Origin of the sequence: Dyella sp. RRB7, assembly GCF_022761115.1 — a bacterium.
In the GTDB taxonomy this organism is placed as follows: domain Bacteria; phylum Pseudomonadota; class Gammaproteobacteria; order Xanthomonadales; family Rhodanobacteraceae; genus Dyella.
Window position 1 is genome coordinate 56,422 of sequence record NZ_JAKWJS010000008.1, and the last position, 57,073, is coordinate 113,494.

The 57,073-nt window shown below is 66.3% G+C and carries 51 protein-coding genes (2 of these 51 running past the window's edge); 31 read left to right on the top strand and 20 right to left on the bottom strand.

Going from position 1 to position 57,073, the window contains the following annotated elements; translation table 11 throughout:
* The 12 genes from MJ606_RS16470 to MJ606_RS16525 form a co-directional block, all read left to right on the top strand.
* Positions 1-768 carry the 3' portion of an FtsX-like permease family protein gene (locus tag MJ606_RS16470; RefSeq protein ID WP_243050638.1) on the top strand. It extends 462 nt beyond the left edge of the window, so only the last 768 of its 1,230 coding nucleotides appear in the window; its start codon lies off the left edge, out of view; it ends in the stop codon at positions 766-768.
* Positions 769-799: 31 nt separating this feature from the next.
* Positions 800-2,104: an ABC transporter permease gene (locus MJ606_RS16475; protein ID WP_243050639.1), complete on the top strand. Its 1,305-nt coding sequence runs from the start codon at positions 800-802 to the stop codon at positions 2,102-2,104.
* A 10-nt stretch (positions 2,105-2,114) separates the two neighbouring features.
* Positions 2,115-3,335: an FtsX-like permease family protein gene (locus MJ606_RS16480; RefSeq protein WP_243050640.1), complete on the top strand. Its 1,221-nt coding sequence runs from the start codon at positions 2,115-2,117 to the stop codon at positions 3,333-3,335.
* 54 nt (positions 3,336-3,389) lie between these two features.
* On the top strand, positions 3,390-4,694 hold the full coding sequence (locus tag MJ606_RS16485) for an ABC transporter permease (protein WP_243050641.1): 1,305 nt from the start codon (positions 3,390-3,392) through the stop codon (positions 4,692-4,694).
* Between the two features lie 7 nt (positions 4,695-4,701).
* On the top strand, positions 4,702-5,913 hold the full coding sequence (locus MJ606_RS16490; protein WP_243050642.1) for an FtsX-like permease family protein: 1,212 nt from the start codon (positions 4,702-4,704) through the stop codon (positions 5,911-5,913).
* Between the two features lie 93 nt (positions 5,914-6,006).
* Positions 6,007-7,827 (top strand): DUF885 family protein, encoded by a 1,821-nt coding sequence (locus MJ606_RS16495; protein WP_243050643.1) that lies wholly within the window; start codon positions 6,007-6,009, stop codon positions 7,825-7,827.
* A gap of 184 nt (positions 7,828-8,011) precedes the next feature.
* On the top strand, positions 8,012-9,349 hold the full coding sequence (locus tag MJ606_RS16500; RefSeq protein ID WP_243050644.1) for a sigma-54 dependent transcriptional regulator: 1,338 nt from the start codon (positions 8,012-8,014) through the stop codon (positions 9,347-9,349).
* Positions 9,350-9,448: 99 nt separating this feature from the next.
* A complete protein-coding gene (locus tag MJ606_RS16505; RefSeq protein WP_243050645.1) occupies positions 9,449-9,763 on the top strand; it encodes a hypothetical protein in 315 nt (104 codons plus the stop codon).
* Between the two features lie 13 nt (positions 9,764-9,776).
* Entirely contained in the window at positions 9,777-11,159 is a 1,383-nt protein-coding gene (locus MJ606_RS16510; RefSeq protein WP_243050646.1) for an ATP-binding protein, read from the top strand.
* A gap of 68 nt (positions 11,160-11,227) precedes the next feature.
* A complete protein-coding gene (locus MJ606_RS16515; protein WP_243050647.1) occupies positions 11,228-12,178 on the top strand; it encodes an SPFH domain-containing protein in 951 nt (316 codons plus the stop codon).
* Positions 12,179-12,182: 4 nt separating this feature from the next.
* Positions 12,183-12,629, top strand: a complete 447-nt coding sequence (locus MJ606_RS16520; RefSeq protein WP_243050648.1) for an NfeD family protein — start codon at positions 12,183-12,185, stop codon at positions 12,627-12,629.
* 1,062 nt (positions 12,630-13,691) lie between these two features.
* Positions 13,692-14,966, top strand: coding sequence for a threonine/serine exporter family protein (locus MJ606_RS16525; protein ID WP_243050649.1), 1,275 nt, complete (start codon positions 13,692-13,694; stop codon positions 14,964-14,966).
* Between the two features lie 70 nt (positions 14,967-15,036).
* On the opposite strand, the gene MJ606_RS16530 is transcribed toward MJ606_RS16525, so the two are convergent.
* The 3 genes from MJ606_RS16530 to MJ606_RS16540 form a co-directional block, all read right to left on the bottom strand.
* Positions 15,037-15,363, bottom strand: a complete 327-nt coding sequence (locus MJ606_RS16530) for an H-NS histone family protein (protein WP_243050650.1) — start codon at positions 15,361-15,363, stop codon at positions 15,037-15,039.
* A 311-nt stretch (positions 15,364-15,674) separates the two neighbouring features.
* Positions 15,675-17,372, bottom strand: coding sequence for a proline--tRNA ligase (locus MJ606_RS16535; RefSeq protein ID WP_243050651.1), 1,698 nt, complete (start codon positions 17,370-17,372; stop codon positions 15,675-15,677).
* 91 nt (positions 17,373-17,463) lie between these two features.
* A complete protein-coding gene (locus MJ606_RS16540) occupies positions 17,464-17,892 on the bottom strand; it encodes a DUF4124 domain-containing protein (protein ID WP_243050652.1) in 429 nt (142 codons plus the stop codon).
* Positions 17,893-18,000: 108 nt separating this feature from the next.
* Here MJ606_RS16540 and MJ606_RS16545 point away from each other — a divergent pair, with 108 nt between their 5' ends.
* Genes MJ606_RS16545 through rimI form a run of 3 tightly spaced genes read left to right on the top strand, consistent with a single transcriptional unit; the run spans position 18,001 to position 19,739 of the window.
* Entirely contained in the window at positions 18,001-18,774 is a 774-nt protein-coding gene (locus MJ606_RS16545; RefSeq protein ID WP_243050653.1) for a phosphatidylcholine/phosphatidylserine synthase, read from the top strand.
* 1 nt (position 18,775) lies between these two features.
* Positions 18,776-19,258 carry a hypothetical protein gene (locus MJ606_RS16550; RefSeq protein ID WP_243050654.1) on the top strand — a complete coding sequence of 161 codons (483 nt, stop codon included), beginning with the start codon at positions 18,776-18,778 and terminating at the stop codon, positions 19,256-19,258.
* Between the two features lie 7 nt (positions 19,259-19,265).
* On the top strand, positions 19,266-19,739 hold the full coding sequence (rimI, locus tag MJ606_RS16555) for a ribosomal protein S18-alanine N-acetyltransferase (RefSeq protein WP_243050655.1): 474 nt from the start codon (positions 19,266-19,268) through the stop codon (positions 19,737-19,739).
* Positions 19,740-19,789: 50 nt separating this feature from the next.
* Here the strand turns inward: rimI and MJ606_RS16560 are convergent, their stop codons facing one another.
* The 6 genes from MJ606_RS16560 to MJ606_RS16585 form a co-directional block, all read right to left on the bottom strand.
* A complete protein-coding gene (locus tag MJ606_RS16560) occupies positions 19,790-22,618 on the bottom strand; it encodes a valine--tRNA ligase (RefSeq protein WP_243050656.1) in 2,829 nt (942 codons plus the stop codon).
* A gap of 154 nt (positions 22,619-22,772) precedes the next feature.
* The gene (hemE, locus tag MJ606_RS16565; protein WP_243050657.1) at positions 22,773-23,843 is read right to left on the bottom strand and encodes a uroporphyrinogen decarboxylase; all 1,071 of its coding nucleotides are present in this window, start codon (positions 23,841-23,843) and stop codon (positions 22,773-22,775) included.
* Position 23,844: 1 nt separating this feature from the next.
* Positions 23,845-24,105 carry a WGR domain-containing protein gene (locus tag MJ606_RS16570; protein WP_243050658.1) on the bottom strand — a complete coding sequence of 87 codons (261 nt, stop codon included), beginning with the start codon at positions 24,103-24,105 and terminating at the stop codon, positions 23,845-23,847.
* A 410-nt stretch (positions 24,106-24,515) separates the two neighbouring features.
* Complete coding sequence (locus tag MJ606_RS16575) at positions 24,516-25,022, bottom strand: hypothetical protein (protein ID WP_243050659.1); 507 nt, start codon at positions 25,020-25,022, stop codon at positions 24,516-24,518.
* A gap of 19 nt (positions 25,023-25,041) precedes the next feature.
* Complete coding sequence (gene aroB, locus MJ606_RS16580; protein ID WP_243050660.1) at positions 25,042-26,145, bottom strand: 3-dehydroquinate synthase; 1,104 nt, start codon at positions 26,143-26,145, stop codon at positions 25,042-25,044.
* On the bottom strand, positions 26,142-26,681 hold the full coding sequence (locus tag MJ606_RS16585) for a shikimate kinase (protein ID WP_243050661.1): 540 nt from the start codon (positions 26,679-26,681) through the stop codon (positions 26,142-26,144). Before MJ606_RS16585 ends, aroB begins: the two co-directional genes overlap by 4 nt.
* Before the next feature lie 58 nt (positions 26,682-26,739).
* On the opposite strand from MJ606_RS16585, the gene MJ606_RS16590 reads away from it, so the two are divergent.
* Together MJ606_RS16590 and MJ606_RS16595 are read left to right on the top strand one after the other, a co-directional pair.
* The gene (locus MJ606_RS16590; protein WP_243050734.1) at positions 26,740-27,594 is read left to right on the top strand and encodes an SDR family oxidoreductase; all 855 of its coding nucleotides are present in this window, start codon (positions 26,740-26,742) and stop codon (positions 27,592-27,594) included.
* A gap of 66 nt (positions 27,595-27,660) precedes the next feature.
* A complete protein-coding gene (locus MJ606_RS16595) occupies positions 27,661-28,005 on the top strand; it encodes a heavy metal-binding domain-containing protein (protein ID WP_243050662.1) in 345 nt (114 codons plus the stop codon).
* 3 nt (positions 28,006-28,008) lie between these two features.
* On the opposite strand, the gene MJ606_RS16600 is transcribed toward MJ606_RS16595, so the two are convergent.
* Positions 28,009-28,839, bottom strand: a complete 831-nt coding sequence (locus MJ606_RS16600) for a kinase (RefSeq protein ID WP_243050663.1) — start codon at positions 28,837-28,839, stop codon at positions 28,009-28,011.
* A gap of 41 nt (positions 28,840-28,880) precedes the next feature.
* Between MJ606_RS16600 and pdxH the strand changes: the two genes are divergently transcribed.
* Genes pdxH through MJ606_RS16615 form a run of 3 tightly spaced genes read left to right on the top strand, consistent with a single transcriptional unit; the run spans position 28,881 to position 30,769 of the window.
* Positions 28,881-29,468, top strand: coding sequence for a pyridoxamine 5'-phosphate oxidase (pdxH, locus tag MJ606_RS16605; RefSeq protein ID WP_243050664.1), 588 nt, complete (start codon positions 28,881-28,883; stop codon positions 29,466-29,468).
* Between the two features lie 34 nt (positions 29,469-29,502).
* Positions 29,503-29,940, top strand: a complete 438-nt coding sequence (locus tag MJ606_RS16610) for a secondary thiamine-phosphate synthase enzyme YjbQ (RefSeq protein WP_243050665.1) — start codon at positions 29,503-29,505, stop codon at positions 29,938-29,940.
* Positions 29,941-29,944: 4 nt separating this feature from the next.
* Positions 29,945-30,769: a cobalamin-binding protein gene (locus tag MJ606_RS16615; RefSeq protein WP_243050666.1), complete on the top strand. Its 825-nt coding sequence runs from the start codon at positions 29,945-29,947 to the stop codon at positions 30,767-30,769.
* A 91-nt stretch (positions 30,770-30,860) separates the two neighbouring features.
* Here MJ606_RS16615 and MJ606_RS16620 read toward each other — a convergent pair whose 3' ends face one another.
* The 3 genes from MJ606_RS16620 to proC form a co-directional block, all read right to left on the bottom strand.
* On the bottom strand, positions 30,861-32,927 hold the full coding sequence (locus MJ606_RS16620; protein ID WP_243050667.1) for a M13 family metallopeptidase: 2,067 nt from the start codon (positions 32,925-32,927) through the stop codon (positions 30,861-30,863).
* Positions 32,928-32,998: 71 nt separating this feature from the next.
* Positions 32,999-33,574 (bottom strand): YggT family protein, encoded by a 576-nt coding sequence (locus MJ606_RS16625; protein ID WP_243050668.1) that lies wholly within the window; start codon positions 33,572-33,574, stop codon positions 32,999-33,001.
* Complete coding sequence (gene proC, locus MJ606_RS16630) at positions 33,571-34,395, bottom strand: pyrroline-5-carboxylate reductase (protein WP_243050669.1); 825 nt, start codon at positions 34,393-34,395, stop codon at positions 33,571-33,573. Before proC ends, MJ606_RS16625 begins: the two co-directional genes overlap by 4 nt.
* Before the next feature lie 311 nt (positions 34,396-34,706).
* On the opposite strand from proC, the gene MJ606_RS16635 reads away from it, so the two are divergent.
* Both MJ606_RS16635 and MJ606_RS16640 read left to right on the top strand, forming a co-directional pair.
* A complete protein-coding gene (locus tag MJ606_RS16635; RefSeq protein WP_243050670.1) occupies positions 34,707-35,744 on the top strand; it encodes a type IV pilus twitching motility protein PilT in 1,038 nt (345 codons plus the stop codon).
* Between the two features lie 60 nt (positions 35,745-35,804).
* Positions 35,805-36,971 (top strand): PilT/PilU family type 4a pilus ATPase, encoded by a 1,167-nt coding sequence (locus MJ606_RS16640; RefSeq protein WP_243050671.1) that lies wholly within the window; start codon positions 35,805-35,807, stop codon positions 36,969-36,971.
* A gap of 84 nt (positions 36,972-37,055) precedes the next feature.
* Here MJ606_RS16640 and MJ606_RS16645 read toward each other — a convergent pair whose 3' ends face one another.
* Entirely contained in the window at positions 37,056-37,421 is a 366-nt protein-coding gene (locus MJ606_RS16645; RefSeq protein ID WP_243050672.1) for a BON domain-containing protein, read from the bottom strand.
* 392 nt (positions 37,422-37,813) lie between these two features.
* On the opposite strand from MJ606_RS16645, the gene MJ606_RS16650 reads away from it, so the two are divergent.
* Together MJ606_RS16650 and MJ606_RS16655 are read left to right on the top strand one after the other, a co-directional pair.
* Complete coding sequence (locus MJ606_RS16650; protein WP_243050673.1) at positions 37,814-38,587, top strand: hypothetical protein; 774 nt, start codon at positions 37,814-37,816, stop codon at positions 38,585-38,587.
* Between the two features lie 53 nt (positions 38,588-38,640).
* A complete protein-coding gene (locus tag MJ606_RS16655) occupies positions 38,641-39,384 on the top strand; it encodes an MHYT domain-containing protein (RefSeq protein WP_243050674.1) in 744 nt (247 codons plus the stop codon).
* 63 nt (positions 39,385-39,447) lie between these two features.
* Here the strand turns inward: MJ606_RS16655 and MJ606_RS16660 are convergent, their stop codons facing one another.
* From MJ606_RS16660 to gshB, 6 genes are all read right to left on the bottom strand, one after another.
* The gene (locus MJ606_RS16660) at positions 39,448-41,217 is read right to left on the bottom strand and encodes a hypothetical protein (protein WP_243050675.1); all 1,770 of its coding nucleotides are present in this window, start codon (positions 41,215-41,217) and stop codon (positions 39,448-39,450) included.
* A gap of 89 nt (positions 41,218-41,306) precedes the next feature.
* Positions 41,307-42,233 carry an aspartate carbamoyltransferase catalytic subunit gene (locus MJ606_RS16665; RefSeq protein WP_243050676.1) on the bottom strand — a complete coding sequence of 309 codons (927 nt, stop codon included), beginning with the start codon at positions 42,231-42,233 and terminating at the stop codon, positions 41,307-41,309.
* Positions 42,234-42,258: 25 nt separating this feature from the next.
* Positions 42,259-42,690, bottom strand: coding sequence for a Holliday junction resolvase RuvX (gene ruvX, locus MJ606_RS16670; RefSeq protein WP_243050677.1), 432 nt, complete (start codon positions 42,688-42,690; stop codon positions 42,259-42,261).
* The gene (locus MJ606_RS16675) at positions 42,687-43,262 is read right to left on the bottom strand and encodes a YqgE/AlgH family protein (protein WP_243050678.1); all 576 of its coding nucleotides are present in this window, start codon (positions 43,260-43,262) and stop codon (positions 42,687-42,689) included. Before MJ606_RS16675 ends, ruvX begins: the two co-directional genes overlap by 4 nt.
* An 82-nt stretch (positions 43,263-43,344) precedes the next feature.
* A complete protein-coding gene (locus MJ606_RS16680) occupies positions 43,345-44,208 on the bottom strand; it encodes an energy transducer TonB (RefSeq protein ID WP_243050679.1) in 864 nt (287 codons plus the stop codon).
* Positions 44,205-45,182 (bottom strand): glutathione synthase, encoded by a 978-nt coding sequence (gshB, locus tag MJ606_RS16685; protein WP_243050680.1) that lies wholly within the window; start codon positions 45,180-45,182, stop codon positions 44,205-44,207. The genes MJ606_RS16680 and gshB overlap by 4 nt, the downstream gene beginning before the upstream one ends.
* A 466-nt stretch (positions 45,183-45,648) precedes the next feature.
* Between gshB and MJ606_RS16690 the strand changes: the two genes are divergently transcribed.
* The 7 genes from MJ606_RS16690 to MJ606_RS16720 form a co-directional block, all read left to right on the top strand.
* On the top strand, positions 45,649-46,050 hold the full coding sequence (locus MJ606_RS16690) for a response regulator (protein ID WP_304529040.1): 402 nt from the start codon (positions 45,649-45,651) through the stop codon (positions 46,048-46,050).
* A gap of 31 nt (positions 46,051-46,081) precedes the next feature.
* Complete coding sequence (locus MJ606_RS16695; RefSeq protein ID WP_243050681.1) at positions 46,082-46,453, top strand: response regulator; 372 nt, start codon at positions 46,082-46,084, stop codon at positions 46,451-46,453.
* 7 nt (positions 46,454-46,460) lie between these two features.
* Positions 46,461-47,000 (top strand): chemotaxis protein CheW, encoded by a 540-nt coding sequence (locus tag MJ606_RS16700; RefSeq protein WP_243050682.1) that lies wholly within the window; start codon positions 46,461-46,463, stop codon positions 46,998-47,000.
* Between the two features lie 116 nt (positions 47,001-47,116).
* On the top strand, positions 47,117-49,147 hold the full coding sequence (locus MJ606_RS16705) for a methyl-accepting chemotaxis protein (RefSeq protein ID WP_243050683.1): 2,031 nt from the start codon (positions 47,117-47,119) through the stop codon (positions 49,145-49,147).
* 73 nt (positions 49,148-49,220) lie between these two features.
* A complete protein-coding gene (locus MJ606_RS16710) occupies positions 49,221-55,334 on the top strand; it encodes an Hpt domain-containing protein (RefSeq protein WP_243050684.1) in 6,114 nt (2,037 codons plus the stop codon).
* On the top strand, positions 55,327-57,006 hold the full coding sequence (locus MJ606_RS16715) for a chemotaxis protein CheB (protein WP_243050685.1): 1,680 nt from the start codon (positions 55,327-55,329) through the stop codon (positions 57,004-57,006). Before MJ606_RS16710 ends, MJ606_RS16715 begins: the two co-directional genes overlap by 8 nt.
* Positions 57,003-57,073 carry the 5' end (the start) of a chemotaxis protein CheW gene (locus MJ606_RS16720; protein ID WP_243050686.1) on the top strand. 406 nt of this gene lie beyond the right edge of the window, so only the first 71 of its 477 coding nucleotides appear in the window; its start codon is at positions 57,003-57,005; its stop codon lies beyond the right edge, outside the window. The genes MJ606_RS16715 and MJ606_RS16720 overlap by 4 nt, the downstream gene beginning before the upstream one ends.

Below are 57,073 nucleotides of genomic sequence, written 5' to 3' on the forward strand. Positions count from 1 at the left end.
ATGCGTGACCGGCTGGCGGCGCCGCAGGTCATCGTGACCAAAGCGCTCGCCGACAAGCTGTTCCCCAACGGCGATGCGGTGGGCAAGACGATCTACCTGGCCGGCAACCCCACCACCATCCTGGGCGAGGTCGAATTGCTGCAGGCGCAGAGCATCGATCGCTGGGCGGCCGATTTCGCCTATCGCTCGGTCATTGTGCCCAGGCGTCTGGCCGCGTCGCTGGGCGGTTTCTATATCGTGCGGGCGCGCCCCGGGCAGCTGGATGCCGCCATGCGTGCGGCGCCCGCCGCGCTGTTCGAACACAACCCGCGCCGCGTCATCAACGAGCAGGATGGCGTGCTGAGCTTTGCGCAAGTGCGCGCCCGCGCATACGAACGCGATCGCGGCATGGCGATCCTGATGGGCGTGATTTGCGTCGCGCTGCTGGCGATTACCGCAGCGGGCATCGTCGGCCTCACCAGCTTCTGGGTCGGCCAGCGACGCAAGCAGATCGGCGTGCGTCGCGCGCTGGGCGCGACGCAGCGCGACATCCTCGGCTATTTCATGACCGAGAACCTGCTGATCAGCTTGGGCGGCGTGCTGGTGGGCGTGTTGCTGGCGATCGCGATCAACCTGTGGCTGGTCACGCGCTTCGAGATGAGCCGGCTTTCGATGGCCTATGTGCTGGTGGGAGTGGCGATCCTGCTGTTGTTGGGGCAAGGCGCCGTGCTGGCGCCCGCGTTGCGCGCTTCGCGCGTGCCGCCGGTGGAAGCCACGCGATCGGTTTGATCGCTGAAGAGTATGGACGGAGGGGAAATCTATGTTCGGCTATTACCTGGATCTGGCGCTACGTAGCCTCAGGCGCAACAAGATGTTGACGGCATTGATGGTGCTCGCCATCGCACTGGGCATCGGCGCCAGCATGACCACCCTGACGGTGCTGCATGTGCTGTCGGGCGACCCGTTGCCGGGCAAGAGCGGCACGCTGTTCTATCCCCAGCTCGACCCGCAGGACATGGACGGCTATGAGCCAGGCAAGGAGCCGCCGCGCCAGGTCACCTGGATCGACGGCATGAACCTGCTGCATGCCCAGCGCGGCGACCGGCAGGCGCTGATGACCGGTGGCGCCGTGCCGGTACAGCCGACGCAATCGGGCATGGACCCGTTCTACAGCGATGCGCGCTATACGACGGGCGATTTCTTCGCCATGTTCCAGGTGCCATTCCTGTACGGACGTGGCTGGAGCGCGTCGGACGACGAGGGCAAGGCGCGCGTGGTGGTGATCACCCGCACGCTCAACGACAAGCTGTTCGCCGGCAAGGACAGCACGGGCCAGACCCTGCGCCTGAGCGACACCGCCTTCCGCATCGTCGGCGTGCTCGACAGCTGGCGCCCCAATCCCCACTTCTATGACGTGAACATGGGCAATTACGCCGCATCGGAGGACGTGTTCGTGCCGCTTGCCACCGCGCGCGAACTACGCATGGACCGCAATGGTTCGATGGACTGCTGGGGCAGCGGCGGCGGTGACGAAGAACATCTGGAAACCGCCACCTGCGTGTGGCTGCAGTTCTGGGTGCAGCTGGATAGCCCGGCCAAGGCTGCGGCGTACAAGGACTACCTCGTGCACTATTCGCAGGAGCAGAAATCGCTGGGTCGATTCGAGCGCCCGGTGAACGTGCGCCTGCCGAATCTGATGGAGTGGCTCGATATCAACAAGGTCGTGCCGGGCGACGTGCGCCTGCAGACCTGGCTGGCGCTGGGCTTCCTGCTGGTGTGCCTGGTAAATACGGTGGGCTTGATGCTGGCGAAGTTCCTGCGCCGTGCCGGCGAGCTGGGCGTGCGCCGGGCACTGGGCGCGTCCAAGCGCGAGGTGTTCATGCAACTGCTGGTGGAGGCGGGCGTGATCGGCCTGGCCGGCGGCATCGGCGGCCTGCTGCTGGCTTTCCTGGGGTTGTGGCTGGTTCGGCGGCAGCCTTCGGATTATGCGTCGCTCGCGCACCTGGACGTCTCGATGCTGCTGATCACCTTCCTGTTGGCGGTGGGGGCGAGCCTGCTGGCTGGCCTGCTGCCGGCCTGGCGCGCCTGCCAGATCACTCCCGCGCTGCAACTGAAGAGCCAGTAAGGACGACGCCATGGACATTCTTCCCATTCTTTCCACGTTGCGCCGTCACAAGATCACCGCCTTCCTGGTGATCATCGAGATCGCGTTGACCTGCGCCATCGTGTGCAATGCCGTGTTCCTCATCAGCCAGCGGCTGGACCGCATACACATGCAAAGTGGCGTGGCCGAGCACGAGCTGCTGCAGATCGTGCTTACCGACATCGGCGTCACCAAGGACGAAAAAGCACGCACGCTGACCGACATCGCGGCGCTGCGGCAGATTCCCGGCGTGACCGAGGTGGCCTCGGTCAACCAGGCGCCCTTCGGCAATTCGTCGTGGAACAGCGGCATCAAGCTGGACCCGAAGCAGCGGGTCTCCACGCTCAATGCAAGCACCTATTACGGCGAGAACGCCTTGCAGACGCTCGGCACGCAGCTGGTGATGGGGCGCAACCTGCAGCCCGACGATTACATGGACTTCGACGATGTGGTGAAGGCGGCCGCGGCGAAGGACCCCAAGGGCATTCCCAAGGTTACCGTCATCACTCAGACCCTGGCCGAACGGCTGTGGCCGGGCCAGGGCGCTCTTGGCAAACAGATCTATCTCTCCGACTACCCGATCACCGTGGTGGGCGTGGTGAAGGATCTGGTGCGGCCATCCATTTTTGACGATGCCGCGGCCAAGTTCAGCATGGTGTTTCCGGTGCGCATCACCGAAGGGCAATACCTCATCCGCACCGCGCCGGAAAACCGCGATGCGGTGCTGAAGGCCGCGCTGGAAAAGCTGAAGGCCATCAACCCGCACCGGGTCGTGCTCAAGAAGCGATCGATGGACGAGATGCGCCACGACTTCTTCCAGAACGACCGTGCCATGGCCGGTCTGCTGGTGGGCGTGTGCGTGGCCCTGCTGGTGGTCACCGCGCTGGGCATCGTCGGCCTGGGCAGCTTCTGGGTGGCGCAGCGGCGTCGGCAGATCGGCGTGCGCCGGGCGCTGGGCGCCACGCGGCGCAACATCCTCAACTACTTCCAGACCGAGAACTTCCTGCTCGCCACCATCGGCATCGTGGTGGGCATGGTGATGGCCTACGGCATCAACCTGCTGTTGATGGTGCATTACGAGCTGCCCCGGCTACCGGCCATCTATTTCCCGGTGGGCGCGCTGCTGCTCTGGGCGATTGGCCAATTGGCGGTGCTGGGACCGGCCATGCGGGCTGCGGCGGTGCCGCCGGTGGTGGCGACGCGATCCGTATGAGTAGAGGTTTTACTTCCAGCCATTTTTGACTTCGTCGAGCAAAGGGATTTATTCGTGCTTCGCTACTATGTCGATCTGGCCTTGCGCAGCCTTCGGCGTGACAAGGTACTTACCGTGTTGATGGTATTGGCACTGGCGTTGGGTATTGGGGCGTCGATCACCACGCTGACTGTGCTGCGCTTGCTGTCCGGCGATCCACTGCCGCAGAAAAGCAGCCAGCTTTACTACCCGCGTATCGATCCCAATCCAAGGAATGGTTACATCGAAGGGCAGACCAAGCCCGAAGCGGTCATGACTTATGTCGACGCGATGAACCTGCTCAACGCGCATCGCGCTAAGCGACAGGCGGCCATGGCGCTGATGCAGGCCAAGGTGGCGCCGCTGCGCGCGCATGAGCGTCCGTTCTACAGCGACGGCGTGATGACCACGTCCGATTTCTTCACGATGTTCGATGCGCCGTTCCAGTACGGCGGCGGCTGGACGCCGACCGATGATGCAAACCGCGCACAACTGGTGGTGATCGCCGGCTTTCTCAACGACAAGCTGTTTGGTGGCGCCAACAGCGTCGGCAAGACCATTCGCATCGAAGACCACGATTTCCGCATCGTTGGTGTGCTGAAGGACTGGTCGCCGCAGCCGCGGTTCTATACGCAAGAGCTGGGCGGGCGCAGCTACGGTGATGGTGAAGCGGTCTTCCTGCCGCTGGCGGCGGCGCGGGCCATCGACATCACCCCCAACAGCGTTAACTGCTTTGCCAGCGTTTCCGATATGAAGCACCTGGAAACCCAGCCTTGCATGTGGCTGGGCTTATGGGTGGAACTTGGCGATGCGGCGGCGGTGGCCAGCTACAAGGAGTTCCTCGCCGGCTATGCGAATCAGCAGCAATCGCTAGGCCGCTTCCAACGTACCGAGACCGACTTGCCGGACCTGATGCAGTGGTTGCGCGATGAGCAGGTCGTGCCTGACGACGTCCGTCTCCAGGCGGCACTGGCTTTTGGATTCCTGCTGATCTGCGTGGTCAATACCGTAGGATTGCTGCTGGCCAAGTGCCTGCGCCGCTCGGGCGAGATTGGCGTGCGCCGTGCGCTGGGCGCTACCCGGCGCGACGTCTTTGTACAGTTCATGGTGGAAGCGAGCATGGTCGGGCTGGCCGGTGGCTTGCTGGGGCTGGTCTTTACCGAGCTGGGGTTGTGGGGCGTGCGCCATCAGCCAGCCCAGTACGCCAGTCTTGCGCATCTGAACATCGAGATGTTCCTGTTTACCTTCGTGGTCGCTCTCGTTGCCAGCCTTATCGCGGGTTTGCTCCCGGCATGGCGCGCCTGCGTACTCGCGCCCGCTCCACAACTGAAGGCTGCCTGAGGTGATCATGGAAATTCGGCCCGTTTTCGCCAGCCTACGCAAACACCGCATTCCCGCCATGCTGATCGTGCTGGAGATCGCGTTGGCCTGTGCCGTGTTATGCAACGCGGTTTCCATGATCGGTCAGCGCGTCAATGACGTGCGGCTTTCGAACGCCATCGATGAGCAAGGCGTGGCCGTCGTCTCGGTCGACGGCAACAACCCCGCCCTCATAGCCAGCGATATACCGCGTAATCTCGCTGCATTGCGTGGTATCGCCGGGGTACAGGCCGCGGCAGTCGTATCCACGCTGCCGTTGAGCCATAACAACTGGGGCTGGAGTTTCGGCCTTACCCCTGATTCGCTATTGACCGACAAGGACACCACCAACATCTCGATGTACTTCCTCGGTCAGGGCGGCCCGGAGGCGTTGGGGTTGCAGCTTCTGCAAGGACGTTTTTTCAACGGGGACGAATACGCCGGCAGCGCACTCAACGGCTCGCCTTTGCCCAGTACGCATGTCGCGGTGGTGACACGGCGCCTGGCCGAGCAGCTCTGGCCGGGACAGCCCGCGTTGGGTAAGACGTTCTACTCCAAGCCCTATGCCTATACGGTGGTCGGCGTGGTAGCCGATGTGTTGCGCCCTTCGGTGAATGCTACGAACGTATATCAAAGCGCGTTCTTCCCGCTAAGCGGGGATGCAAGCCTCAGTCATTACGTGCTGCGCAGCGCGCCGCAGGACCGTGATCGTGTCGTCCGGGAAGCGGAGCAGAAGCTGGCCGACCTGGATGGCACCACGGTGGCCAAGGGCGTGTCCTACGAGGACATCCGCACCCGCTATTTCGCCAATACCAGCAGCATGGCCTGGCTGCTCGTGCTGGTCTGCGTGGTGATGTTGGCGGTGACGGCACTGGGGATCGTGGGCCTTACTAGCTTCTGGGTGGGGCAGCGTCGGCGCCAGATCGGCATCCGCCGCGCGGTGGGTGCCTCGCGCGGGCATATCCGCCAGTACTTCCAGACCGAGAATTTCGTGCTTACCACGGCTGGCGTGGTTATCGGCATGGGACTGGCCTTTGTCCTCAATGTCTACCTTATGCGTCATTACGAAATGCGCATGATGCCCTGGTACTACCTGCCAGCCGGCGCCATCGCGCTCTGGCTGCTTGGCCAACTGGCGGTACTGGGACCGGCCATGCGGGCCGCGGCGGTGCCGCCGGTGGTGGCGACCCGGTCCGTTTAGTCCGGATGAAGGCCGACCCGTGCTGTTCGGCACGGGTTGTGACCCTCGTCGGGGTGGAGAATAGGCGTCACTTTCAACCCGAGGGGTAGGCTCATGAAGATCGGTCCGCGTATGGTGTTGGCGGGTTTGCTGATGTCGGCCGCAGGTGCCGGCGCGGTATATGCGGCGCCGCCGCAGGCTGCGCAGGCGGATGTGGCCACGCGCGTGAAGGCGCTCAATGCCCTGCTCGCCGAGCAGTGGCAGCACAACCTGGAAAATGCGCCGGAGTTCGCCACCATCCTGGGTGACCTGCGCTACAACGATCGCTGGAGCGATGCCTCGCTCGCCCACGCCCAGGCCGAATACGCCAAGACGCAGGATTTCCTCAAGCGTTTCGAAGCCATCGACACCACCGGTTTTTCCGACGACGACAAGCTCAACCAGCAGTTGATGGTGCGCCAGCTCAAGGATGCGTTGCGTGCGCACGACCTGAAGCTGGACGAGATGCCGTTGGATCAGATGAACGGCGCTCACCTGGAACTGGCCGGCTTCGTCAGCTCCATTCCGTTCGACAACACCAAGGAATACGACGACTACCTGGCGCGCCTGAAGGCGGTGCCGGCGTTGCTCGATCAGGTCACCAGCGTGGCCCGGCAGGGCCTGAAGGACGGCATGATGCCGCCCAAGTACCTGCTGGAGAAAGTGGTCACGCAGATCGACAGCATCGGCACGCCGGCCGGCATCGACAGCGTGTTCGCCGAACCGCTGAAGCACTTCCCCAAGTCGGTTTCTGCTGCCGATCAGAAGCGCCTGCATGACGCCATCCTCGTCGCCATCGACAACGATGTGCGCCCGGCCTACAAGAAGCTGGGCGAGTTCGTGGCCAAGGATTACGCGCCGCACGGCCGCACTGAACCGGGCGTGTGGCAGTTGCCCAACGGCGATGCCATCTACCAGTTCGACGTGGAGCAGATGACCACCACCAAGGAAACGCCGGAACAGATCCACGAGATCGGCCTGGCCGAGGTCAAGCGCATCGAAGGCCAGATGACCGAGATCGCCAAGGCGCAGGGTTACCAGGACCTGCCGAGCTTCCGTGCCGCGCTCAAGACCAACCCCAAGACGCACGCCACCTCGCGCGAGGACATCCTCAACCGCTATCGCAACTACCTGGCCGGCATGCAGCCGGAACTGCCCAAGCTGTTCGGCATGCTGCCCAAGACCAAGGTGGAAGTGGTGCCGGTGGAGCCGTTCCGCGAGAAGGAAGCCGCCGCCGCCGAGTACCACCAGGGCACGCCGGACGGTTCGCGCCCGGGCCAGATCTTCGTCAACACCGGTGATTTCGCCAATCGCAGCGTGCTGACGATCGAGTCGACCGCCTACCACGAAGGCATCCCCGGCCATCACATGCAGATCTCCATCGCGCAGACGCTGCCCAAGCTGCCGCCGTTCCGCCAGCAGGCCGGCTACACCGCCTACATCGAGGGTTGGGCGCTGTATGCGGAACAGCTGGGTAAGGAGCTGGGCTTCTACAAGGACCCGCTGTCCTACTACGGCCGCCTCTCCGACGAACTGCTGCGCGCCGACCGCCTCGTGCTCGACACCGGCGTGCACTACAAGCACTGGACGCGCCAGCAGATGGTGGACTTCTTCCACGAGCACTCCAGCGAGGACGAGCCGGACGTGCAGGCCGAGACGGACCGCTACATCACCTGGCCGGGCCAGGCGCTGGCCTACAAGACCGGCCAGCTGAAGATCGTGGAGCTGCGTGAGCATGCGAAGAAGGAGCTGGGCGACCAGTTCGACATCCGTGCCTTCCATGACGAGATCCTCGGCGGCGGCGCGCTGCCGCTGGACGTGCTGGAAGCACGCACCGATGCCTGGATCGCCGCCGTGAAGGCCGGCAAGGCGCCGGCCCATCCAGCCAAGAGCTGAGCGGCACCTGCGCGCGCCGCCGGGTGCGGCGCGCGCAGGCCCGTGACGGCCTGCTGCGTACCGCGGCGGGGCGCCCCGGCCATCGGGCGGCTGGGCCAATATCAGCCTCCTGGCGACGAATCGCTCGAAAGATGGCAACCTTTTGGCGTGGAGCTGCATCCACGTCTACATGTGCAAACGACGAATGCGAACCGTACTGATCATCGACGACAACCCGGCCGTGGGCGAAGCGCTTTCGCTGGCGCTCTCGCTGCATGACATCCGTCCGCTGATCGCATTGACGCCCGAGCAGGGCCTGGCGCTGCTGGAGCACGAGCGGATCGACGTGGTGATCCAGGACATGAACTTCACCGCCGACACCACCTCGGGCGAGGAGGGCATCGCGCTGTTCCGGGCCATCCGCCAGCGCCATACCGACCTGCCGGTGGTCCTGCTCACCGCCTGGACGCACCTGGAAACCGCGGTGGAGCTGGTCAAGGCCGGCGCCGCCGACTATCTCGCCAAGCCCTGGGACGATGCCAAGCTGCTGGCCACGGTGGAGAACCTGCTGGAGCTTTCCGAATCCACCCGCGAGGTGGCGCGCGCGCGCAACGAGCGGCGCAAGCGCCGCGAAGACCTGCAGCGCCGCTATGACCTGGACGGCCTGGTGTTCGCCTCCGAGGCAATGGCCCGCACGCTGGACCTGGCCTGCCAGGTGGCCCGTTCGGACGTCCCCGTGCTCATTACCGGCCCCAACGGCGCCGGCAAGGAACGCATCGCTGCGATCGTGCACGCCAACTCGGCGGCCAGGCGCGGCGCCTTTATCGCGGTCAACTGCGGCGCGCTGCCCGGCGAACTGATCGAGGCCGAGCTGTTCGGCGCCGACGCGGGGGCCTATACCGGCGCCAACAAGGCCCGCGAGGGCCGCTTCGAGCTGGCCGACGGCGGCACCCTGTTCCTCGACGAAATCGGCAACCTGCCGTTGTCGGGGCAGGTGAAGCTGCTGCGCGTGCTGGAAACCGGCCAGTTCGAACGGCTGGGCTCCGGGCGTACGCGCCAGGTGAAGGTGCGCGTGCTGAGCGCGACCAATGCCGACCTCAAGGCCATGATCCGCGCGGGCACCTTCCGTGAAGACCTTTACTACCGCCTCAATGTGATCGAGGTGAACCTGCCGCCGCTGTCCGAGCGCATCGACGATATCCTGCCACTGGCCGAGCACTTCCTGGGCGGCCGTGCGGAGCTGGGCGATGCCGCGCGCGAGTCGCTGCTGTCCTATCCATGGCCGGGCAACGTGCGCGAGCTGAAGAACGCCATCGAACGCGCGGCGTTGCTGGCCGGCGAGGGCCGCATCACGCCCGAACAGCTCAACCTGCCGCAGGTGGCCTCCTCGGCGGTGCGCAATCTGGACGAACCCAGCCGCGAAACGGTGGAGGCCGCGCTGGAGAAGGCGGGTGGCGTGGTCAGCCGCGCCGCCACGGCGCTGGGGTTGTCGCGCCAGGCGCTTTATCGACGCATGGAACGCTACGGCCTGGCCCAGGCCTGAGCGATGCTCCTGCAGGGGCAGCCCTGCCGCGCCATCGGTCATGATTGCCGTGGCCGGCGATGGCGAGGATGATGTCCGCTGTGCCGATGGAGTTTCGCCATGCGCTATCGCCACCTTCCTATCGTGCTGCTTCTGTTGTGCGCCAGTGCGGCAGCGCAAGGCGTTGCGCCGCCGGCCGTCCCGCCCGGCGATCGTTGGACCCTGGTACAGCCCGCGCCGGCCGCCACCAGTGGCGGTGCCTATCGCGATGCGTTGAGCACCGCCGCCAACGACGCCCAGCGTTTCAATTTCAGTGGCCAGCCGCCCAAGGACAATGCGCCGCCCGATCAAACGCCGATTCGCGTGATCATCAACAACGGTCACGGCCCCCATGTGAATTGCGTGCCGATGGGAGTGTCCGGCGCGTGTCATTGAAAGGGAGCCGTACATGCGGCGTGGCCTGAGTTCGCTTGAGTCGCGCATGGTCCTGTTGCTTGGCCTGGCCGGTGTGTCGGGCGCACTGGTCTATGCCGGCGTCACCCAATGGCCGCTGCCGCAGATGCTGGTGTGGATGCGCCACGACATGGGCATCGACCTGGGTGCGCCGGCTCACTTCAGTTTCTACGGCGCGCTGATCGTATCGGTGCTGCTGCTGTTGCCTTTGACGTTCTGGCTGGGGCATCGCGTGATGTCGCCCATCACCAAGCTGCTGCGCGCGCTGGAAGGCGCGGTGGCGAGCTATCGCGATGGCGATTTCAGCTTCTCCATCGCCGCTTCGCGCCGCGATGAACTGGGCGAACTCATCCGCATGCATAACGCGCTGGGACAGACCCTGCGCGAGCAGCGCCAGAACCTCGCGCAACGCGAGCTGTTGCTCGACACCGTGGTGCAGAACACCCCGGTGGCACTGGTATTGACCGACGCCAGCGGTCGCGTCACCTATGCCAACATCGCGGCGCGCCATTTGTTCAACGAAGGACGCACGCTGCATGGCCTCGATTTCATCGAGCTGCTGAGCGACAGCCCCGAGGCGTTGCGCCGCGCGGTGGAAGGCGGCGAGGACGCGCTGCTCACGGTGGAAATGGACGGCGGCGAAGAAACCTTCCACCTGTCGCAGCGCAGCTTCCGCCTGCAGGGCCGGCCGCATCGGTTGCAGCTGTTCCGGCGCATGACGCGCGAGTTGTCGCGACAGGAAGTGGCCACGTGGAAGCGGGTGATCCGCGTGATCAGCCACGAGCTCAACAACTCGCTGGCGCCGATTTCCTCGCTGGCGCATTCCGGTGCCGAACTGGCCCGTCGCGGCGACACCACCCGCTTGCCGGGCGTGTTCGCCACCATCGGCGAGCGCGCGCGTCACTTGCATGGCTTTATCGCCGGCTATGCCAGCTTCGCCAAGTTGCCGGCACCGCAGCCGGTGGCGATTCCATGGAAGTCCTTCCTCGACGGACTCTCCCTGCACTGCCAGTTCCAGCTGCGCGGTTCCATGCCCGAGCAGCCGGGCTGGTTCGACGCGGCGCAGATCGAGCAGGTGCTGATCAACCTGATCAAGAACGCGCACGAATCCGGCAGCGCCGATGACGAAGTGACATTGTCGTTGACCGTCATCGGTCGTGACCTGCGCATCGAGGTGGCCGATCGTGGCCCCGGCATGAGCGAAACCGTGCTGGCGCAGGCGTTGCTGCCGTTCTACTCGACCAAGCGTTCCGGCACCGGCCTGGGCCTGGCCCTGGCCCGTGAGATCGTGGAGGCACACGGCGGCCGCATCGCCCTGGCCAACCGCGAAGACGGTGGTTTGCGTGTCAGCCTTCTCCTGCCGCTAGGCACCAAGTAACCCGTTATCCAGCAGCCAGAGGCCTCGCCTATACTCCCGGCATCTTTCATGGATGCGGGGATCAGGCAATGGGACAGCTGTTTGCGTTGGTGGTAGTGGTCGTCGCGGTCATCATCCTGGCCAAGCTGGTGCGCATCGTGCCGCAAGGCTACGAGTGGACCGTCGAGCGTTTTGGCATGTACACGCGCACGCTCACGCCCGGCCTGCATTTCCTCATACCGGTGATGTACGGCATCGGCCGCAAGATGAACATGATGGAGCAGGTGCTCGACGTGCCCTCGCAGGACGTCATCACCAAGGACAACGCCGTGGTGCGCGTGGACGGCGTGGTGTTCTACCAGGTGCTGGACGCGGCCAAGGCCGCCTATGAGGTGGCCAACCTGGAGCAGGCCGCGCTGGCGCTGATCATGACCAATATCCGCACCGTGCTCGGCTCGATGGACCTGGACGAATCGCTCAGCCAGCGCGATGCCATCAACGCCAAGCTGCTGAAGGTGGTCGACGAAGCCACCCACCCGTGGGGCGTCAAGGTCAACCGCATCGAGATCAAGGACATCGCGCCGCCGCGCGACCTGGTCGATTCGATGGCACGCCAGATGAAGGCCGAGCGCGAAAAGCGCGCCAACATCCTCGATGCCGAAGGTTTCCGCCAGGCGGCCATTCTCAAGGCCGAGGGCGAAAAGCAGTCGGTGATCCTGGCCGCCGAAGGCGAGAAGGAAGCCGCCTTCCGCGCCGCCGAGGCCCGCGAGCGTTCGGCCGAGGCGGAAGCCAAGGCGACCGCGATGGTGTCCGAGGCCATCGCCAACGGCAACGTCAACGCGCTCAACTACTTCGTCGCCACCAAGTACGTCGAGGCGCTGAAGGAAATGGCCAACTCGCCCAACCAGAAGATGCTGCTATTGCCGATGGAAGCCACCGGCATCCTCGGCTCTCTGGCCGGCATCGCCGAGCTGGCCAAGGAATCGCTGGGCCAGCAGCAGGCCGGTACGGTCCGGCGCACGCCGCCGCCGGTGGGTTGAGACGATGGAAGCCATGGCCTTGCACTACTGGTGGTGGATCCTCGCCCTGCTGCTGATCGCCGTGGAGGTGGTGCTGCCCGGTTATTTCATGTTGTGGATCGGCATTGCCGCCGGTGTGACTGGCCTGGTGCTGCTGGTGGTCCCCGGCATGTCGGTGATCAGCCAGTCACTGCTGTTCGCCGTGCTGGCCTTCCTTTCCTGCGCTGCCTACTGGTATCTCCTGCGCCCCAAGCTGATGCGCAACGAACCCGGCGACGCCCGCCTCAACCGTCGCGGCGAGCAAAAGATCGGCCAGCGCTACGTGCTGGTCGAGCCCATCGTCAACGGGCGCGGCAAGGCCCAGGTGGATGATGGCCAGTGGCTGGTGAGCGGGCCGGATTTGCCGGTGGGGAGCATGGTGGAGGTGGTGGGGGTGGACGGGACGACGTTGTTGGTGAGGGCGGTGGAGTAGGGGGCTTGCTCTGGGCGCGCGATTGCCGCGCGGGTGGGGGATGTCTTTGGCTCGGCATCCCTGCGGAAGCTGGATAAGCGCAAGGCATACTTTTGATCGTCATTCCTGCGAAAGCAGTGGTCCAGTGACTTTCGTCTTTTCCTTGGTCGCGGTCGCCAGGGTGCCGCCTGCGCGGCGGGCGTTTCGATCGTCTGCCGACGCTCGAGTCACCTCTCTTTGCTGGCCCACGCATGCGCAGGAGCGCATGCGAACGGCGAAGCCGGCCCGAAGGGCGAAGGGCAGGATGCCCGGAGTAAAGAGAAGTAACCCAGAGAAATGGCCTGAAGAGCTGGCAGCATTGCGCTGGGAAAAGCCTGAACGCTCGAGGTGACCTGCCAGGGGACAACCTCCGCCGCTACACAGCGGTGACACCATAGCGCTGCGTAACGCGCCACCGCGCTGATGACTTAAAGCGGCGCGTTTCGCGCTTTGATTCCCTCTCCCCTTCGGGGAGAGGGTTGGGGTGAGGGGACAATCTAGCCTCAGTAGTGGTTAGAACCATGGGTACTGCTACCTTCAGGAGCTATAGCAACCCATCAGCACCGCCACACCGGCTTTAAGCCCTCTTCGCTATGGCGCGTTGCGCAGCGCTATGGCCCTACCGCTGTGTAGCGGCGAAGGCGTCCCGCAGCGAGGCCCCAGAGGCCATTCTGGCTGGTATTCAATGCAATGCTACGAGCCTTGGCCTTAAAGGCCATTTTCTTTGGGTTACTTTTCTTTTGGGCCAGCAAAAGAAAAGTGACTCGGCCTCCGGCAGGAGGTCGAAACGCCCGCCGCGCAGGCGGCACCCTGGCGACCACGCCAACAAAAGCGAAAACCAATGCCCCCTTTTGCAGGCATGACGATCAAAAGCGCCCTCCGCGCTTGCCCTGCCTATGCCGGGACGAAAAGCAAAACGCCTGGCACTCCATCATCCCCAACGCTGACATCAGCCATCCAAATCAGTTCTACTAGCCCCATGCAGAATCTCCCCTACCACACGCCAACACCGCGCCCCGCGCAAACCACCCCGGCATGCACTCGATGAACCATTCCGTCGTCGTCACGCCGCTGGCTACCGCGCCGCTCAATACCCGTATCGCTTTCCTGCTGGAGCTGGCGCGTCGCCTGCATCAATACGGCACGGCGGCGCCGCGCCTGGAAGGGGCGATCGCGGGGGCGGCGCAGCGGCTTGGGCTGGTGGCGGATGTGTGGTCCAGCCCGACGGCGATCATCATTTCGTTTACCGACCTGACCCAGGGCGAGGACGAGGTGGCGCAGGTCACCCAGGTCATGCGCCTGGCGCCGGGCGATGTGAACCTGGCCCGGTTGTCCGAAGCCGATGCCATCGCCGACAAGGTGATCGCCGGGGATTTGGGGTTGCGCGAAGGGTTCCGCCTGCTGCGCGACCTCGGGCGGCCGGATACGCGGCGCGCGCAGGCGGGCGTGATCGGCAGCTATGGCCTGGCGGCGGCCAGCGTGGTGGCGCTGTTGTTGCACAGTTCGTGGCCGGACCTGATCACGGCCGCGCTGATTGGACTCATCATCGGCAGCATCACCGTGCTGTCGGCCACGCGTCCGCGGCTGGCCGTGGCCAGCGAGGCGATCAGTGCATTGGTGGCCACCACCATCGCCATCGTGGTGAGCCAGTTCGTGGTGCCGCTGGCGATCAAGTCGGTGATCCTGGCAGGGCTGATCGTGCTGATGCCCGGCATGGCGCTGACCACGGCTGTACGAGAGATCTCCAGCCAGCACCTGGTGGCCGGCGTAGCCCGCATGGGCGGCGCCATCGCCACGCTGATCAAGCTCACCTTCGGTACGGTGGCGGCCACCCAGCTCTGCCTGGCGCTGGGTATCGAGGGGCGTGACTACATCCTGCCGCCGTTGCCGTCATGGACGGATTACCCCGCGCTGCTGGTCGGTGCCTTCGCGTTTGCCATTTCGTTCCGGGCGGCGCGGCGCGACTGGCTGGTGGTGATGGCGGCGGTGGTGCTGGGTTATCTGGCCACGCGCTGGGGCGGCGCATTGGCGGGCAAGCTGCCGGCGGCGCCGTTTGGCGTTTTCCTGGGCGGCCTGACCCTCGGCAGCGTGGCCAATCTCTATGCGCGTTTCGTGCATCGGCCGGGCGCGATCGTGCGGGAGCCGGGCATTATCTTGCTGGTGCCGGGCAGCGTCGGTTTTCGCAGCGTGTCCTATCTGCTGGAACGCGATACCACGCTGGGCATGGATACCAGCATGCTGCTGATTACCCTTCTGATAGCGCTGGTGGCGGGGTTGCTATTCGGCGATTTGCTGATTGCGCCACGCCGTTCGCTGTAGATTTCCATGCGGCAAGGAAAAACGCCGGCGCAAGGCCGGCGTTTTCATGGCATGAGGTTGGGAGCGGCGATCAGATCGCCAGGTCCTTTTCCTTCTTGCCGGCCTTCAGCGCGTCGTTGAACCAGCGCGGGCGCTTGCCGCGGCCGGACCAGGTCTGCTCCGGATCGGCCGGATTGCGGTACTTCGGCGCCACCGTGCCGCCACTGCGGCGGGTCTTGACGCCACGGCCGTGACCGAAAATGTCCTCGAAGACATAACCTTCGGCCTTGATCAGTGCGTGGATCTTTTCGCGCAGCTTGACCACTTTTTCCTTGCGCAATTCGTTCTGGCGCTGCTGGGCCTTGGTAATCAGTTCATTGAGCTGATTGTGATTGAGGTTCTTGATATCAACGGCCATAGGTAACTCCCGGGAGTGAGTAATTGGCTAATTAGATGGGCGCCGTCTGCTTTTGGACAAGGCGGCCTCGATTCCTTTTTGATTCTTACTGATGTGGCCTTTAATTGCAAAGCGCAGGTTATTGCAACGCGCATGCAAAATGACAAATCAATGGATGATTACATCCGGGCATGTCGTGGCATGGCGAAATGCGTAATACATGGATCACCCATATTCCAGAGAGTTCATGAGGGCGAATACCCCGTTGCGCTGTCGGAAAATAAAAACGGCCGCGAATGCGGCCGTTTTTATTCCGCGCAAAGGCGACTTGCTCAGCCAAGCAGGGCGAACAGCTCGTCCTGGGTAATGGCACGGGCCTCGGCCTGGTCGCGGGCGCGATATTCCAGCGTGCCGGCGGCCAGGCCACGCTCGCTGATGACCACGCGGTGGGGAATGCCGATCAGCTCCATATCGGCAAACATGGCGCCCGGGCGCAGGCCGCGATCGTCCAGCACGGCCTCGATGCCGCGCTGGTTCAATTGCGCGTATAGCGCTTCGGCGGCCTGGGTAATCTCCGGCGCATGCTTGGGATTGATCACGCACACGGCGATACGCCACGGCGCCATGGCTTCCGGCCAGATCATGCCGGCGTCGTCGTGGCGCTGCTCGATGGCGGCGGCCACGATGCGGCTGACGCCGATGCCGTAGCAACCCATGGTCATCACCTGGGCCTTGCCGTTCTCGTCCAGCACGGTGGCCTTGAGCACCTCGGCGTATTTCTTGCCGAGCTGGAACACGTGGCCCACCTCGATGCCGCGCGCCATGCGCAGCGTGCCCTTGCCGTCGGGCGACGGATCGCCCTCGACCACCTTGCGGATGTCTTCGATGCGGGTGACGCGCGCATCGCGCTCCCAGTTGGCGCCGGTGTAGTGGGTGCCGTCCTGGTTGCCGCCACAGACGAAATCGGCGAGCACGGCGGCGCTGCGGTCGACGATGACCGGCACCGACGCGGGCAGGCCGACCGGGCCGAGGAAGCCCGGGCGCGTGCCGGTGAGGGCAAGGATCTCTTCCTCGCTGGCCAGCTCGGATTCGCCGGGCAGTTCGGCCAGCTTGCCGGCCTTGACCTCGTTGACCTCATGGTCGCCGCGTACGCACAGGGCCACCAGGCCATCGGTGCCGCGCACCAGGATGGTCTTGATGCATTGCTGCGGCGACACCTTGAGGAAGGCGGCCACGTCGTCGATGGTCTTCTGCGTGGGCGTGTCCACCCGCTGCAGCGGGGCGGCGGGGGCGGGGCGCTCGGTGGCAGGGGCCAGCGCCTCGGCCTTCTCGATGTTGGCGGCGTAGTCGGAGCCGTCGGAGAACACGATGGCGTCCTCGCCCGAGTCGGCCAGCACCTGGAATTCATGGCTGGCGTTGCCGCCGATGGCGCCGGTGTCCGCCTGCACGGCACGGAACTTCAGGCCCAGGCGGGTGAAGATGCGCGAGTAGGCCTGGTACATCGCCTCATAGGTTTCCGCCAGCGATTCCTGGGTGAGATGGAAGGAGTAGGCGTCCTTCATCAGGAACTCGCGCGCGCGCATCACGCCGAAGCGCGGGCGGATCTCGTCGCGGAACTTGGTCTGGATCTGGTAGAAGTTGACCGGCAGCTGCTTGTAGCTCTTGAGCTCGTTGCGCGCGAAGTCGGTGACCACTTCCTCGGCGGTGGGGGCGTAGCAGAATTCCTGCTCCTTGCGATCCTTGATCTTCAGCAGCTGTCCGCCGAATTTCTCCCAACGGCCGGTTTCCTCCCACAGCTCCCGCGGCTGCATGGTCGGCATCAGCATTTCGATGGCGCCGGCGCGGTTCATTTCCTCGCGCACGATGGCTTCCACCTTGCGCAGCACGCGCAGGCCCAGCGGCGACCAGTTGTAGAGGCCCGAGGCGAGCTTGCGGATCATGCCGGCGCGAACCATCAGCTGGTGGCTGGCGATTTCGGCGTCGGCGGGGACTTCCTTGACGGTGGCCAGGTGGAATTGGCTAAGGCGCATGCGGGCGGATCCGGCGGAGAAAGAGGCCGATTATAGCGATCCGCGGTGCCGACTCCGACGCCTGGTGGGCCGATTTGCCGTGCGGAGCGGCTTAGCCGCCCGCGCAGAACTGCTGGTATTGGGTTTCGGCGGCGGCCTGCTGCTGCTTGCGCTGGTCGGCGTCGATGACCTTTTGCTGGCCGTCCTGCTCCATCACCACCGGGCCGTCGCTCTTGAGCGTGTCGATATTGCTCTTGACCGCGCTGCAGAATTCGGCGCGGTTCTGCGGGGTATTGGCCACCGGCTTGTTGCCCTGGGCCGGTTTGGCGGAGGCGTCGCTGGCCGCGCTGTTCGACTCCGGCGCCGGCGCGGCCAGTGGCTCCACCGTGCCGGTGGTGGTCACCTTGCTGTACTTGGTGCCCTGCGCGGGCGGTGCGTCGGAGTAGTGCACCGTGCCGTTGGCGTCGGTCCACTTGTAGGCCTGGGCGGCAGCCAGGGGCGCGACGAGCAGTAACGCGGTGGCAGTCAGCAGGCGGCGCATGGTGTTCTCCGGGGCTTGAGACAAGGTGCGCAGCATCCTTACACCCCCTCCGCCCGGACTCAAGCGGCGGATGGTTTACACTGCGCGTATTCCGTCACGGATTGATTCATGAGCGACAGTACGCCAGTCCGCCCCCCTCGTCACCGGGGCATCTACCTGCTGCCGAACCTGTTCACCACCGGCGCGATGTTTGCCGGCTTCTACGCCATCGTGATCAGCATCGGCGGCGATTACAGCTCGGCCGCCATTGCCGTGTTCGTGGCCGCACTGCTGGACGGCATGGACGGTCGCGTGGCCCGGCTGACGGGTACCCAGACCGAGTTCGGCGTGCAGTACGACTCGTTGTCGGATCTGGTGAGTTTCGGCCTGGCGCCGGCGCTGGTGATGTACAACTGGTCGTTGTCGACGCTGCGCGATTTCGGCCCCACCTGGGGCAAGATCGGCTGGGCCGCCGCCTTTATCTATGCCGCCTGCGCGGCGCTGCGCCTGGCCCGCTTCAACACCCAGGTGGGGGTGATCGACAAGCGCTATTTCCAGGGGCTGGCCAGCCCGGCGGCGGCAGCGGTGTGCATGTCCTTCGTGTGGAGCATGGACAAGTTCGGCATCCTCGGCGAGGAGGTGTGCTTCATCACGCCGGTGATGGCCGTGGTGGTGGGCCTGCTGATGGTCAGCCGTTTCCGCTACTACAGCTTCAAGTCGTTGCCGATGGCCGACGGGCGCGTGCCGTTCCTGTGGATCATCGTCGGCGTGCTGGTGCTGGTACCGTTCTTCATCGACCCGCCGCGCGTGCTGTTCGTGGTGTTCACGCTATACCTGCTGTCCGGGCCGGTGATGACCCTGTGGGGCCGCGCCACCCGTCGCCGTCGCCGCGGGGTGGCCTGACATGGCCACGCTGGCGCATGCCTCCACGGCGCATCGTGAGCGCGTATTGCGCGTGCTTGGCGTCACGCCGTGGGTGCGTCGCGTATCGTCCCAGCCGGTGGCTTTCGATGAGCCTGCCCCGGCAGCACCGTCGCCTGGCGCGCCCGGTGACTGCGTCGTGGTGCTGCCCGCCGGTTGTTCTTCGCGCGAACTGGATCTGGTCGGCCGCGCCTTGACGTCCTTCGGCCCGGTGCTGGCCCGTGCGCCGCGCATCGAGGTGAGCAACGGCCAGTTGCCCGCCGCGCCGGAAGCCCGGGCCTACCTGGTGTTTGGCGAGGCCCAGGCGCATGCGTTGGGCCGCGAACTGCCTGCCGCGGCCTTGAGCCGTGCGCACATCGTGCTGGCCGACGAACCCGCCGGGGTGCTCGCCTCGGCCGCCGGCAAGCGCCGGTTGTGGAATGCCTTGCGCAGCCTGCGTCGCGCGCTGGCCGGCCCGGCGGAGTGAGTCGCGCATGGTTGCCGTCGCCCGCCCCCGTGCCGAGATCCGCGCCATGCGGCGCGACGACCTTCCCCTGGTCGCGCAGATGGAAGCGGTCTCCTACGACTTTCCCTGGACCCAGGGCATCTTCGGCGACTGCCTGAAGGCCGGCCACCCGTGCTGGGTGATGTGGGTGGAGGGCGTCATGGCCGGCTACGGCGTGCTTTCCGTGGCCGCCGGTGAAGCGCATGTGCTCAATATCTGCGTGGGGCCCGATCATCGTGGGCTGGGGCTGGGGCGCCTACTGATGCGCCGCCTGCTGGATATCGCCCGCTGGAATGGCGCCACCCGCGTCTTCCTGGAAGTACGCCCATCCAATCCGGTGGCGCAAAGCCTGTATCGCTCGATGGGCTTCGAGGAGATCGGCCGCCGGCCGAAGTACTACCCGGCCAAGGATGGCCGCGAGGACGCCATGGTGATGGCGCTGGATCTGCTGCCCGCCGCGTAAGGCTTTTTGCAGGAGCGCACCCTGTGCGCTCCTGCAGGTACCGGGCCGGGTTATCCCAGCTTCTGCGCCTGCTCGCGCAGGGCGTTGAGCTGGGTGCCCCAGTCGGCGATGCGCTGGCGCTCCTGCGCCACCACCTCGGCCGGCGCATTGGCCACGAAGTTGGCGTTGCCCAGCTTGCCTTCGCACTTCTTGATCTCGCCCTCGATGCGGGCGATTTCCTTGCCCAGGCGCGCCTTCTCGGCACCCAGGTCGATCAGGCCGGCCAGCGGAATCAGCACGCGCATCGAACCCACCACGGCGGCCGCCGCGGCGGGCTCGTCGGCACCCGAGGCGATCCACTGCGGTGCGTCGACGCGGGCGAGGAAGCTGATCTGCGCGGCGAACTTGGCGGCGCGCGCGCGATCGCTGGCGTCGCCGTCGGCGAGCAGCAGCGGGATGGTCTTGCCCGGCGCGATGTTCATTTCCGCGCGGATGCGGCGGATCCCGCTCAGCACGTTCTTGAACCACTCGACCTCGGCGGTGGCGGCATCGTCGGCCGTGATCTCGTCGGCGCGCGGCCACGGCCGCTGCATCAGGCCTGCTTCGGCAAGGCCCAGCTTCGGCGCGACCGACTGCCAGATTTCCTCGCTGATGAACGGCACGATGGGGTGCAGCGCGCGCAGCACGGTTTCCAGCACCACCACCAGCGTGTGGCGGGTGGATGCGGCGGCGAGCGCGTCGTCGCCATTCAGGGCGGGCTTGGACAGCTCCAGGAACCAGTCGCAGAACTCGTTCCAGGTGAACTCGTACAGCTCCTGCGCGAGCAGGTCGAAGCGGTAGCTGGTGAAGTGCTGCTCCACATCGGCCAGCGTTTGCTTGAGGCGGGTGAGAATCCAGCGCTCGGCCTCGGTGACCGGCGCGGCGGCGGGTGCCGGCAACTCGCCCTCGGGCAGGTTCATCAGCACGAAGCGCGCGGCGTTCCACAGCTTGTTGCAGAACGCCTTGTAGCCTTCGGCGCGCTTGATGTCGAAGTTGATGGTGCGGCTGTAGCTGGCCAGCGCGACGAAGGTGAAGCGCAGCGCGTCGGTGCCGATGGCGGGAATGCCGGCCGGGTAGTCCTTGCGGATGCGCTTTTCCACTTTCTCGCGCACCTGCGGAATCAGCAGCGACTTGGTGGACTTTGCCACCAGCGGCTCCAGCTCGATGCCGTCGATCAGGTCCAGCGGGTCCAGCGTGTTGCCCTTGGACTTGGACATCTTCTGGCCTTCCGCATCACGCACGATGGCGTTGATGTAGACCTCGCGGAACGGCACGCGCCCGGTGAAGTACTTGGTCGCCATCACCATGCGCGCGACCCAGAAGAAGATGATGTCGAAGCCGGTGACCAGCACCGCGCTGGGCAGGAAGATCTGGTCGTGCTGCCAGTCGGCCACGATGTCGCCGTGCTCGTTCTTCACCGGGCCATCGGCCGGCCAGCCCAGGGTGGAGAACGGCCACAGCGCGGAGCTGAACCAGGTGTCCAGCACGTCGTCGTCCTGGCGCAGCGCGCCGACCGGGGCGACGGTGGCGTGCGCACGCGCATCGGCCTCGTCCTCGCCCACGAAGATGTTGCCGGCCTCGTCGTACCACGCCGGGATGCGATGGCCCCACCACAGCTGGCGACTGATGCACCAGTCCTGGATGTTTTCCAGCCATTGCGTGTAGGTGGTGCTCCAGTTCTCCGGCACGAACTTGATGTCGCCGCCGCGCACGGCCTCCAGCGCCGGTTCGGTGATGGCCTTGCGGCCGCCTGGACGTCCATCCGCCAGCACGTCGCTGGTGAGGTCGAGGAACCACTGGTCGGTGAGCATCGGCTCGACCACCGCGTCGGAGCGCTGGCTCACCGGCACCTGCAGCTTGTGCGGCTTGGTCTCGACCAGCAGGCCTGCGGCTTCCAGGTCGGCCAGCACGCGCTTGCGCGCCTCGAAGCGATCAAGGCCCTGGTATCTGGCCGGTGCGTTCTCGTTGACCTTGGCGTCGAGCGTGAAGATGTTGATCGGCGCCAGGCCATGGCGCTGGCCGATGGCGTAGTCGTTGAAGTCGTGCGCCGGGGTGATCTTCACCGCGCCGGTGCCGAACTCGCGCTCCACGTAGTCGTCGCCGATCACCGGGATCTGGCGATCACTCAGCGGCAGCGCCAGCGTCTTGCCGATCAGGTGCGCGTAGCGCTCGTCTTCCGGATGCACGGCCACGGCCACGTCGCCCAGCATGGTTTCCGGACGCGTGGTGGCCACCACGATGCTTTCGCCGCTGCCGGTGACCGGGTAGCGGATCGACCACATATGGCCATCGCGCTCGACGTTGTTCACTTCCAGGTCGGACACGGCCGTGCCCAGCGCCGGGTCCCAGTTCACCAGGCGGTTGCCGCGATAGATCAGGCCGGCGCGGAACCAGTCCACGAACACCTTGCGCACGGCGGCCGACAGGCCCGGGTCCATGGTGAAGCGCTCGCGCGACCAGTCGGCGGCGACGCCCAGGCGGCGCATCTGGTGGGTGATGGTGGAGCCCGATTCCTCCTTCCACTGCCACACGCGCTCGATGAACGCCTCGCGGCCCAGGTCATGGCGCGTCTTGTGTTCCACCGCCAGCTGGTTTTCCACGATCTTCTGCGTGGCGATGCCCGCATGGTCGGTGCCCACCTGCCACAGCGTGTTCATGCCGCGCATGCGCTGGTAGCGGATCAGCATGTCCATCACGGTCTGCTGGAACGCATGGCCCATGTGCAGCGTGCCGGTGACGTTCGGCGGGGGCAGCAGGATGCAGTACGGCTCGCCATGACCGGAGGGCTTGAAGTCGCCGCTGGCTTCCCAGCGGGCATACCACTTCGACTCGATCTGGCTGGGCTCGAAACTCTTGTCCATCGGGGGCTCGCGATTGCGCGCCGGGGCCGGCGCGTGGGGATTGACGTCAAAGGGCCAATTGTACGGGCGGGGGGGCTGGGGTGCCATTTCCGTCCATACCATCCATCACCCGTCATTCCCGCTTTCGCGGGAATGACGGCGCCGGGGGCGGGGATTATTGGCCGCGCAGCTGGCGGCCGTAGGCGTGCACCTCGTCCACCAGCACCTTCACGTGCCCGGGGTCGACTTCCGGGGTGATGCCGTGGCCCAGGTTGAACACATGGCCTGGGTGGTTGCCGTAGCTGTCCAGCACGCGGCGCGCCTCGCGGCGGATCACCTCGGGGTTGGCGCGCAGCACGGCCGGGTCCAGGTTGCCTTGCAGGGCCACGCGGCCGGCAACGGCCTGGCGGGCGTCGGCCAGGTCGATGGTCCAGTCCACGCCCAGGCCGGCGCAGCCGGTGTCGGCCATGCTGGCCAGGTGCTGGCCGGCGCCCTTGGAGAACAGGATCACCGGCAGCTCGCGGCTGTGCGGGCTGGCTTTCAGCGCATCGACCACCTGGGCCAGGTAGCGCAGCGAGAACTCGCGGAACGGGGCCGGCCCGAGCAGGCCGCCCCAGGTGTCGAACACCATCAGCGCCTGTGCGCCGGCGGCGGCCTGGGCGATCAGGTAGGCCGCCACGGACTGCGCGAGGGTGTCCAGCAGCTGGTGGGCGAGGGCGGGGTCGTTCCAGCACATCGCCTTGAGGCGGGCGAAATCGCGCGAGCCCTGGCCTTCGACCATGTAGCAGGCCAGCGTCCACGGGCTGCCGGAGAAACCGATCAGCGGCACGCGGCCGTGCAACTCCTGGCGGATCAGCCGCACCGCGTCCATCACGTAGCGCAGTTCGCCTTCCATATCGGGCACGCCGAGCCGGTCGATATCGGCCTTGGTGTGCAGCGGGTGGGCAAACTGCGGCCCCTCGCCCTGGGCAAAGGTAAGCCCCAGGCCCATCGCGTCGGGAATGGTGAGGATGTCGGAGAACAGGATGGCCGCATCCAGCTCGAAGCGCTCCAGCGGCTGCAGGGTCACCTCGCAGGCCAGTTCCGGGTTCTGCGCCAGCGCCATGAAGCTGCCGGCGCGCGCGCGGGTGGCGCGGTACTCGGGCAGGTAACGGCCGGCCTGGCGCATGACCCAGATGGGCGTGGTGTCGGTGGCCTCGCGGCGCAGGGCGCGCAGGAAGCGGTCGTTCTTCAACACATCGGTCATTTCAGGATCCGTAGGGGCCGTCCTGGCCCTGGCTGAACATCACACGGAAGCCGCGCTTGAGTTGCGCGTCGCGTGCCTTTTCGAAGGCGGCGAGCGCGTCGTCGCGCTCCAGGAACTGCTCGCGCTTGAGCGTGGCCTTGCCGCCCTGCACGCCCGATTCGCGGTACAGCGTCCACCCGCCCAGCAGATCCTGCTCCAGCACGATCTGGACGTAGCGTGGCGCTTCGGCGGTTGCGGTCACGGCTTGCAGATAAAGGCGCATGGAGTCCGATTCGAAGGCGGGGGTGGAAACGGCGAAGATTCACATTCTAGAAGGCCGGGAGCCTGTGGGCGAGCGCGACGGCGTCGCAGCCTCGCATCCTGACCGCCAGGCGATGGCCGCACCCATCAGGCCCGCAGCCGTCAGCAGGCCTGCAAAGATGACGTGCTCGCTGTGGCGTTCAAGCGCCTTGCCCCGCGGATAGCGGCCCAAGGTCGGCAGCAGGGGCGCTCCGCGGCCCAACTTCGGTCAGAAGTTCGTACACCACGCGGGCAACCACGCCCAGCGCATGAATGATCAGCGCTCCCATGGTGCGGCCGCGATCTCGAAGGGTCCGTGCTGCTTCGATCAAGCAAAAGGTTGTGCGATGACGCGTCGATGATCCGCGCACCCGCGACGCGGCACCTCAGGATTCACGGCAAGGTCACCGGCGCCGTCTCAGGAACTTCGTGCGCTTCCAGCAGGCGGAACTGCCCATGTTCGAAGACGTAACGGTAGATGCCGTGGCCGTGCTCGTTGCGGCTGCCGGCCACGACCAGCAGCGCGCTGTCGATGCGGTAATCCAACGGCATGATCTCGGTGTCGAACGACGCATCCTCCGGCCCCCAGCTGACGGTGAACGGGAGCCAGTGCACCTCGCCGGTGCGCGCATCCAGGGCGAAGATCTGCAGGCAGCTACTGCCGCAGCCAAACGCGGAGAGGATGTGGTGCCCGGCGAAATTGACCTTCTCGCTGGAAGCCGCCGTGCGGATCATCGTCCGATAACGCTTGTCCTGCGCAGAACGAAGCGCCGGTGTTGCCGTGGGCCCGTGGTACAGCGGTTGAGCGGGGTAATCGCCGAAGCCCTGCGTCGCCGCCAGGGCCACGCCGAAGTGGCATGCCATCAGCAGGCCAAGCCACGTGCAGGCGGCCCGGCGCATTACGGCGTACCCCGCAGAGTCACCGGCAGTTGTCGCGAAGCACGGCGAGCACGGCGGCTTCATCCACGCCACCGACGATCTCCGCGCGACCGACGCCGCGCCAGAGAATCAGCCGCAGCGTGCCGGCGAGGTTTTTCTTGTCCAGCCGCATCAGCGCGAGCAACTGCTCCGCATCCATGCCGGGGGGAATGGTCGTGGGCAGGCCCACGGCATCGAGCAGGCGATGCAGCCGTGCGGTATCCGCCGCGGCGCTCATGCCCAGACGTTCGGATAACTGCGCCGCCAGCAGCATGCCCACCGCCACGCCTTCGCCATGCAACAGCACCTTGTACTTGCCGGCTGTTTCCAGCGCGTGGCCGAAGGTGTGGCCCAGGTTGAGCAGGGCACGCTCGCCCTGTTCGGTTTCGTCGCGCGCCACCACGCCGGCCTTGTATTGCACCTTGCGCGCGACGGCTTCGATCAGCGGCGCCGTGTCGCGTGCATTCAGCGCAGCGGCATTCGCTTCCAGCCAGGCGAAGAAGTCGGGATCGCCGATGGCGGCGCCCTTCACCACTTCGGCGAGGCCGGCACGGTATTCGCGCTCGGGCAAGGTGGTCAGCGTGTCGATATCGGCGATCACCGCGCGCGGCTGGTGGAATGCGCCCACCAGGTTCTTGCCGGCGGGCAGGTTCACACCCGTCTTGCCGCCGACCGAGGAATCGACCATTGCCAGCAGCGTGGTCGGCATCTGGATGAAGTCGATGCCGCGCATCCAGCAGGCCGCGCTGAAGCCGGCCAGGTCGCCCACCACGCCGCCGCCCAGGGCGATCACGCAGGCGTCGCGGGTGGCGCCGAGCTGGGCCAGTGCCTCCAGCGCGCGGCCGACGTTGGCGAAGGTCTTGTGCGCCTCGCCGTCGTCGAGCAGGAACGACGACCAATGCAGCCCGTCCAGCCCTTCGGCCACGCGTTGCAGGTAAAGCGGCGCCACGGTGGTGTTGCTGATCACCAGCGCGTGGCGTCCGCGCAGGGCGGCGCGCCAGCGTGCGTGGTCGCTCAGCAGGCCGGGGCCGATCCATACCGGATAGCTGCGCGCGCCCAGGGCGACGTCGATGGTGTGCAGACGGGAGTCGGAAGTCGTGGTCATGCGGCGTGCTGGCGCTGCCAGTGTTGGTCGATCAGGAGAATGCTGCGATCGCTCGCCGCGTGGACATGTTCGTGGACGCCCGGAATCACCAGGTCGGCGATCTCGCGATAGAACGGCGTGCGTCGCTCGGCCATGGCGGTCAGGCGTTCCGCGCGATCGGTGCCGGCCAGCAGGGGGCGCTGCCGGTCATGCGCCAGGCGTTCCAGCTGCTGCTCCAGCGTGGCCTGCAGCCACAGCACATAGCCGCGCTCGGTGAGCAGGCGGCGGTTGGCCGGATCGAGCACCGCGCCCGCGCCGGTGGCCAGCACCACACCGCGGCGACGGCTGCATTCGTCCAGCAGCTGGCTCTCGCGCAGGCGGAAGCCGGCCTCGCCCTCGATCTCGAACACCGTGCTCACCGGCACGCCGCACTGATGCTCGATCTCCTGGTCGAGATCGACGAAGCTCAGCCCATAATGCTCGGCAAGCCGACGTCCGATGGACGTCTTGCCGGCGCCGGTCGGGCCGACGATGAACAGGTTGCACGATGGATTCATGGGCAAATGCTAACAGGCGCGCCAGCGCATGGCAGGTCGCGATGACGGGGTGGCGGGTTTGAAGGGGCGCGTGCTGATCGCCGGCTGCGGCGATGTCGGCCTGCGCGTGGCGCAGCGGTTGCAGGCCCGGGGCGATCAGGTATGGGCGTTGCGGCGTACCGCCGCGGCTGCCGATGGCGGTGGCATCCGCTGGCTGCAGGGCGACCTCACGCAGCCGGACACGCTGCGCGGCTTGCCCCATGGCATCACCCGCGTGGTTTATCTGCCCACGCCGGACGCACGCGATGCGGCGGCCTATCGTGCGGTTTTCGTCGATGGCCTGGGTCATCTGCTCGACGCGCTCGATGGCCGCGCACTTGAGCGTGTGCTGCTGGTCTCGTCCAGTGCGGTCTATGGCGAGCACGGCGGCGCATGGGTGGATGAAGACACGCCGCCGGAACCGCCAGGGTTCAACGGCGCCGTGCTGCTGGAGGCCGAGCGCTGGCTGGCGTCGCAGGGGGTATCTTCGGTGGTGCTGCGCCTGGCCGGCCTGTATGGCCCCGGCCGGCTCCAGCTGATCGAGCGCCTGCGCAAGGGCGACGCACGCGTGCCGCGCGGCGCGCCGCACTGGGCCAACCGCATCCATGTCGATGATGCCGCCGCGGCCATCGTGCATCTGTTGTCATTACCCGATCCCGCGCCGCTCTACCTGGGCGCGGACGACACGCCGTTGCCGCTCGATGTGCTTTACGACTATCTGGCGTCGCTGCTTGGGGCCCCGCTGCCTGCCGATGGTCCGTCGCCGCCAGGCATCGGCAGCAAGCGGCTGAGCAATGCCCGCCTGCGCGCCAGTGGTTTCGTGCCGCAATGGCCCGATGCGCGGGAAGGTTATGCGGCGCTGTTGCAAGGTGTTACGGCGATGAAACAGTTTTAGCCGCGAGGTCGGCCCTGGCCCGGGCGACGGGCCGCAACGAAATCGTCCCAGTCACGGAGAACGCCCATGTCCAATCACATCTCGCTCCACATGGTCAGCACCGGCAACGAGTTGCCGGGCTATCGCATCGTCCGCCCGATGGGCATCGTGCGCGGCATCACGGTGCGTTCGCGCAGCGTGATCGGCAACCTCGGCGCGGCGCTGCAGACGCTGGTCGGCGGCAATATCTCGATCTACACCGAGCTGTGCGAGCACGCCCGCGAAGAGGCCTTCGAGCTGATGCTGCAGCACGCGGCGGAGCGCGGCGCCCATGCCGTGATCGCGATGCGCTACGACACCAACGACGTGGCCGAGGGCGTTACCGAAGTGCTGGCCTACGGCACGGCCGTGATGGTGGAGCCGCAGGCCTGATGCTCAGCTATGGTGAAGCGCGATGACGTGACGGTTGTCGTCGTACTCCACCATGGTATCGGCCTGTGCCGGCAGGGTAGCCAGGGCATGGCGGCTCAGGCGTTCGAAGTGGGCGAGGAAGCGCGTCATGGCCTCGGCCTCCATTGCCAGCGGGGCGTGGCGCGCCAGCAGGGCTTCCTCCTGCTCGCTGCGCCAGCGGCGCACGATCTCCCAGTTGGGTGCCTGCAGCACGATCAGTGCATCGAGCTTGCGCCATAGCGGCTGGTAGCCGCGCAGCTGCTTGTTGACCCAGTGGCGCCAGGTGCCGTCCGGATCTTCCTCGCGCTCCAGGGCGTTGACGGGTTTTTCCTCTGCGGCCTGGGTCTGCGGACGGATGCCCAGGGCCCAGCCCTCCAGGATCACCAGCCGGGGCGGCCGGGTGACCCGCGGCCAGCGCGACGGCGCCATGCGGGTATCGCGACCCTTGTCGAAGCGTGGGTAGCTCACCGGCAGCTTGTCCGATGCCTGCGGCAGCGCGGCCAGCACCGACATCAACAGTTCGATCTCGTGCGTGCCGGGCACGCCGCGGGTGCGCAACAACGGGTGCACCTGTTGGGCCAGGGCCTCGCGTTCGCTGCGCGAGTAGTAGAAGTCGTCCAGCGAGAGCGCCTCGGTGGGCCAGCCACGCTGTTCGGCCTGGGTCTTCATTTCCCGGGCGAGGGTGCTCTTGCCGCTGCCCTGCAGGCCGGAAAGGCCCAGCAGGTATGGCCGCCGGGCGCGGGCTATGCGGCCGGCATACTGGTCCAGCAGGTGGCCCGCCAGGGTCGAATTCTGCGTGCTAGCATCTGGTGACATGCCGGCCATGATGGCGCGCGGCGGCCACGATTCAAGACCCCATGCTGAAATCAGAGATTCTTGACACCTTCCTGCAACTTTTGAACGAGGCCGGGGCGGAGGGCGATCCCGAGCCCACGGCGATGAACCTGGCCACGGTGGATGCGGCCGGCCGCGTGAGTTCGCGCATCGTGCTGCTCAAGGGCGTCGACGAGCGCGGCTTCCGTTTCTATACCAATTACGAGAGCGACAAGGGCGCCCAGCTCGAAGCGCATGCCCAGGTGGCCTTGTGCTTCCACTGGAAGCAACTGCGTCAAGCGGTGCAGGTGCGTGTGGAAGGCGTGGCCCGCAAGCTGCTGGCGGAAGAGTCGGACGCGTACTTCGCTTCCCGCCCGCGTGCCAGCCAGCTGGGTGCCTGGGCTTCGCTGCAATCGCAGACGCTGCCTGATCGCGATACCTTCGAACAGCGCTTTGCACGTTACGAACACGAGTTCGAAGGCCGCGATGTGCCGCGTCCGCCCCACTGGGGTGGTTACGTGGTGGAGCCGGACATGGTGGAGTTCTGGTATGGCGCCGAGTTCCGCCTGCACGAACGCGTGCGCTGGAGCCGCCATGGCCAGACCTGGACCAGCCGCCTGCTTTATCCCTGAGAGCCAAGCCCACGCCACTCAAGAGGCACCAAGCATGCGCGCAGCGCCCGCCGATCACGTTGCCCAGCATGGTTTCGTCGTGCATACGCGCGGCCGCGGCTTCACCGAGATCACCGACCAGGTGGGCGAGGTGGTGGCCGCCAGCGGCGTGCAGACCGGCATCGCCAACGTCTTCAGCCTGCACACCAGTTGCTCGCTGCTGATCAGCGAAAATGCCGACCCGACCGTGCGCGATGATCTTGAGCGCTGGCTTGCCCGTGCCGTGCCCGATGGCGATGCCATCTTCCGCCACGACCAGGAAGGCCCGGACGACATGCCGGCGCACGTGCGCGCCATCCTCACCGGCGTGAGCCTGGTGGTGCCGGTGCATGCGGGGCGCCTGCAGCTGGGCACCTGGCAAGGCATGTATCTATGGGAGCACCGGCTTGATCCGCACCAGCGCAAGATCACGGTGACCGTGCTGGGACATTGAACGCGTGACCGAACATCGCAGCCCCGCCGATCATTACCCGCAACGCATCGTCTGCCTGACCGAAGAGCCGACCGAGGTGCTTTATGCCCTCGGCGAGGAGCACCGCATCGTCGGCATTTCCGGCTTCACCGTGCGTCCCGCGCGGGCGCGCAAGGAGAAGCCGAAGGTCTCGGCATTCACCAGCGCCAAGATCGACGAGATATTGAAACTGCAGCCGGATTTCGTGATCGGTTTTTCCGACATCCAGGCCGATATCGCACGCGAGCTGATCAAGGCGGGGGTGGAAGTGTGGATCAGCAATCATCGCAGCGTGGACGGCATCCTGGCCTATATCCGTCGCCTCGGCGCGATGGTGGGCGCGTCGGTCAAAGCCGAAGCCTATGCGCGACAGGCCGAGCGGCACATCGCCCAGGTGCAGGCCGCCGCGGCGCAGTTCAAGCGGCGCCCCAGGGTGTATTTCGAGGAATGGGACGAGCCGCTGATCACCGGCATCCGCTGGGTGGCCGAACTGGTGCGCATCGCCGGTGGCGATGACGTGTTCCCGCAGATGGCGGGCGAATCGCTGGCCCGGCAGCGCATCCTGGCCGATCCCCACGAGGTGGTGGCGCAGGCGCCGGACATCATCTTCGGTTCGTGGTGCGGCAAGCGCTTCCGTCCCGAGCGCGTGGCCGCACGGCCCGGTTGGGAAGCGATGCCGGCGGTGCGTCATGGCGACCTCTACGAGATCAAGTCACCGATCATCCTGCAACCGGGGCCGGCGGCATTGCTGGATGGGCTTGAGGCGATGCACCAGGTGATCGCGCAGTGGGTGGCACGACAGGACGGCTAGATTCTCTTCCGCTCCTCTCGATCCGCCCCCAAAACTCGTCATTCCCGCCTTCGCGGGAATGACGAGCAAGACGGCGAGGAGCATGGATGAATTACCAGATCTTCACCCGCTGTGCTTCCGGCCGCCACATCGCCTGTCCGGGCTTCACGTCAAACGCCTCGTAGAACGCCGGCATATTCGACAGCGGCCCGTTGACGCGCCACTTGGCCGGGGCATGCACGTCGCTGAGCAAGGCCTGGCGCAGCAGGTCCTCGCGCTCTTCCGACAGCCATGACAGCGCGTAGCCCAGGAAGAAGCGCTGCAGCGGCGTATAGCCGGCGATCTTCTCGCCCTTCTGGTATTGCTCGGTTTTCTTGAAGGCGTCCAGGCCGATCAGCAGGCCGCCGAAATCGGCGATGTTCTCGCCCAGGCTGGCCTCGCCGTTGATGTGCAGGCCCGGCAGCGGTTCATACGCGTTGAACTGCTTCACCATCAGTGCGGCGCGCTGGTTGAAACGGGCGGCGTCCTGCTTGGTCCACCAGTCCTTGAGGTTGCCGGCGGCGTCGAACTGGCGGCCCTGGTCGTCGAAGCCATGGGTGATCTCATGGCCGATGGTGGAGGCGGCCACATAGCCATACACCACCGCGTCGTCGATCTCGTTGTCGGCGAAGCCGGGGATGATGAACTGCGCGGCCGGCAGCACGATCTCGTTGTTGGACGGGTTGTAGTAGGCGTTGTAGGTCTGCGGGGTCATGTCCCACTCGCTACGGTCCACCGGCTTGCCGAACTTCGACAGCATGTCGTTGAACTGCCAGCGTTGCGCATTCATCATGTTCTGCGCATACGAGACGCGACCGATGCTGAGCGCGGAGTAGTCCTTCCACTTGTCCGGGTAGCCCACCTTCTTGGTGACCGCGGCGAGTTTCTCGTGCGCCTTGGTCTTGGTGGCGGCGCTCATCCAGTCGAGCTTGTCGATGCGCTCGCCGTAAGCGGTACGGATGGCCTCGACCATCGCGTTGTAACGCTGCTTGCTGCTGTCGGGGAAATAGTCCTTGACGTAGATGCGGCCCAGGATCATGCCCAGCGCCATGTTCTCGGCGTTGAGCGAGCGCTTCCAGCGCGGCTTCTGCTCGGACTGGCCGGACAGCACGCGGCGGAAGAAATCGAAGTGCTCGTTGTCGATGTCCTGGCTCAGGTAGCTGGCATAGGCATCGGCCAGGTGCACGCGCAGGTAGTCGCGCAGCACCGGCACCGGCGTCCTGGCGAGCAGCGCCTGCAGGCCGCTGAAGAATTCCGGCTGGCCCACGATCAGCGTGGTCGGCGCGAGCTTCCAGCTGTGCAGGCGATCATTCCAGGCGATGGCCGGGGTGTACTTTCCGGTCAGCTCGGCGGGCGCCATCTTGTGGTAGTTCTTCTCCGGGTCGCGCAGGTCCGCCAGCGGGCGCGACACCTTGGCCAGCGCGGTCTCGAACGCCATCACCTGGGTGGCGCTGGCGCGTGCGGCAGCATCGTCGGCGCCCAGCAGCTTGAACATGCGGTGCAGGTGCTCGACATAGGCGGCACGCGCCTTGGCCACACCCTGCTCGGTGTTGAAGTAGTAATCGCGCTCCGGCAGGCCCAGGCCGCCCTGGCCCAGGTGCACGGCCATCACGTCGCTCTGCTTCTCGTCCTGCGATACGCCGAAGTCGAAGAACACGTCCACGCCCAGCGGCTGCAGTGCAAAGCCTTCGTCCAATGCGGAGTCCAGGTCATGCACGGCGTCGATGCGCGCCAGTTCGTCCTTCAGCGGCGCCAGCCCCAGCCGGTCGGCCAGGGCCTGGTCCATGGCGATGGTCCAGAAGTCGCCCACCTTCTGCTCGTCACTGCCGGTGGCCGCATTCTTGGTGGCTGCGGCGCCTTCGCTGATCTTGCGCAGCTTGGTGTACAGGTCTTCCTGCACCAGTTGGCCGATACCCCATTGGGCTTCCTGGGCCGGAATCGGGTTGGCCTTCAGCCAGGCACCATTGGCATAGCTGAAAAAATCATCGCCCGGCTTGACCGAAGTGTCGATATGAGCAGCGACCACGTCGGGCTTGGCCGTGGCTGGCGTGGCGTCGGCCGCCCAGCTGCAGGAGATGCCGGCGGCAGCGATGCCGAGGGCCAACAGGCACGCGCGGAACGGATGGAACGTCGAAGTCATGAATGGGCTTCCATGCAGGGAAGGGAAGAAGTGGAACCGCACCGGTCGGCCGGCGCGATAAAGGGAAACGCTCAGAGGCCGAGGGCCAGCCGCGCGCCCAGGTCGGCCAGCGGCGACACCAGCAGCAGGCGGGCCAGGATCAGCACGATCATCACCGCCCAGGGCGCGAAATCCAGGCCGCCGGCCACCAGCCTGCCGCGCAGTGGGCGCAGCAGCGGGTCGACCAGGCTGCCGGCCAGCCGGTACACCGGATGGTAGGTATCCACCTGGAACAGGCTCATCAACGACCAGATGAAGATCAGCACCACGTAGAACATGGCGATGAAGTCGAGCGTGTCGGCGATCGACAGCACCAGCAGCCCCAGCACGTGGGGGAAGATGCCCAGCAGGGCAAACAGCGCCACGCGCTTGAGCAGCATGATCAGCCACACCAGCAGCAGGGCAGAGACGTTGACGCGGCGCCAGTTGGGAATGAGCCGCCGGATCGGCGCCAGGATCGGGTTGGTGGTGCGGTAGACGAACTGGCTCAGTGGATTGTGGAAGTCGGCGCGGCTGGCCTCGGCCAGCAGGCGCAGCACGAATAGCGCGGCGGCCGCGCCAAAGGCCAGTTCGAGCAAAAAGGACAGGGCGTTGACCAGGTAGCTCACGGGGTATCGTCCAAGGCGGTGGCCAGCTCGCCGCCCCGGCGCGTGGCGGCGGCCACGGCATGGGCGACGATCTGGTTGAAGTGATCGGTGGCAAAACTCTCCAGCGCGGCCTGGGTGGTGCCGTTGGGCGAGGTCACCCGCTGGCGCAGCACGCCGGGATCTTCGCCGCTTTCGACAAGCATGCGGCCCGCCCCCAGGCAGGACTGGGCGGCCAGCGCGCGCGCCACCTCGCGCGGCATGCCCTGGGCGAAGGCGGCGTCTTCCAGTGCTTCCACCAGGGCGAAGAAATAGGCCGGGCTGGAGCCGGAGATGGCCGTCACGGTATCCATCAGCGCTTCGTCATCGATCCAGCGCGTGAGGCCCACGGCATCGAGAATGTGCTGGGCCTGGGCCCGCTGCTCGGGGCTGACCCGGCGATTGGCGCACAGGCCGGTGGCGCCGGCGCCGATCAGGGCGGGCGTATTGGGCATGCAGCGCACGATGGGCAAGGTGTGGCCGAACCAACGCTCCAGCTGGTCGATGCGCACGCCGGCGGCAATGGAGATCAGCAACGGCCGTTGGCGCTGCAGGGTGTCCGCCAGCTCGGCGTGGATGGCCGGCATGATCTGCGGCTTCACCGCCAGCACCAGCACGTCGGCCTCGGCGGCGGCGAGGCGGTTCTCGGCATAGCAGGCCACGCCGAATTCGCGGCCCAACTCCTGGCGCGCGTCGGCCCGTGGCTCGGCGACGCTCAGCGATGAAGCGGCGATGCCGGTCTTGAGCAGGCCGCCGATCAGGCTGCGCGCCATGTTGCCGCCACCGATGAAAGCAATATGTGTCATGCAGGTTCCTCGCCAATGCCGCCGGCTACCTTACCGGAGCAGGGGGCTGCCCGTCCTGTGGCGGAAGCGCGGGTGGCCCCGGCCAGGCCGCCACGCCTTCTCCAGACGTGGTCCGCACTTTGCGCAGTACGCCTAAGGAAAGACTGGTCGCCCGGGCCTTGCGGCGAGTAGTATCGGCCCGCTGCATGGGGAACCGGGGCTGGACCGTTCGGACGGTGTCCGCGCTTGCGCGACGCCGCGTTGATGGCTACCCCGGCCATGCGTTTAGCCACGCTATGCCATCCAGATGATTGGGTTGAGGGGAACGCCAGATGGATATCGCCGAACTGCTTGCCTTCTCGGTGAAGAACAAGGCCTCGGACTTGCACTTGTCCGCCGGCCTGCCGCCGATGATTCGCGTGGACGGTGACGTTCGCCGCATCAACATCCCGGCGCTGGAGCACAAGCAGGTGCACTCGCTGATCTACGACATCATGTCGGACAAGCAGCGCCGCGACTACGAGGAATTCCTCGAGGTCGACTTCTCGTTCGAGATACCGGGCTTGGCGCGTTTCCGCGTCAACGCGTTCAACCAGAACCGCGGTTCGGGCGCGGTGTTCCGTACCATTCCCTCCGAAGTGCTCACGCTGGAGGATCTCGGCGCGCCGCCGATCTTCCGCGAGCTGATCGAGCAGCCGCAGGGCCTGATCCTGGTTACCGGGCCCACCGGTTCGGGCAAGTCGACCACGCTGGCGGCGATGGTCGACCACATCAACAAGAACGAATACGGCCACATCCTCACCATCGAGGACCCGATCGAATTCGTGCACACCTCGCAGAAGTGCCTGGTGAACCAGCGCGAAGTGCATCGCGATACGCACGGCTTCAACGAGGCGCTGCGTTCGGCGCTGCGCGAAGACCCGGACTACGTGCTGGTGGGCGAGTTGCGCGACCTGGAAACCATCCGCCTGGCGCTCACCGCCGCGGAAACCGGACACCTGGTGTTCGGCACCCTGCATACCAGTTCGGCGGCCAAGACCATCGACCGCATCATCGACGTGTTCCCCGCCGGCGAAAAGCCGATGGTGCGCTCGATGTTGTCCGAGTCGCTGCGCGCGGTGATCTCGCAGTCGCTGCTGAAGAAGGTGGGCGGCGGCCGCATGGCGGCGCACGAGATCATGGTGGGCATTCCGGCCATCCGCAACCTGATCCGCGAGGACAAGGTGGCGCAGATGTACTCGTCCATCCAGACCGGCCAGCAGTACGGCATGCAGACGCTCGACCAGAACCTGCAGGACCTGGTCAAGCGTGGCCTGGTGACCCGCCAGCAGGCGGCGAGCTATGCGCGCAACAAGGATATCTTCAAATAAGCCAGGGACATTTTCGAACAAGTCGTTTGTCGTTGGCGTTGAATCAAGAGGGTCCGTGCCATGAGTGATTTCGATTTCACCTCGTTCCTGAAACTGATGGTGCACAAAAAGGCATCGGACCTGTTCATCACGGCGGGCGTGGCGCCCTCCATGAAGGTGCAGGGGCGCATCGTGCCGATCACGCAGAGCCCGCTGTCGGCGCAGCAGGCGCGCGACATGGTGCTCAACGTGATGACGCCCTCGCAGCGCGAGGAGTTCGAAAAGACCCACGAGTGCCAGTTCGCCATCTCGGCGCAGGGCGTGGGCCGTTTCCGCGTGTCGTGCTTCTACCAGCGCAACTGCGTGGGCATGGTGCTGCGCCGGATCGAGTCGAAGATCCCCACCATCGAAGAGCTGAGCCTGCCGCCGGTGATCAAGCAGCTGGCGATGACCAAGCGCGGCATCATCATCTTCGTGGGCGGCACCGGCACCGGCAAGTCCACCTCGCTGGCCTCGATGATCGGCTACCGCAACGCCAATTCGACCGGCCACATCATCACCATCGAAGACCCGATCGAATACGTGCACAAGCACGAGGGCTGCATCATCACGCAGCGCGAGCTGGGCATCGACACCGACAGCTGGGAAAACGCGCTGAAGAACACGCTGCGCCAGGCCCCCGACGTCATCATGATCGGCGAAGTGCGTACGCGCGAGACGATGGAACACGCCATCAACTTCTCCGAAACCGGCCACCTGTGCCTGTGCACCCTGCATGCGAACAACGCCAACCAGGCGATGGACCGCATCCTGCACTTCTTCCCGGAAGACCGCCGCTCGCAGTTGTTCATGGACTTGTCGCTGAACCTCAAGGGCGTGGTGGCGCAACAGCTGATTCCCACGCCGGACGGCAAGGCGCGTCGCGTGGCGGTGGAAGTGCTGCTGGGTACGCCGTTGGTGCAGGACTACATCCGCCAGGGCGAGATCCACAAGCTCAAGGAAGTGATGAAGGAATCCACCAACCTGGGCATGAAGACCTTCGACCAGAGCCTGGTGGAGCTCTATCACGCGGGCGAGATCTCCTACGAGGACGCCCTGCGCCACGCCGACAGCTCCAACGAAGTGCGCCTGCGCATCAAGCTTGCCCAGGGTGGCGACGCCCACACGCTGTCGCAGGGCCTGGATGGCGTGGAGCTGGAGGAAACGCGCGATACGCAGAACTTCGGCGGCGGGCTGTTGCGACGCTGATCGCACGGCCTCGTTGAGCGAAAGGAAGGAGCCCCATGGGCTCCTTCTTCGTTTCGGCGGCCGCCCTGTACGGCGCGCGGGCGATTACCGGGCGGTATCGCTGACGCTCAGGCCGCTGGTATCGACGCTCTTGACGCCCTTCACGTTCCTGGCGACCTGGGCGACCTTGGCTTTCTCCGTCGCGCTGGTGGCGGTGCCGGTGATGCTCACCACGCCATCCGTGGTCGATACGGAGATGTCGGTGCTCTTGATGCCCTTGGTGGTGGCCAGCTCGGACTTCACCTTGGTGGTGATCCACGCATCGGCGGTCTTGTCGGGCACCGTCTGGTTGTCCGACTGTTTCTGCATGGCGGCATCCTGTGCGGCCACCTGCGCGAACGGCACGGCCGAGAAGGCGGCCACGAGGCCGGCGGCGATCAGCGTCTTGCGGAACAGGTGATGGGTGCGCATGGGGAATCTCCTCATAGTGGGGAAGCGCTGTCCTTGAGACAGACGGCTGCCGCGTCGGGCGGCGGCCGTGGCAATCATCCAAACAGCCCTGATGTGAATCGCCGATGGCTGGCACCCCAACTCGTTCAGTGCGCGATTACGGATGCGAAGGGCCGGTGTATGTGGTGTTGGCATGGCGTTCGCAGAATCTGGCGTGGCTTATGTGATGCCAAACACGTTCTCGACGCCGGGTGACCGTTGTAACTGACGCGGGCATGACGTTCGCAAGCTCATGCGCTGGGCGCGTGCTTGAGCCGTGTGGGCGCTACGTGGGACGTCTTGTGCAATGCACTTTCATCCGGCACATTTCATGGCGACAACATCATGTTTCAGGCTTGATTTCGGGGGGGATCATGGCCGAGTTGGAAGTTCGGGTGATATCCGAACGTCGTGAGGGATTGCTGGTTGAACTGGGGCGTGTCGTCAGCGAGCACGACCATGTGCTGGTACGCCAGCGACTGGCGCCGGATACGCAAGGCGCAAGCCTGACCCTGGTATTGCGCGGACCCGACGAGCGGCGCGCCGCGCTGGAACGCGCGCTGGGCACGCATCCCAGGGTGGTTCGCCTGGAGCTGGCGCCGCGCGAGGCGGCCATGCCTCCGGACGAAGTGGTGCCGGTCGCAGCCGAGCTGCCGCAGGCAGTGTCGGCGCCGCCGAAGACGCTGGGCTATGGCGCGGCTTCGGCGGCGGATGTGGTGCAGGTCGAGCATATGCTGCCCAGCCTTGCCAAGGACTATCCGCGGATATTTCCGTGGTTGATCAACCTGGAATACGCGGTGGCGGCCGAGGCGCGCGAGGCGTCGCTGCATCTGGCCGGGCGGCGTGCCGGCGCCTGGGTGTTCCGTCGTGACTTTCTCTTTGGCGCGCGGCTCGCGCTGGGCGACGCGCTCAGGCGCATCGCGCTGCCGGCCTTGCGCGAACTGGTTTTAGTGGAGCTGCACGGCCACCAATTGCACGTGCGCGGGTGCCCGCTGTGCCAGCCGGGCGGCCTGTCGGGCGGCAGGTTCTTCTGCGGTTTCGTCGAAGGCCTGCTGGCCGACGCACTGGCCGGCGGCGTGCCGCGTGCCAGCGAAGTCAGCTGCCACTGCCACGGCGAGCCGGAGTGCGTCTTCAAGGTGGGGTCATGAGCTGATGGGCGGCCAACGCTGACGCCATGGAATCGCGGGGCAAGGGGAGTTTCATGCAGGACATGCATCAGCATTACAACTATCTGTGGGTGGCGCTGTCGTACGTGGTCGCGGTGCTTGGCTCCTACACGGCACTGCAGTTTGCCCTCGGCATTCGCTTGGCGCGCACACCGCGCCGGCGTTGGATCGCGGTCGCTGGCGCCGGTGCGGCGATGGGTGGCGGGGCGATCTGGGCGATGCATTTCATCGCCATGCTCGCTTGCAGCATCGGGGCGCAGGCCACTTACGACGTGATGCTGACCGGCATCTCGGCGTTGCTCGCCATCGTGGTGTGTTCGCTCGCCCTGGCCATGGTTGGTGACGGCGCGTTTCGCTGGTCCCATGGGCTGGGGGCGGGCACGTTGATGGGGCTGGGCATCGCCGGCACGCATTACCTGGGCATGTCCGCGATGCTGATGTCGGCCCGGGTCAGCTACGACATTCGCATCGTCGCGTTGTCGGTCGTCACGGCCGTGCTCGCCTCGACGGTGGCGCTGTGGCTTGCGTTCAATCTGCGCGGCCGCTTGCAGGTGCTCGGCAGCGCCCTGGTGCTGGGGGCAGCCGTGTGTGGCATGCATTACATCGGCATGGGAGCGGCGACGTTCACCGAGCGCGGCACCTTGCCGGCGGGTTTCGATCAAGGCGTTGGCGGCGATCACCTGGGCAGGGTGATCTTTGCCATCGTGGTGGCATTGCTGGTGCTCGCGCTGGGGCTGAGCATCGTGCGCCAGTATCGACGCGCCGTGTTGTCCATCTAGTTAGTGAAAAAAAACGGGGCGCCAGTGGCGCCCCGTCGGGTCATGCGTTGCTGCGTCGCCGACTTACTTCAGCTCGGTCTGGCTGGTAAACACCAGGCCGTTACTGTCCATATGCACTTCGCCGCCTACCGACTTGATGCGCGCGGCCTGCGCCTGCATCGACTCGAACTGCGCCTTCGAGCGCTCGGCCGCGGCCTTGGCCGTAGCCTGCGCCTCCGCGTCGTCGGACTCGGCGTCGGCGGCGGCGGTGAGCTGGGCGATGTGGTCGGCCCTCTGCTCCATCGCCTTTACCCAGGCCTGGTACATCTCGCCGCTGAGGTGCATGCGGCCAAAGTGGCCGGCGTCGCCGGTCGGGGCGTTGAGCAAGTCACCGAGCTTGGTCTCCTCGCCTTGGCCAATGGCCAGGGCGAGCGCCTTGGGGCCCATCGCCACCCAGATCGGCGTACCCAGCGGTGCGCTGACTGCGGGCGGCAGCGCCACTGGCTTGCCATCAGTGGTGAGCTTGAGCTGGGACAGGCCGGAAGCCGCCATCTGCGCCATGGCCACCAGGCCGGCAGGGTTGGAGGTGCCGATCAGCACGCGACCGCTGAACTTGGGCAGGCCGTCATTGCTGCCGGCGTCGAAGCTGTCCAGCGCCACGCGCAGGCCCAGCAGGTCGCCCACCGGCGGCACTGCGGCCTGCTGCGACAGCGTGCCGATCTTGGCAAAGCCCTCGTTGAGGTCGGTCAGCGCGGGGCAGGTGAACGGCTTGGCGGCCACGGCGTCGGCCTGTGCGCTCCAGAACGCGCGCAACTGGGCCACCGGCAAGGCCAGGCTGACATCAAACGGCGCGTCGCCGGCGGCGCCCAGGCCAGGCAACGCCACCTTGAGGTCGGCGAAGGCCTTGGTGATGTCATCGGCCAGCGCCACGTCCCAGCGCAGGTCCTGGTGCTTCTCGTCGAGCTTGGTGTAGCCGAAGCTGATCGAGGGCACGCGAGCGGCCACGCGGGTGGCTTCGCCCTCGCAGCTGGGCGCCACCCGCAGCTGGTTGGCCACCGGTTCGCCGGTCCTGGCCGCTTCGGCCTCGGCACGGGCCTTGCGCAGGGCGTTGAACATCGGCTCCTTGCCACTGGCCGCCAGCGGCAGCAGGCGGGCCAGGTCGACCTGGCCAATGGCCCAGGGCTGGTAGTGCTTGGCCTTCGCCAGCTGGTCGAGGCGGCCGTCGTCCTGCAGGTTCTTGGCGGGACGATCCAGGCCGAACGCCAGGCGCAGGGTGGCCTCGGACGCGTCGATGGGCAGCAGCGCGGCGACGGCCTGCTTGCCGGCCACGGCAATCACCACCTGCATGCCGGCCTCGGTCGAGGCGTGCTTGCGATAGCTCAGGCCGCCGACCGTGGCGGTTTCGAACGGCTTGCCGTAAGCGGTTTCGAGCCGGGCGATAAAGGCGTCGAAAGCCTTGGGATCGGTCAGCTCGAAGCGTCCGACCGGCGACAGGCCAAGGCCGTAGAACGCGGAGCGACCCTTGATGTTGAGGCCGGCATTCTGCGCGAACGCCTCGATGGTCTTGCCGTCCAGCTCGGCGATCACCGCCTTGAGCAGGCGCGAGGCGTCCGGGTCCTTCTCGGCCATGTCGTCGGCGGCGGAGCGCAGCTGGGTCAGCTGGGCAGGCAACTGCGCATCGGCCTGGGTGAGCAAGGCCTTGCGCGTGTCATCGTCGAGCACGTCGAGGTTGGCCACCACGTACGGCGTATCCGCCGGTACGAAGGCCAGCGGGGCATCCTTGTCTTTGTGGTGGCATGCAGCCAGCAGCAAGCCGGCGAGGCCCAGCGCAGCAATGCGCGTCGTCGATCGCATGTCTATTCCCTTGAATGAAGTGTGGTGTCGCGCTGCGCATTATGCCCGTATTCGCGGGATGCCGCGGCGCACCACGTAGGCCATAAGGCTTAGCGGCCCAGCACCTCGGCCAGCACGGCCATGCGCACGAACACGCCGTTGCCGACCTGTTCGAGGATGCGCGACTGCGGGCCGTCGGCCACTTCCGAGGCGATCTCGATGCCACGGTTGAGCGGGCCGGGGTGCATGACCAGGGCGCCCTTGGCGGCGCGCTCCAGGCGGCGGTTGTCCAGGCCGTAGCGGGCGAAGTAGGCCGCTTCGTCGGGCAGGTCGGTGGCGGCCATGCGCTCCTTCTGCAGGCGCAGCATGATGATCACGTCGGCGCCTTGGATGGCGGCGTCGAAATCGTCCGTCAGCACGCAGTGGGGGAATTCCGTCGCGTCGGGCATCAGGGCCTTCGGCGAGCACAGGCGGATTTCCTTCACGCCCAGGGCGGTGAGCGCGTGCACGTCCGAGCGCGCCACGCGCGAATGCTTCACGTCGCCACAGATGGTCACGGTGAGCTGGCTGAAATCCGGGCGGTGCTGGCGGATGGTCAGCACATCCAGCAGGCCCTGGGTGGGGTGGGCGCGGTTGCCATCGCCAGCGTTGATGACTGACACGCCGCTCATTGCGTGGCGTACGAGTTCTTCAGGCGTGCCGGACACCTTGTGGCGCACCACGATGGCGTCCAGGTGCATGGCCTCCAGCGTGTGCAGGGTGTCGAACAGCGCCTCGCCCTTGCTGGTGGAGGAGAAGCCGATGTCGAAATTGATCACGTCGGCGCCGAGCCGGCGTGCGGCCAGCTCGAACGAGGTGCGGGTGCGCGTCGACGGCTCGAAGAACAGGTTCAGGATCGTGCGGCCGTTCAGCAGGTCGAGCTTGCGGGTGCCATGGGCGCAGCCCTCGCGCATGGTCTCCGCGCGATCGAGCAGGCGCTCGATGCTGGCGCGGGGCAGGTTTTCCAGCGTGGTGAGATGGCGCAGGCGTGGGCTCATGGCAGGCGGATCGTCCGGGTAGGGGTCAGTGGCCAGTGGGGGCGGAGGCGAGCCAGCGCTCAAGGATCACGGCGGCGGCTTCGGCGTCGATGGTGGCGGCATCGCGGCGTTTCTTCAGTCCGGTGGCGCGGGCGTTGGCGAAGCGCTGGGCGGCTTCCTGCGAGCTGTGGCGTTCGTCGGTGAGGTCCACCGGCAGGCCGTAGCGCTGGCCCAGTTTCTCGGCGAAGCGGCGGGCACCGCGGCTGGCGGGCTGTTCCTGGCCATCGAGGGTCAGCGGCAGGCCGACCACCAGGGTGTCCGGCTGCCATTCCTGGCGCAAGGCATCGAGCCTGGTCCAATCGGGATCGCCATCGCGCACCGGGATGGCGGCCAGTCCGCGCGCGCTCGCGGTGAAGCGGTTGCCGACGGCGACGCCGAGCAGGCGGCTGCCGAAGTCGAAGCCAAACACACAGCTCATGCGTGTCCCGCGTAGCCGGGCAACGCCAGTGGATCGACGCCGACCAGTCCCGCCGCCGCGCTCCAGCGTTCCTCCAGCGGGGTGTGGAACACCACGCGCTCGCTGGCTTCCACGGTGAGCCAGGTGTTGTCCTTCAGCTCCTGCTCGAGCTGGCCGGCGCTCCAGCCGGCGTAGCCCAGCGCCATCACGGCCAGTCGCGGGCCTTCGCCGTTGGCCATGGCCACCAGGATGTCGCGCGAGGTGGTGACCGACCATTCGGCGTTGATGCGGTAGCTGGACTCCCAGTGCCCCGGCTCGCGATGCAGCACGAAGCCGCGCTCCTGCTGCACGGGGCCGCCGATCAGCACCGGCGCGTCGGCCAGTTCCAGGTCGTTGCAGTCGAGCTTCATCTGGGCCAGCACGTCGCCCAGGCGGTATTCGGAAAGCTGGTTCACCAGCAGCCCCACCGCGCCATCCTCATCGTGCTGGCAGATAAAGGCCACGCCGCGCGAGAACGGCGGTTCGGCCAGGCTGGGCATGGCGATCAGGAAGTGGCCAGCGAGGGAGGGGAGCTGAGACTGGGAAACGGTCATGGGCGCATTGTAAGCCCTGCGAGGGGCCAGTCGCCCATGAGCGGCGAACGAAGTCGGGGCGGGCATCCGCTCGCCCCGGTATTCAGCGGCTGCGCAAGATGTCGTTGGGCATGAACTGCCAGGTGCGCGTGATGTTCAGCTCGTCGATCTGGTCCTTGTCCACCGGCAGGGCGGGGAACGGCGCGGCCAGGCGCACGATGCGCTGTGCGGCGGCATCCAGCAACGGCTGGCCCGAGCTTTGCACCACCTCGATGCCCTTGACCGAGCCATCGCGGTTGAGCGTCACCGTCATCAGCACATCGCCGTGCAGTCCCCGGCGGCGCGCCTCGTTGGGGTAGTTGAGGTTGCCCACGCGTTCCACCCGGTCGACCCAGCCGCGCATGTAGGCGGCATAGGCGTATTCCTTGGTGTTGGAGGAGATGAATTTCTTCTTGGGGCGCTTGGCGTAGTTCTCGATGCTGTTGCGGCGCTCGGCGGCCAGCTGGGCCATTTCCTGCTGCCGCTTGGCCTCGGCCGATTCGGGCAGATCCTGCGGCGTCTGCTCCAGCTTGGCGCTGTCGGTGCTGACGCTGTAGTGGCTGTTGCCGGTGGTGGTGAGCAGCTTGTCCTCGGTGGCTTCCTGCGGCCGCGGGGCGCTGGCCTCGACGGGCCGCGGCGCCACCCCGGGGGTGGGCCTGGGCGTCGGGCCGGATACCAGCTGCGAGGGGCGCGCGGCCTTGTCGCTTTCGCCGCCGCCGCTGTTGTTGGCCTGGGCCAGGAAGTCGGCCTTGTCGGGCGCCTCGCGGTTGGCCACGTCCACCAGGGTCACGTCCAGCGTCGGCAGGCTGGGCTTGGCCTTCACGTAGCTGAAGGTGATGCCGAGCACCAGCACGCCATGCAGCAACAGCGAGAAAAGCATCGTGGCGCCGATCGTGTCGGCGCCGGTGCGGACAGCAGGTTGGCTCACGCGGCGCGGGTTCCGGTTCGTTTTTGTTCGATGACGTCGAACAACTGGCCGGCAATATTAAGCCCGAACTGGGCGTCCAGTTCGCGCGCACAGGTCGGCGATGTGACGTTGATCTCGGTGAGGTAGTCGCCGATCACGTCCAGGCCCACGAACAGCAGGCCGCGGCGGCGCAGTTCGGGCGCCACCTGCGAGACGATCCAGCGGTCCCGCTCGCTCAGCGGCACGCCCACGCCCCGGCCGCCGGCGGCCAGGTTGCCGCGGAATTCGTTGCCCTGGGGGATGCGCGCCAGCGCGTACGGCACCGGTTCGCCGTCGATCACCAGGATGCGCTTGTCGCCCTGGGTGATCTGGGGGATGTACTTCTGCGCCATGGTGAATTGGCGATGCTCGCCGTGCGGCCCGGCGGCGATCAGCGTTTCCAGCATGGAGTTGAGGTTGCTGTCGCCGGCGCTGACCCGGAAGATGCCGCGCCCGCCCATGCCGTCGAGCGGCTTGAGCACTACCTCGCCATGGGTGGCCACGAAGGCGCGCAGCTCGGCCGCATCGCGGGACACCAGGGTGGGCGCCATGCACTGGGGGAAGTGCATCGCGAACAGCTTTTCGTTGCAGTCGCGCAAGGCCTGCGGCCGGTTGACCACGCTGACCCCGTCGCGCTCGGCCAGCTCCGCCACCATAGTGTCGTAGACGAATTGCGCGTCCACCGGCGGGTCCTTGCGCAGCAGCACCACGTCCATCTCGCGCAGGTCGCGCCAGCGGGGTTCCTCGAGCATGAACCAGCCCGACGGGTCGTCCCGTACCGAGAGCGGGGCCAGGCGCGCCCAGGGTTCGCCGCTGCGGGAGGCCAGGTCACCCTGTTCCATGTAGAACAGCCGGTGTCCGCGCCGCTGGGCCTCCAGCAACATGGCGAAGGTGGTGTCCTTGGCGATCTTGATTGAGCCGATCGGGTCCATCAGCACGGCGACCGAAAGGGTCATCGTCATTCTCCGGTAGTAGAGCCTGTTCACCATCTCCCCGGTCGCGGGCCCGGTCAGCGGGTACGCAGGGAGGCGTCATGGCCGGCGTCAGTTTTGAGGAGCGGGGAGTGTATGCCGATACATACCCCGCTGGCCTCATCCGCGGCGGTTGCCTTCAGCCCGGCAGGGCTGGGATGGCGGCCGGCGGGTAGTTAGCCGGCCTGCCGGCGACGGTGGCGACCCGCCCCAGGGTCGTACCGTTACCCGGAAGAATGCGGTCAATTAATGACGTAGGACGCTTCACGCGAGATTTCAGCTTGACGTCACGTCGGGCAGGCGGTAAACAGCAACGCACGAGTGCCTGCCGGCTGAGTGAAGTCGTACGTCGTTGGAAACTTTGCGGGATTTTCCTGTCCATAGGACTGTCGGTCCCGCGCCGACGGTCGGACGATTTACCTGAGCCTGGGGCGGGTCGCAGGGGGGTGTTGTGAACTTGAACATAAGTGGAAATGGCCTGGCCGGCCTCAAGGTCATGGTTATCGATGACTCGAAGACCATCCGTCGGACGGCCGAAACCCTCCTGAAGAAAGAGGGGTGCGACGTGCTGACGGCCGTGGACGGCTTCGAGGCCCTCGCCAAGATCTCCGACCAGAAGCCCGCGATCATCTTTGTCGACATCATGATGCCGCGCCTGGACGGGTATCAGACCTGCGCGTTGATCAAGAACAACCCGCAGTTCCGCGGCACGCCGGTCATCATGCTCAGCTCGAAAGACGGCCTGTTCGACAAGGCGCGCGGCCGTATCGTCGGGGCCGAACAATATCTGACCAAGCCGTTCACCCGAGACGAGCTGCTTGGTGCCATCCATCGTCATGTCAGCACGGTGTAACGCCGGCGACTACAGGGTCTGAGGGGGGCCTGTGGCCAATATTCTCATTATCGATGACTCGCCGACCGACGTGCGCGTGTTCACCACGCTGCTCGAGCGGGCGGGTTATCAGGTCGATTCCGTCGGCAATGCCGAGGAAGGCATCGAGCGTGTGCGTGCGCAGCTACCGGACCTGGTCATCATGGACGTCATCATGCCCGGCATGAACGGCTTTCAGGCTACGCGCACGTTGACGCGCGACCCGGTCACGTCCGGCGTTCCGATCGTCATGATCACCACCAAATCCATGGAGACCGATCGGGTATGGGGCCTGCGCCAGGGTGCGCGCGCGTTCATCACCAAGCCGGTCAACGAGAAAGACCTGCTAGCCTGCATCAACGACCTGCTGCCAAGCGCAGCCTGAGGCGACGATGACCCAGACCGCCTCGCTCTCGCCCTTCGAATTGCTGGCCCGTTACGAACGGCTGTCGCTGGCGCATGCCTCCGACACGCCGGAAAAGCTTGAAGCCCCGGGGCTTTGGCGCGGCATCGGCTATCGCGCCGGCAGCCGCCTGTTTGTCAGCGGCATCGACGAGATCAGCGAGCTGCTGGCGGTGCCGTCGTTGACGCCGGTGCCCGGCACGCGACCATGGCTGCTTGGCGTGGCCAATGTGCGCGGCAACCTGGTGCCGGTGATCGACCTGGGCCGTTTCCTGTTCGGCGAACGCACCGTGCAGACCGAGCGCACCCGCTTGCTGATCGTCCGCCAGGGCGGTGGCAGCGTGGCGCTGATGGTGGACGAGGTGTTCGGGCAGCGCACGGTCGATGCCGAGCAGCGTCGCGCCGCCGAGCGGGAAGACGATCCACGTCTGGCGCGGTTTGTCGACGATCGTGTCGGCGAGCCGCGACTGGCCGTGTTCAGCATGGGCAAGTTGGTACGAGCACCGGATTTCCGCCAGGCCGCGGCCTGACGGGGCAACAGTTGGACGATAAGTAGGACCGGTGCCTCTCGAGGCCGGAATCAGGGCGATGATCCGAAGCCTTCGCCGGCATGTGCGGCGGGGTGTAGAAGGGCGAGGTGAACGAAATGAGCACTACAGGGGGCGTCGGCAAAGAGCGGGGCTATACCGGCCTCATCATTGCGCTGGTGATCGCGTTCGGCTTCACGGGTGTGGACTTCGTCATGCTCACGTTGAAGGGCCGCGAAGACAGTCAGGCCGTGGGACTGACCACGCAGATCCAGGTGTTGTCGCAGCAGACCGCGAGATACGCCCTGGAGGCGGCGGACGGTAACGTCGACTCCTTCAAGGAGTTGGAGACCAACCGCAACGCCATCGATTCGGCCATCCAGCGCCTGAACAAGGGCGATGACAAGAGCGGCATGAAGCCCTATGCCGACAACAACGCCACGCCGGCCGGCCGTGCCGTCGCCGCGTTGAGCAACGCCTGGGGCCAGCTCGACGCCGATATCGGCAAGATCCTTTCCAACAAGGCGTTGGTGGTGGATTCGGCCCAGCGCGCCACCACCCTCGCGCGCGAACTGCCGCTGCTCAACTCGAGCATGGAGCAGGTGGTGAACATCCTGCAGCAGCGCGGCGGCAGTGCGGAGCAGACCTATACCTCGGCGCGCCAGATGCTGCTGGCCGACCGTATGGTGCGTCGCGTGCAGGAAGTGCTGCAGGGTGGCGACGCCTCGCAGCCCGCCGCCGATGGCCTGGCCCGTGACGGCCAGCTCTACGGTTCGGTGCTCAAGGGCCTGCTCGAAGGCAACACCGAAGTGGGCGTGCACTCGATGGGGGACGCCAACGCGCGCAAGATCCTCACCGACATGCAGTCGCAGTGGGACAATCTGCAGGACCCGGTCGGCAAGCTGGTCGGTGCCGCGGGCAACCTCACCGACGTGAAGCGCGCCGGCAACCAGGCCTCGCTCGATTCGCAGAACGTGCTGCTGCGCGCCAACGAATTGGCTGACCAGGTCGGCAAGCTGCCCACCCGGCGCCTGTTCCCCAACCTATGGTGGGGCGTGCTGGGCGCGATCGGCGCGGCCGCCTTCCTGATCGTGCTGGTGGTGCAGCTGATCGCCGACCAGCGCCGCCGCTTCCAGGATTCGACCGAACTCAACCAGCGCAACCAGGAGGCGATCATGCGCCTGCTGGACGAGATGGGCTCGCTCGCCGAAGGTGACCTGACGGTCAAGACCACGGTGACCGAGGACATCACGGGCGCCATCGCCGACTCGGTGAATTACGCCATCGACGAGCTGCGCACCCTGGTGACCACCATCAACGAGACCTCGGAGCAGGTGTCCTCCTCGGCCCAGGAAACGCAGACCACCGCGCGCCACCTGGCCGAGTCGGCGCAGCACCAGGCGCAGCGGATCAGCACGGCCACCACCGCGATCAACCAGATCGCCAGCCTGATGGATACCGTGTCGAAGGATTCCGCCGAGTCGGCCGACGTGGCCGAACGCTCGGTGAAAATCGCCTCGCGCGGCGCCGAAGTGGTGCGCGAGACGATCTCGGGCATGGACTCGATCCGCGACCAGATCCAGGAGACCTCCAAGCGCATCAAGCGGCTGGGCGAATCCTCGCAGGAGATCGGCTCCATCGTGGAACTGATCAACGACATCGCCGAGCAGACCAACATCCTCGCCTTGAACGCCGCCATCCAGGCCGCGTCGGCGGGTGAGGCGGGCCGCGGCTTCGCGGTGGTGGCGGACGAAGTGCAGCGCCTGGCCGAACGTTCGGCCAGCGCCACCAAGCGAATCGAAACGCTGGTGCAGACCATTCAGTCCGATACCAACGAAGCGGTGAACTCGATGGAGCAGACCACCGCCGAAGTGGTGGCCGGTGCCCGCCTGGCGGAAGACGCCGGCAGTGCGCTGGGCGACATCGAGCGCGTGTCGCATGACCTGTCCGCGCTGATTCAGAACATCTCCACCGCAGCGCGCCAGCAATCGACCGCGGCCACCGACATCTCGGTGTCGATGAACGCGATTCAGGAAATTACCTCGCAGACCTCGCAGGGCGCGAGCCAGACGGCCGACTCGATCGGTTACCTGGCCCAGCTGGCGAGTGACCTGCGGCGTTCGGTGGCCCACTTCAAGCTGCCGGGCTGACACATAACGTTTTCACAGGGGGCAACCTCGACGGTTGCGTGACAAACCGTTACGTGGCCGGTGAGAGGGGCGCATGAGACTTCAAGACCATATCGATTTCACCACCCTGCAGTGGGTCAAGCCAGAGCTCGACGAGACGCTGGCATCCGCCCGCGAGGCGTTGGAGTCCTACGTCGACAACCCGGGCGACCGGGATGCCATGCGTTCCTGCGCCGACAGCCTGCACCAGGTGCAAGGCACGCTGCGCATGGTCGAGCTCTACGGTGCCGCCATGGTCACCGAGGAGATGGAGACGCTTGCCATCTCGCTGCTGGAAGACCATGTCGCCGATCGCGAGAATGCCTACGCGGCGCTGATGCGCGGCCTGATGCAGCTGCCCGATTACCTCGAGCGGCTGTCCGGCGGCCACCGTGATGTGCCGGTGGTGTTGCTGCCGTTGCTCAACGACCTGCGTTCCAGCCGCGGTCAGCAGGCGCTGCACGAGTCGGCGCTGTTCGCGCCCAATCTCGACATGGCGCTGCCGCCGCAGGTACCGGCGGCGGCCCATGACGCCGCGCCGGAACGCCAGCGCAGCGAAGTGTCCACCTTGCGCCTGCGCTTCCAGCAGCAACTGCTGTCCTGGTTCCGCGGCCAGGGCAACGACCAGCAGCTGGGCGGCATGATCCAGACCCTGGACGCCATCACCGCGCGCTGCCACAGCGTGGCGGGTCGTCGCCTGTGGTGGATTGCCGCCGGCGTGCTCGAAGGCATGCAGCAGGGCGCGCTCAAGGCCCAGGCGGCCGAGGTGCGTCAGCTCATCGGCAAGGTCGACCGCAGCATCCGCCAGCTGGTGGAACAAGGCGAGGCCAGCCTGCGTGGCGGCGATGCCGACGAACTGGCCCGCAAGCTGCTCTACGTGGTGGGCCAGGTCAGGCAGGGCAGTCCGCGCATGGAGCTGCTGCGCCAGACCTACGCGCTCGATGCATTGCTTCCGGAAGAGAGCGAGATCGAACACGCCCGTGGCTCGATGTCCGGCCACAACCGCGCGCTGCTCGACTCCGTGGCCAAGGCCTTGAAGGACGACCTGCTGCGGGTGAAGGAATCGCTGGACCTGTTCCTGCGCCAGACCGACGCCGATCCGGCCCAGCTGGCCAGCCAGACCGAAGTGCTCGAACGCGTGGGCGACACGCTGGGCATGCTGGCCCTGGGCGTGCCGCGCCGCGTGGTCAACGAACAGCGCCGCGTGCTGGACGAAATCGCCACCCGCGTGCGTGCGCCCGACGAAGAGCTGCTGCTCGACGTGGCCGGTGCGCTGCTGTACGTGGAAGCCTCGCTGGACGACCACATCGAAAGCCTGGGCGCCGACGAAGAGATTCCCGCCGACACCTCCACCTCGATGCTGCCGCGCAGCGAGGCCCGTCACATCCTCGCCACGCTGATGCACGAGGCCACGGCCAACACTGGCAAGGTGAAGGAATCCATCGTCGCCTACGTCGAATCGGGTTGGCAGCCGCAGCAACTGGCCGAAGTCGGTCCGTTGATGGACGAAGTGGCGGGCGCCATGCGCATGCTGTCCGCGCCGCGTCCGGCCGAGCTGGCCGAGGGCATCGGCCGCTTCGTGGGCAACGAACTGTTGGCTGACCGTCGCGTGCCCAGCAGCGCGCAGATGGATCATCTCGCCGATGCACTGGCGGCCCTGGAGTACTACCTCGAAGCCGCGCGTGAACACCGTGGCGGCCTGGAGCACATCCTGGACGTGGCCGAGCACAGCCTGAGCACGCTCGGCTATTGGCCGCTGCCGGCCGCGCGCGTGGCAGATCCGGGCGAACTCGACGAGGCGCCGGAGCATGTCGCCAAGGCCGCCGATGCCGCCCTGGCCGCCGCCCTGGCCAACCAGCCGGAGCTTACCGAGAGCGTCAGCCTGAGCCATGGCGACGACCTGTCCGGGCTCATCGTCGGCAGCAGCGACACGCCGCCGCCGGTGGAGCACGAGATCACCGGCCTGCGCCTGGCCGATACCCAGCACATCGCTCCGCAGGAGGCTTTGCAGGGCGATGAGAGTGAGTGGATCGAGATCGAAGAGGAAATCTTCGAGCAGGTGCCGGTGGCCGGCAGTGCCGTGGTCGATGCGGGTTTCCAGACCAGCACGGCAGGCATCGATGACGACATCCGCGACATCTTCCTGGAGGAAATGCAGGAGGAAATCGACAACCTGCATGCCGCCCGCCAGTCCTGGCTGGCCGACCCCCAGCAGCTCGATGCACTGGTACCGATCCGCCGCTCCTTCCACACCCTGAAGGGTTCGGGCCGCCTGGTGGGTGCCTCCACCCTGGGCGAGTTCGCCTGGAAGGTGGAGAACATGCTCAACCGCGTGCTGGATCAGTCGATCCAGCCGCACGCCGGCGTGCAGGAAGTGGTCACCGCCGCCATCGACGCCCTGCCGCCGCTGCGCGCCGCGCTGACCGGCGAGGGCGTGCTTACGGCGCCGATCGCCGCCATCATGGAAACCGCCGAGCGATTGTCGGCCGGCCATGAAGACGCACGCATCGCCGACGTGGCCCCGGTTGCCATGGAAACCGTGCGCCGCGTCGTGCGCCGCCGCGTGCCGCGCCTGGATGCCGCGGTCGCCGCCGTGCCCACCGCCAGCCTCGCCGACATCGAAGCCACGCCTGCGGCGCCGGTCGAGCACGCGGACATCGTCATCGAAGCGCCGGTGATGCCGCCGATCGATCCGGTGCTGCTGGAGATCCTGCGCAGCGAAGTGGCGCAGTATCTGGCCACCATTCGCACGGCGATCAACCGCGTCGACGGCGAACTGCGCGTCGACGACAGCCTGCTGCGTGCCGTGCATACGCTGCACGGTGCGATCGCGATGGTCGACATTCCGCTGCTCACGCATTTGCTGTCGCCGCTGGAAAGCCTGCTCAAGCGCCTGCGCGCAGCCGGCCTGCCGTTGTCTGACGAAGGCGTGCACCTGCTCAGCCGCAGTGCCGATGCCGTTGACCATGTCATGGGCCAGTTCGACGCGCCGTCGCCGCAGTTGCCGGACATCGATGGGCTGATCCAGCGCCTGATCGAGCTGCGCGACAGCCAGCCCGAGCCGCAGGTGGCTCACGTACTGTTCGAGCCGCATGCCGACGACCTGGCCGACGGCGCCGTGCCGCTCAGCGATGCGGAGCATGAACATGCGCTCGCCGCCTCGCTCGACGCGGCGCTGCATGACGCTTCCGGACACGCGCCCGACGCCGGCTCCGCGCCGGTGCCACCGGAACAGCACGGCACCGACCGCTACACCGACGAACTGCTGGCCGCGCTCGGCGAGTTCGACCTGGATGCGCACCTGCCCGAAGCGGAACCGGCATCGCCGACGCACCACGTCGAAGAACCCGCGGCTGCGGGTGCTGCCGATGAGAGCGACTTCGAGGCCGCCTACGCCGATCTGCTCGGCGAAGCCGACACGCTGGACGTCGATACGGCCAGCGAAGAGGTGGCCAAGCCGGTGGAAGGCGAGGCCGTGCACGACGTCGATCTCGAACTCGACGAGGCATCGCTCGCCGCCTTGCTGGAAGAGATTCCGCACAGCGCTGTCGTCGAGGAGACGACGGCAGCCGGCGACGTGCCGGCTGCCGAGCCTGAAGCACATGTCGAGCCCGAGGCACCTGTCGAGGAAGCGACCGAGGTTGTAGCGCAGGAAAGCGCCGGGGCACCGGTCGAGGCCATCGAGCCCGCCAGCGTGGAAACGGTCGAGGCCGCCGCGCCTGCCGTCGAAGAACCGGTCGTGGCGGAAGAGCCGGTGGCCATCGAGCCGCCGGAGCACCTCGCGTCGACCGAAGCAGCCGCAGAATCCCAGGTACTGTCGCCCCACCAGATCGATCCGGACCTGCTCGAGATCTTTATCGAGGAAGCCCGCGAGATCCTCGATCATTCCGATGGCGTGCTCGCCCAGTGGCGCGCCGAGCCTTCGGCGATCGAGCATGTGGCGGAACTGCAGCGCGACCTGCACACGCTCAAGGGCGGCGCGCGCATAGCCGGCATGGTGCCGGTGGGCGACCTCACGCATGCCATCGAGACGGCGCTGGAAAAACCGTTGCAGGCCGATTCGGCGCATACCGGCGAGTTGATCGCCGCGCTGGAAGCCGGTTTCGACCAGCTGCACGGCCTGGTGCAGCGCGTGTCGCAGGGACGCACCCTCGATTATCCGCAGGCGATGATCGACCGCTTCCTGGCGATGGCCGATACGGCGGATACGGCCGAGGCCGCGGAACCCGTCACGGCGAACGTGGTGCCTTTCCCGGAGCGGCTGAAGCTGCCCGAGTTGTTGCCGGAAGAGCGCGAAGAAATCCAGGGCGCTCCGCAGGAACAGATCCGCGTCCGCGCCGAATTGCTCGACACGCTCGTCAATCATGCGGGCGAGGTGGCGATCTACCGTTCGCGCCTCGAGCAGCAGGTGGCCGGTTACCGCTTCAATCTGGTCGAGCTGGACCAGACCGTGCAGCGTCTGCGCAGCCAGCTGCGCATGCTGGAGATCGAAACGGAAGCGCAGATCATCGCGCGTTTCCAGCGCGAGCATCGCGAAGCGGGCATGGCCGTGTTCGATCCGCTCGAGCTCGACCGTTTCTCCCAGTTGCAGCAGTACTCGCGTGCACTGGCCGAGTCGGTATCCGACTTGGTGTCCATCCAGAGCATGCTCGATGAACTGACCCGCCAGGCGGAAACCCTGCTGATCCAGCAGTCGCGCGTCAGTTCGGAGCTGCAGGACGGCCTGCTGCGCACGCGCATGCTGCCGTTCGACACCATGGTGCCCAACCTTCGCCGCACGCTGCGCCAGGCGGCGCAGGAAGAGGGCAAGAGCGCCCAGCTGTACGTGGAGGGCGCCCACGGCGAAATGGATCGCAACCTGCTCGACCGCATCAAGGCACCGTTCGAGCACATGCTGCGCAACGCGGTGGCGCACGGCATCGAGACGCCGGCCGAACGCCGCCAGGCGGGCAAGCCGGTCGAAGGCGCGGTGCGCATCCGAGTGACGCGCGAGGCCACCGAGGTGGTGGTGCGCGTGACCGACGATGGTCGTGGCCTCGATCGCGAGGCGATCCGCAAGCGCGGCGTCGAGCGCGGGCTGGTCCGCGCCGATGCCAAGCTCAGCGATGACCAGGTGCTTGCGCTGATCACCCAGCCCGGCTTCTCCACCGCCAGCACGGTGACACAGCTGGCCGGTCGCGGCGTGGGCATGGACGTGGTGGCCAACGAGATCAAGCAGCTCGGCGGCTCGCTGTCGATCGAATCGAAGAGCGGCGAAGGCACCACCTTCATCCTGCGCCTGCCGTTCACGCTGGCGGTCACCCAGGCCATCCTGGTGCGCATCGGCGAATCCACCTTCGCCATTCCCATGACCTCGGTGCAGGGCGTGGCGCGCATCAGCCCGTCCGAACTGGCCGAGCGCCTGGCCGATGGCGAACCTTCATTCCCCTATGCGGGCGAGAACTACAGCATCCACGACCTGTCCGAACTGCTCGGCATCGTGGGCGGCCACGGCGGTGACGAAGAACAGCTGCCATTGCTGCTGACCCGCGCCGGCGACCTGCGTGCCGCCATTCGCATCGACGCCGTGATCGGCTCGCGCGAAATCGTGGTGAAGTCGGTCGGCCCGCAGATCAGTTCGGTGCCCGGCATCCTGGGCGCCACCATCATGGGCGATGGTTCGGTGCTGATCATTCTTGATCTCGCTCCGCTGGTGCGCCACGGCGTCGCCCGTCGCCTGCAGCGCCTGGAAGAAGGGCTCAGCGCGGTCGCCACCCCGGTGGTGGAAGAAGTCCGCGTGCGTCCGCTGGTGATGGTGGTCGATGACTCCATCACCATGCGCAAGGTCACCGGCCGCGTGCTGGAGCGCCACGAGTACGAGGTCAGCACGGCCAAGGACGGTGTCGATGCCATCGAGAAGCTGCACGATCGCGTGCCCGACCTGATGCTGCTCGACATCGAGATGCCGCGCATGGACGGTTACGAGCTGGCCACGCACATGAAGGCCGATCCGCGCCTGCGTGATGTGCCGATCATCATGATCACCTCGCGCACCGGCGACAAACATCGCCAGCGCGCCTTCGACATCGGCGTGGATCGCTACCTCGGCAAGCCTTACCAGGAAGCCGAGCTGTTGACCCAGATTGGCGAAGTGCTCGAGCAGCGCGCCATGGAGTCGCTCAATGGCTGAATCGGCTACCGCAGTGGCGCTTCTGTTCGACGATGTCGAGCTGGGGAGCCAGCTACGCGACGCGCTTCGCGAACACGGGGCGCGCATCGTGCACGAGGGCGCGCTGGCCACCCTGGATCGGGAAGTGCTGGACGGCAGCGGCGCCGAGGTCGTGGTGGTAAACCTGGACGAGGATGCCGACGGCGACCTCGACCGCCTCTACGAACTGCTCGATGGCAACCATCCCCGGGTGGTGTTCAATGATGCGCAGGCCAGCCGCCGGCTCGATGGCTGGGATCGGGCGCGCTGGGCTCGCCACCTGGCCGTCAAGGTCATGGCGGAAGGGGATTTCGATCCGCCGCGCCCGCTGGATGCGCCCGCCGTGCCGGTGGCCGCCGAAGGTCTTGCCGTGGCCGAAGCACCGCGGGAAGCCGTGCCGGCCGTCGCCGAGACGGTTGCTTTGGAATCGAGCCACGAGGCGTTTTCCGCGCTCGACGCTTTTCACGCACCGGCGGCGCCGGAAAGCATCCATGCGGCCGAGTCCGAATCGCTCGCGGCGGAGCTGGAAGCCTTGCTGGCCGCGGACGACGACCCGCCCCTCGAAGAGGAGCTGGGCAGCGGGCTGAAATTCAGTGCGGATGACGTGCTGCCACCACTGCACGATGGTCATTTCGGCGTGGATGCGCTGGCGACACAGGGCCCCGCGCCGGTGGCACAGAACGAGGCGGAGCAGGAACAGGACGCCGCCGTGCGGCCCATGCCTTCGTTCCAGCTCGATCACCTGGATCTGGCACCGCTCGATGAATCATTCATGCCGGCAGTTGCTGCTGTGCCGATCGCGGCAGAACAGGAACCGTCGTCCTTGCTGGGCTCGGCGTCTGCCTGGGCCCTGGTCGACAATGACGAGGCACCGGCGGCGGTGCCGCCGCGCCCTTCCGAGTTCGGCATCGAGAAGCTCTCCGCAGCGGATTTCCTCGCGCCCCAGGGCGGCAGCGAGGAGGAGTCCGACATTCGGCCGGGCATGAGCCTGGAGCTCGTGTCGATCGAGGAAGCGATTGCGCCCACGGTGCATGACGGCACCGGTCACGAGATGCTGCTCAGTGACCTGGATAGCGCGATCAGTCGCGTACTGGTGCTGGGCGCCGCGGCGGACAGCGTCGATGCGGTCTGCGCGTTCCTGTCGCACCTGCCCGGCGACCTGCGGCTGACCGTGCTGCACGTCCAGCATCTGGCCGGCACGTCGGCCGATGCCCTGGCCCGGCAATTGGACCAGCACAGCCGGTTGCCGGTACGGGAGGCGGTGCATGGCGCGCGAGCGCGTATGGGTGAAGTACTGGTAGTGCCCGATGGCCAGCAGGCGCGGTTGCATCGCGACGGCCGTATCGAACTGCAATCGCTGGACAGCCCGAACGTGCAGAGCTCGCCGATCGACGCCAGCTTCACCATGGCGGCCAACGTCTTTGGTCGCAGCGCGCAGGCGATCGTGTTTGCCGGTCAGGCCAATGATGCCCTGGGTGGCTGTCAGGCCATTCATGACCGGGGTGGTCAGGTTTGGGTGGAAGCGTCATCCGATGGGCATTTCGCCGATATGGTGCACGGCATCGAAGCTGAGCGCCTGCATAGCTATTCCGGCACGCCCGCTGAGCTGGCGGCGCGCCTGGTCGAGGAGATGTCGATGGAGGGCCGGCGATGAGCGAACTACCGCTTCCGCGTGAAATTCGTTGTGTACTGGTGCCGGTGGGCAACCTGCGTTTGCTGCT

Excerpts from the sequence above, each read along its gene's own strand:
- MJ606_RS16675 (WP_243050678.1), bottom strand. The coding sequence starts at position 43,262 with ATGACCGTTTCCCAGTCTCAGCTCCCCTCCCTCGCTGGCCACTTCCTG.
- MJ606_RS16535 (WP_243050651.1), bottom strand. The coding sequence starts at position 17,372 with ATGCGCCTTAGCCAATTCCACCTGGCCACCGTCAAGGAAGTCCCCGCC.
- rimI (WP_243050655.1), top strand. The coding sequence starts at position 19,266 with ATGGTTGCCGTCGCCCGCCCCCGTGCCGAGATCCGCGCCATGCGGCGC.
- MJ606_RS16495 (WP_243050643.1), top strand. The coding sequence starts at position 6,007 with ATGAAGATCGGTCCGCGTATGGTGTTGGCGGGTTTGCTGATGTCGGCC.
- MJ606_RS16600 (WP_243050663.1), bottom strand. The coding sequence starts at position 28,839 with ATGTCACCAGATGCTAGCACGCAGAATTCGACCCTGGCGGGCCACCTG.
- MJ606_RS16505 (WP_243050645.1), top strand. The coding sequence starts at position 9,449 with ATGCGCTATCGCCACCTTCCTATCGTGCTGCTTCTGTTGTGCGCCAGT.
- MJ606_RS16640 (WP_243050671.1), top strand. The coding sequence starts at position 35,805 with ATGAGTGATTTCGATTTCACCTCGTTCCTGAAACTGATGGTGCACAAA.
- MJ606_RS16645 (WP_243050672.1), bottom strand. The coding sequence starts at position 37,421 with ATGCGCACCCATCACCTGTTCCGCAAGACGCTGATCGCCGCCGGCCTC.
- MJ606_RS16540 (WP_243050652.1), bottom strand. The coding sequence starts at position 17,892 with ATGCGCCGCCTGCTGACTGCCACCGCGTTACTGCTCGTCGCGCCCCTG.
- gshB (WP_243050680.1), bottom strand. The coding sequence starts at position 45,182 with ATGACCCTTTCGGTCGCCGTGCTGATGGACCCGATCGGCTCAATCAAG.
- MJ606_RS16480 (WP_243050640.1), top strand. The coding sequence starts at position 2,115 with ATGGACATTCTTCCCATTCTTTCCACGTTGCGCCGTCACAAGATCACC.
- MJ606_RS16575 (WP_243050659.1), bottom strand. The coding sequence starts at position 25,022 with ATGCGCCGGGCCGCCTGCACGTGGCTTGGCCTGCTGATGGCATGCCAC.
- pdxH (WP_243050664.1), top strand. The coding sequence starts at position 28,881 with ATGCTGAAATCAGAGATTCTTGACACCTTCCTGCAACTTTTGAACGAG.
- MJ606_RS16710 (WP_243050684.1), top strand. The coding sequence starts at position 49,221 with ATGAGACTTCAAGACCATATCGATTTCACCACCCTGCAGTGGGTCAAG.
- MJ606_RS16570 (WP_243050658.1), bottom strand. The coding sequence starts at position 24,105 with ATGCGCCTTTATCTGCAAGCCGTGACCGCAACCGCCGAAGCGCCACGC.
- MJ606_RS16715 (WP_243050685.1), top strand. The coding sequence starts at position 55,327 with ATGGCTGAATCGGCTACCGCAGTGGCGCTTCTGTTCGACGATGTCGAG.
- MJ606_RS16655 (WP_243050674.1), top strand. The coding sequence starts at position 38,641 with ATGCAGGACATGCATCAGCATTACAACTATCTGTGGGTGGCGCTGTCG.
- MJ606_RS16610 (WP_243050665.1), top strand. The coding sequence starts at position 29,503 with ATGCGCGCAGCGCCCGCCGATCACGTTGCCCAGCATGGTTTCGTCGTG.
- MJ606_RS16550 (WP_243050654.1), top strand. The coding sequence starts at position 18,776 with ATGGCCACGCTGGCGCATGCCTCCACGGCGCATCGTGAGCGCGTATTG.
- MJ606_RS16475 (WP_243050639.1), top strand. The coding sequence starts at position 800 with ATGTTCGGCTATTACCTGGATCTGGCGCTACGTAGCCTCAGGCGCAAC.
- hemE (WP_243050657.1), bottom strand. The coding sequence starts at position 23,843 with ATGACCGATGTGTTGAAGAACGACCGCTTCCTGCGCGCCCTGCGCCGC.
- MJ606_RS16650 (WP_243050673.1), top strand. The coding sequence starts at position 37,814 with ATGGCCGAGTTGGAAGTTCGGGTGATATCCGAACGTCGTGAGGGATTG.
- MJ606_RS16525 (WP_243050649.1), top strand. The coding sequence starts at position 13,692 with ATGAACCATTCCGTCGTCGTCACGCCGCTGGCTACCGCGCCGCTCAAT.
- MJ606_RS16585 (WP_243050661.1), bottom strand. The coding sequence starts at position 26,681 with ATGAATCCATCGTGCAACCTGTTCATCGTCGGCCCGACCGGCGCCGGC.
- MJ606_RS16520 (WP_243050648.1), top strand. The coding sequence starts at position 12,183 with ATGGAAGCCATGGCCTTGCACTACTGGTGGTGGATCCTCGCCCTGCTG.
- aroB (WP_243050660.1), bottom strand. The coding sequence starts at position 26,145 with ATGACCACGACTTCCGACTCCCGTCTGCACACCATCGACGTCGCCCTG.
- MJ606_RS16700 (WP_243050682.1), top strand. The coding sequence starts at position 46,461 with ATGACCCAGACCGCCTCGCTCTCGCCCTTCGAATTGCTGGCCCGTTAC.
- MJ606_RS16545 (WP_243050653.1), top strand. The coding sequence starts at position 18,001 with ATGAGCGACAGTACGCCAGTCCGCCCCCCTCGTCACCGGGGCATCTAC.
- MJ606_RS16515 (WP_243050647.1), top strand. The coding sequence starts at position 11,228 with ATGGGACAGCTGTTTGCGTTGGTGGTAGTGGTCGTCGCGGTCATCATC.
- MJ606_RS16560 (WP_243050656.1), bottom strand. The coding sequence starts at position 22,618 with ATGGACAAGAGTTTCGAGCCCAGCCAGATCGAGTCGAAGTGGTATGCC.
- MJ606_RS16490 (WP_243050642.1), top strand. The coding sequence starts at position 4,702 with ATGGAAATTCGGCCCGTTTTCGCCAGCCTACGCAAACACCGCATTCCC.
- MJ606_RS16635 (WP_243050670.1), top strand. The coding sequence starts at position 34,707 with ATGGATATCGCCGAACTGCTTGCCTTCTCGGTGAAGAACAAGGCCTCG.
- proC (WP_243050669.1), bottom strand. The coding sequence starts at position 34,395 with ATGACACATATTGCTTTCATCGGTGGCGGCAACATGGCGCGCAGCCTG.
- MJ606_RS16530 (WP_243050650.1), bottom strand. The coding sequence starts at position 15,363 with ATGGCCGTTGATATCAAGAACCTCAATCACAATCAGCTCAATGAACTG.
- MJ606_RS16665 (WP_243050676.1), bottom strand. The coding sequence starts at position 42,233 with ATGAGCCCACGCCTGCGCCATCTCACCACGCTGGAAAACCTGCCCCGC.
- MJ606_RS16620 (WP_243050667.1), bottom strand. The coding sequence starts at position 32,927 with ATGACTTCGACGTTCCATCCGTTCCGCGCGTGCCTGTTGGCCCTCGGC.
- ruvX (WP_243050677.1), bottom strand. The coding sequence starts at position 42,690 with ATGAGCTGTGTGTTTGGCTTCGACTTCGGCAGCCGCCTGCTCGGCGTC.
- MJ606_RS16595 (WP_243050662.1), top strand. The coding sequence starts at position 27,661 with ATGTCCAATCACATCTCGCTCCACATGGTCAGCACCGGCAACGAGTTG.
- MJ606_RS16705 (WP_243050683.1), top strand. The coding sequence starts at position 47,117 with ATGAGCACTACAGGGGGCGTCGGCAAAGAGCGGGGCTATACCGGCCTC.
- MJ606_RS16500 (WP_243050644.1), top strand. The coding sequence starts at position 8,012 with ATGCGAACCGTACTGATCATCGACGACAACCCGGCCGTGGGCGAAGCG.
- MJ606_RS16510 (WP_243050646.1), top strand. The coding sequence starts at position 9,777 with ATGCGGCGTGGCCTGAGTTCGCTTGAGTCGCGCATGGTCCTGTTGCTT.
- MJ606_RS16660 (WP_243050675.1), bottom strand. The coding sequence starts at position 41,217 with ATGCGATCGACGACGCGCATTGCTGCGCTGGGCCTCGCCGGCTTGCTG.